The 50,748-nt window shown below is 33.3% G+C and carries 42 protein-coding genes; 19 read left to right on the top strand and 23 right to left on the bottom strand.

What is annotated here, in order from left to right; translation table 11 throughout:
* Positions 1-421: 421 nt before the first annotated feature.
* The 4 genes from DMB71_RS01350 to DMB71_RS01335 all read right to left on the bottom strand — a co-directional run bounded on the left by DMB71_RS01350 (position 422) and on the right by DMB71_RS01335 (position 5,337).
* Positions 422-1,819 (bottom strand): TolC family protein, encoded by a 1,398-nt coding sequence (locus DMB71_RS01350; protein ID WP_111363007.1) that lies wholly within the window; start codon positions 1,817-1,819, stop codon positions 422-424.
* 1 nt (position 1,820) lies between these two features.
* Positions 1,821-3,173 carry an HlyD family secretion protein gene (locus tag DMB71_RS01345; protein WP_111363005.1) on the bottom strand — a complete coding sequence of 451 codons (1,353 nt, stop codon included), beginning with the start codon at positions 3,171-3,173 and terminating at the stop codon, positions 1,821-1,823.
* Between the two features lie 2 nt (positions 3,174-3,175).
* Positions 3,176-4,831 carry a peptidase domain-containing ABC transporter gene (locus DMB71_RS01340; protein WP_111363003.1) on the bottom strand — a complete coding sequence of 552 codons (1,656 nt, stop codon included), beginning with the start codon at positions 4,829-4,831 and terminating at the stop codon, positions 3,176-3,178.
* Between the two features lie 101 nt (positions 4,832-4,932).
* Complete coding sequence (locus DMB71_RS01335) at positions 4,933-5,337, bottom strand: hypothetical protein (RefSeq protein ID WP_111363002.1); 405 nt, start codon at positions 5,335-5,337, stop codon at positions 4,933-4,935.
* Positions 5,338-5,692: 355 nt separating this feature from the next.
* On the opposite strand from DMB71_RS01335, the gene DMB71_RS01330 reads away from it, so the two are divergent.
* Complete coding sequence (locus DMB71_RS01330; RefSeq protein ID WP_111363000.1) at positions 5,693-6,151, top strand: DUF1810 domain-containing protein; 459 nt, start codon at positions 5,693-5,695, stop codon at positions 6,149-6,151.
* Positions 6,152-6,350: 199 nt separating this feature from the next.
* Here DMB71_RS01330 and DMB71_RS01325 read toward each other — a convergent pair whose 3' ends face one another.
* The 11 genes from DMB71_RS01325 to DMB71_RS01275 all read right to left on the bottom strand — a co-directional run bounded on the left by DMB71_RS01325 (position 6,351) and on the right by DMB71_RS01275 (position 24,330).
* Entirely contained in the window at positions 6,351-8,393 is a 2,043-nt protein-coding gene (locus tag DMB71_RS01325; protein ID WP_111362998.1) for a protein-disulfide reductase DsbD family protein, read from the bottom strand.
* Between the two features lie 143 nt (positions 8,394-8,536).
* Positions 8,537-11,353, bottom strand: a complete 2,817-nt coding sequence (locus DMB71_RS01320) for a M16 family metallopeptidase (protein WP_111362997.1) — start codon at positions 11,351-11,353, stop codon at positions 8,537-8,539.
* A 10-nt stretch (positions 11,354-11,363) separates the two neighbouring features.
* Complete coding sequence (locus tag DMB71_RS22135) at positions 11,364-12,746, bottom strand: TlpA family protein disulfide reductase (RefSeq protein ID WP_239452897.1); 1,383 nt, start codon at positions 12,744-12,746, stop codon at positions 11,364-11,366.
* Positions 12,747-12,773: 27 nt separating this feature from the next.
* On the bottom strand, positions 12,774-14,243 hold the full coding sequence (locus tag DMB71_RS01310; RefSeq protein ID WP_111362995.1) for an aspartyl protease family protein: 1,470 nt from the start codon (positions 14,241-14,243) through the stop codon (positions 12,774-12,776).
* 6 nt (positions 14,244-14,249) lie between these two features.
* A complete protein-coding gene (locus DMB71_RS01305; RefSeq protein ID WP_111362989.1) occupies positions 14,250-15,122 on the bottom strand; it encodes a thioredoxin family protein in 873 nt (290 codons plus the stop codon).
* A 65-nt stretch (positions 15,123-15,187) separates the two neighbouring features.
* Positions 15,188-16,666, bottom strand: a complete 1,479-nt coding sequence (locus DMB71_RS01300) for a PKD-like family lipoprotein (protein ID WP_111362987.1) — start codon at positions 16,664-16,666, stop codon at positions 15,188-15,190.
* A 34-nt stretch (positions 16,667-16,700) separates the two neighbouring features.
* On the bottom strand, positions 16,701-17,471 hold the full coding sequence (locus DMB71_RS01295) for a DUF4843 domain-containing protein (RefSeq protein WP_111362985.1): 771 nt from the start codon (positions 17,469-17,471) through the stop codon (positions 16,701-16,703).
* A gap of 15 nt (positions 17,472-17,486) precedes the next feature.
* Complete coding sequence (locus tag DMB71_RS01290; RefSeq protein ID WP_111362984.1) at positions 17,487-18,932, bottom strand: RagB/SusD family nutrient uptake outer membrane protein; 1,446 nt, start codon at positions 18,930-18,932, stop codon at positions 17,487-17,489.
* 5 nt (positions 18,933-18,937) lie between these two features.
* On the bottom strand, positions 18,938-22,258 hold the full coding sequence (locus DMB71_RS01285) for a SusC/RagA family TonB-linked outer membrane protein (RefSeq protein ID WP_162614749.1): 3,321 nt from the start codon (positions 22,256-22,258) through the stop codon (positions 18,938-18,940).
* Positions 22,259-22,431: 173 nt separating this feature from the next.
* Complete coding sequence (locus tag DMB71_RS01280) at positions 22,432-23,580, bottom strand: FecR family protein (protein ID WP_111362981.1); 1,149 nt, start codon at positions 23,578-23,580, stop codon at positions 22,432-22,434.
* A 156-nt stretch (positions 23,581-23,736) separates the two neighbouring features.
* Positions 23,737-24,330 carry an RNA polymerase sigma factor gene (locus tag DMB71_RS01275; protein ID WP_111362979.1) on the bottom strand — a complete coding sequence of 198 codons (594 nt, stop codon included), beginning with the start codon at positions 24,328-24,330 and terminating at the stop codon, positions 23,737-23,739.
* Positions 24,331-24,779: 449 nt separating this feature from the next.
* Here DMB71_RS01275 and DMB71_RS01270 point away from each other — a divergent pair, with 449 nt between their 5' ends.
* Positions 24,780-25,181, top strand: a complete 402-nt coding sequence (locus tag DMB71_RS01270) for a DUF4345 domain-containing protein (protein WP_162614748.1) — start codon at positions 24,780-24,782, stop codon at positions 25,179-25,181.
* 51 nt (positions 25,182-25,232) lie between these two features.
* On the opposite strand, the gene DMB71_RS01265 is transcribed toward DMB71_RS01270, so the two are convergent.
* The gene (locus tag DMB71_RS01265; RefSeq protein ID WP_111362976.1) at positions 25,233-25,826 is read right to left on the bottom strand and encodes a Crp/Fnr family transcriptional regulator; all 594 of its coding nucleotides are present in this window, start codon (positions 25,824-25,826) and stop codon (positions 25,233-25,235) included.
* 117 nt (positions 25,827-25,943) lie between these two features.
* On the opposite strand from DMB71_RS01265, the gene DMB71_RS01260 reads away from it, so the two are divergent.
* Positions 25,944-26,657 carry an AAA family ATPase gene (locus DMB71_RS01260; protein WP_111362975.1) on the top strand — a complete coding sequence of 238 codons (714 nt, stop codon included), beginning with the start codon at positions 25,944-25,946 and terminating at the stop codon, positions 26,655-26,657.
* A gap of 351 nt (positions 26,658-27,008) precedes the next feature.
* On the opposite strand, the gene DMB71_RS01255 is transcribed toward DMB71_RS01260, so the two are convergent.
* Positions 27,009-28,454 carry a glycosyltransferase gene (locus DMB71_RS01255; protein ID WP_111362973.1) on the bottom strand — a complete coding sequence of 482 codons (1,446 nt, stop codon included), beginning with the start codon at positions 28,452-28,454 and terminating at the stop codon, positions 27,009-27,011.
* A 535-nt stretch (positions 28,455-28,989) separates the two neighbouring features.
* Here DMB71_RS01255 and DMB71_RS01250 point away from each other — a divergent pair.
* Together DMB71_RS01250 and DMB71_RS01245 are read left to right on the top strand one after the other, a co-directional pair.
* Positions 28,990-29,436 (top strand): response regulator, encoded by a 447-nt coding sequence (locus tag DMB71_RS01250; protein WP_111362971.1) that lies wholly within the window; start codon positions 28,990-28,992, stop codon positions 29,434-29,436.
* Positions 29,437-29,448: 12 nt separating this feature from the next.
* Positions 29,449-33,468, top strand: a complete 4,020-nt coding sequence (locus tag DMB71_RS01245; RefSeq protein ID WP_111362970.1) for a PAS domain S-box protein — start codon at positions 29,449-29,451, stop codon at positions 33,466-33,468.
* Positions 33,469-33,594: 126 nt separating this feature from the next.
* Here DMB71_RS01245 and DMB71_RS01240 read toward each other — a convergent pair whose 3' ends face one another.
* Both DMB71_RS01240 and DMB71_RS01235 read right to left on the bottom strand, forming a co-directional pair.
* Positions 33,595-34,011 (bottom strand): lipocalin family protein, encoded by a 417-nt coding sequence (locus DMB71_RS01240; RefSeq protein ID WP_111362968.1) that lies wholly within the window; start codon positions 34,009-34,011, stop codon positions 33,595-33,597.
* A gap of 117 nt (positions 34,012-34,128) precedes the next feature.
* Positions 34,129-35,121 carry a hypothetical protein gene (locus DMB71_RS01235; protein ID WP_111362967.1) on the bottom strand — a complete coding sequence of 331 codons (993 nt, stop codon included), beginning with the start codon at positions 35,119-35,121 and terminating at the stop codon, positions 34,129-34,131.
* 379 nt (positions 35,122-35,500) lie between these two features.
* On the opposite strand from DMB71_RS01235, the gene DMB71_RS01230 reads away from it, so the two are divergent.
* The 8 genes from DMB71_RS01230 (at position 35,501) to DMB71_RS01195 (ending at position 42,010) form a co-directional block, all read left to right on the top strand.
* Positions 35,501-35,689, top strand: coding sequence for a hypothetical protein (locus DMB71_RS01230; RefSeq protein WP_111362965.1), 189 nt, complete (start codon positions 35,501-35,503; stop codon positions 35,687-35,689).
* 64 nt (positions 35,690-35,753) lie between these two features.
* Positions 35,754-37,448, top strand: a complete 1,695-nt coding sequence (locus tag DMB71_RS01225) for a tetratricopeptide repeat-containing sensor histidine kinase (RefSeq protein ID WP_111362964.1) — start codon at positions 35,754-35,756, stop codon at positions 37,446-37,448.
* A 6-nt stretch (positions 37,449-37,454) separates the two neighbouring features.
* Entirely contained in the window at positions 37,455-38,123 is a 669-nt protein-coding gene (locus DMB71_RS01220) for a response regulator transcription factor (RefSeq protein ID WP_111362962.1), read from the top strand.
* A 146-nt stretch (positions 38,124-38,269) separates the two neighbouring features.
* Complete coding sequence (locus tag DMB71_RS01215) at positions 38,270-39,331, top strand: type I restriction endonuclease (RefSeq protein WP_394336370.1); 1,062 nt, start codon at positions 38,270-38,272, stop codon at positions 39,329-39,331.
* Between the two features lie 76 nt (positions 39,332-39,407).
* Positions 39,408-39,773 (top strand): DUF4359 domain-containing protein, encoded by a 366-nt coding sequence (locus tag DMB71_RS01210; protein WP_111362959.1) that lies wholly within the window; start codon positions 39,408-39,410, stop codon positions 39,771-39,773.
* Between the two features lie 39 nt (positions 39,774-39,812).
* Positions 39,813-40,226, top strand: coding sequence for a hypothetical protein (locus tag DMB71_RS01205; protein ID WP_111362957.1), 414 nt, complete (start codon positions 39,813-39,815; stop codon positions 40,224-40,226).
* A gap of 11 nt (positions 40,227-40,237) precedes the next feature.
* Positions 40,238-40,447, top strand: coding sequence for a hypothetical protein (locus DMB71_RS01200; RefSeq protein WP_111362956.1), 210 nt, complete (start codon positions 40,238-40,240; stop codon positions 40,445-40,447).
* Positions 40,448-40,657: 210 nt separating this feature from the next.
* Entirely contained in the window at positions 40,658-42,010 is a 1,353-nt protein-coding gene (locus tag DMB71_RS01195) for a GH1 family beta-glucosidase (RefSeq protein ID WP_111362954.1), read from the top strand.
* Positions 42,011-42,310: 300 nt separating this feature from the next.
* Here DMB71_RS01195 and DMB71_RS01190 read toward each other — a convergent pair whose 3' ends face one another.
* The gene (locus DMB71_RS01190; protein ID WP_111362953.1) at positions 42,311-42,673 is read right to left on the bottom strand and encodes a hypothetical protein; all 363 of its coding nucleotides are present in this window, start codon (positions 42,671-42,673) and stop codon (positions 42,311-42,313) included.
* Positions 42,674-43,046: 373 nt separating this feature from the next.
* Complete coding sequence (locus DMB71_RS01185) at positions 43,047-43,676, bottom strand: hypothetical protein (protein WP_111362951.1); 630 nt, start codon at positions 43,674-43,676, stop codon at positions 43,047-43,049.
* Between the two features lie 557 nt (positions 43,677-44,233).
* On the opposite strand from DMB71_RS01185, the gene DMB71_RS01180 reads away from it, so the two are divergent.
* Together DMB71_RS01180 and DMB71_RS01175 are read left to right on the top strand one after the other, a co-directional pair.
* Entirely contained in the window at positions 44,234-44,416 is a 183-nt protein-coding gene (locus DMB71_RS01180; RefSeq protein ID WP_111363010.1) for a hypothetical protein, read from the top strand.
* Positions 44,417-44,714: 298 nt separating this feature from the next.
* On the top strand, positions 44,715-46,220 hold the full coding sequence (locus DMB71_RS01175; RefSeq protein WP_317048391.1) for a tetratricopeptide repeat-containing sensor histidine kinase: 1,506 nt from the start codon (positions 44,715-44,717) through the stop codon (positions 46,218-46,220).
* A 69-nt stretch (positions 46,221-46,289) separates the two neighbouring features.
* Here DMB71_RS01175 and DMB71_RS01170 read toward each other — a convergent pair whose 3' ends face one another.
* Complete coding sequence (locus DMB71_RS01170) at positions 46,290-46,823, bottom strand: 5' nucleotidase, NT5C type (RefSeq protein ID WP_111362948.1); 534 nt, start codon at positions 46,821-46,823, stop codon at positions 46,290-46,292.
* An 88-nt stretch (positions 46,824-46,911) separates the two neighbouring features.
* Here DMB71_RS01170 and DMB71_RS01165 point away from each other — a divergent pair, with 88 nt between their 5' ends.
* The 4 genes from DMB71_RS01165 to DMB71_RS01150 all read left to right on the top strand — a co-directional run bounded on the left by DMB71_RS01165 (position 46,912) and on the right by DMB71_RS01150 (position 49,724).
* Entirely contained in the window at positions 46,912-47,661 is a 750-nt protein-coding gene (locus tag DMB71_RS01165; RefSeq protein WP_239452896.1) for a DeoR/GlpR family DNA-binding transcription regulator, read from the top strand.
* A 46-nt stretch (positions 47,662-47,707) separates the two neighbouring features.
* Positions 47,708-48,517 (top strand): helix-turn-helix transcriptional regulator, encoded by an 810-nt coding sequence (locus DMB71_RS01160; protein WP_111362946.1) that lies wholly within the window; start codon positions 47,708-47,710, stop codon positions 48,515-48,517.
* Between the two features lie 159 nt (positions 48,518-48,676).
* Positions 48,677-49,159 (top strand): YybH family protein, encoded by a 483-nt coding sequence (locus tag DMB71_RS01155; RefSeq protein WP_111362945.1) that lies wholly within the window; start codon positions 48,677-48,679, stop codon positions 49,157-49,159.
* A gap of 295 nt (positions 49,160-49,454) precedes the next feature.
* Positions 49,455-49,724, top strand: a complete 270-nt coding sequence (locus DMB71_RS01150) for a hypothetical protein (protein WP_111362943.1) — start codon at positions 49,455-49,457, stop codon at positions 49,722-49,724.
* Positions 49,725-49,853: 129 nt separating this feature from the next.
* Here DMB71_RS01150 and DMB71_RS01145 read toward each other — a convergent pair.
* A partial coding sequence (locus tag DMB71_RS01145; protein ID WP_162614747.1) for a DUF2931 family protein occupies positions 49,854-50,748 on the bottom strand: 895 nt, incomplete at its 5' end.

Genomic DNA, 50,748 nt, shown 5'->3' with positions numbered 1-50,748 from the left:
AAATTTAAAATCCGACTATTATAATATTCAAAGATTATACACTAGAGTGAAACTATATAAATTTAAATATTCTTTAACTAACTGTTTTTGAGAAGAATGCTAGATTTAAATAGAAGGCTTGTAGTAAAAAAACAGATTATGATTAGAATGATATCTTTTTCAAATTCTCCATAATAAAAATTATTTTATCAAAAAAGAAACACTAATTTCAATATAAAAGTACTCATTTTTAATTAGTTACAAATAAAAAATAAATAAATAAAAAAAAAAACATTTCAGGAGAGAAATTCAATTTAAAAAATAGCTATAAAAGAAATAACCCTATATAAAAAAAGCTTTAGACAAACATCTAAAGCTTTTTTAAACTCAAATTCTGAAAATTAATATAATGCAGACGGTATAAACTGCATGTTTTTTAAAATCAATCCGGATTTGCCAATATTTTATACAATTCGGCATTCGACAGATAAAACTGATTTTCTAAACTTATTTGCGAAAGCTTGGCGCTAACTAAATTGTTTTCTCTTGAATTGATCAAGAAAATCGAACTTTCTCCAAACGAAAATAATTTTTCTTCTGAGTTCAGCATCGTCATATAATCTTTTACTAAATTGTCAATTACAACTTTCTGTTTTCTCAAAGAAGCAATTTCAGTCTGTTGCGCTTTTATTTTATTTTTAAGTTCCAAACGTTGCTGGCCAATATCAAACTGCATATCTTGAATTTTCAGTTTTGCCATTTTTAAACTTCCTCTTTCTTTTCTTAAGAAAATTGGAAAACTGAAATCGATGTTAAACTTATAATCATCGGCGTTGAAATTACTCCAGTAATTGGGTTCTGAAATATAGTTGTATCCCACATTTATTTTCGGAAGCAACGAATTGGCTTTCAGCTGACGGTTGACTTCTAGAATATCCATTTTAGTTTCTAAAGACTGAATTTTTGGGTGCGAATCTAATGATTCTACATCGACCATCATGGCATCAGTTTTTAAAGTTTCTTCTATAGTCTGAATTAAGTTCTGCTCTGGTTTAACCAATTCTCCCAATTCAACAGGAACATTTTCAATCCATAAAAAATTGGCCAGTTTCAATTTTGCTTTTGCCAATTTTAAATTTCCGTTTTCAACATTCAGCTCTCTGTTTCTAACTGTAATTTTAGCTTCAACACTGTCAATTGCTGGCGCGTCGCCTGCTGCAATTAGTTTTTTAACACCTTCAAAACGAGTGCTGGCAAAACCTAAATAATTTTTATACAGTTCGGCTTCGTTGTAACTTTTTCTCCATTCAAAATAGGCCTCACTTGCTTGGTATAAAACTTCAATAGCTCTCAGTTTTCTTTGAGCGTCACTTAGTTTTACATTAAGTTTTCCTTCACGAACATCAGCCATTCTTTGGTTAATGAACATTCCTTGGCCTAACGCAACATTAATTCCAAGCGAAGTTAAACCTGCTTCTGGCGTTTTGTTCTGCGGGTTAAGATATTGCCCTTCTGTATCGTCAAAACCTGCTTTAACTTCAATTCCGTACCAAGTTGGAATTTTGAAACTGCTGTTTAATATCGAATAGTATTCTGTGCCTTTAAATTCTTTCTTATTGTAATCTACTTCAATTTTTGGATCAAATCCGCCTCGAGCCAGCATCAATTTTGCTTGAGCGTTTGTGACTTCAAGATTGGCTTGTTTTACCAAAGGATGGTATTTTTTTACATATCCCAAATACTCGATAAAAGTAAGTTCCTCTTGATTAAAATTCTGGCTCTGAATTGTAGAAAAACTCAATAGAAATAAGAAAGAAAACAACTTTACAAGATTTCTCATTTTACTTTTTCTCCTTTCCTTTTTCTTCTTTTTCTCCTGAATTATAATAGTTTGGCGGGAAACCATTTAAGTTTCGCCAAATCTCATACCAAACCGAAACGGTTTCCAGCAATGCAATACTCTGTGCTCCAGCACCAATACTAAGTTCTTTTGGCCAATGGCGATCTTCTCCATCTGGCGAAACCAGAATTCTGTATTTTCCGTTTGGACTAATAAAATTCTCTATGGCTACAACTTTACCCCCGTAAGTTCCATAAGACAATCCAGGCCATCCAGAAAATACAATTCTAGGCCATCCATCAAACCAGACGCGAACTTTTGCCCCTTTATGAACCAAAGGCAAATCGATTGGATCTACATACGTTTCTACCGCAATATCATATTTAGACGGCATGATGCTAACAACAGGAGTTCCTTCTTTAATGGTTTCTCCAAGACCAGCCAATAAAGCACGGTTTACATAACCGCTTTGTGGCGCTGTAATGTAGTACAAACCATTTCTAAGTCTGTAATTGGTATATTGGTTTTCTAGTTTGTTAACCTGAGCTTCTGTATCATATTGCGTGCTTAAAGCCGTAAATTTATCACTTCTTGATTTTGATATTTTCTCTGCATATTCAGCAGTGATTCTATTGATTTCTACTCTCGCATTTATCAATTCGTTTTTACTGCTCAGCAATTTATTTTCCTGCGTAATCACATATGCTTCTGACTCTTGCAGTTTTAATCTTTTCTGCTCAACATCTGTCATTGGTTTTAAACCTTCTTTGTTTAAAGCAGTCGAACGGTCAAATTGTGTTTTTGCAATTCGAAGCTGTGTTTTTACCGCAACCAAATCCATACTGTCACTTTTTATTTTAAGCTGTGACTGACGAATTTTGTTTTGCGCCTGCTGCAGTTTCAATTGTCTTTCTGTGTTAAGCGATTGTGCCTGAACATCAAGAGAATTAACTTTATCACTATACGATTCTACCGCCATTTTTTTGGCATCTACCTGCTGTTTGGTATTGTCAACCAAATTGGGATCTAGATAATCTTCTTTAATCTCCGAAATGTAAAGTATCGTATCTCCTTTTTTTACATAATCGCCTTCTTTTACAAACCATTTTTCGATTCTACCAGCAATAGCATTATGCACTGTTTGCGGTCTTTGATCTGGTTTTAAAGTCGTAACAGAACCTGTTCCAGAAATATTTTGTGTCCAAGGCAAAAAAAGACAGGCAACACAAAAAATCAAAAATCCGATTATGACTTTGTTTAAAATTTCGTAATGAGGTCTTCGGGCAACGCTTGTAATCGATTTGTATTTGCCCGGCGTTATAAGTACGTTGTTATCTTTAGATAGGTTGAGCATGATTAAAGCTTTATGTCGTTAATAATTTTTCCGTCATCAATCGTAATCATACGACTGCATTTGCTTTTCCAAACATCACTTTTAGAAGTTACAATAACCGTCCAGTCATTTTCTTCAGAAAGTAAAAAATCAACAATTTTACTCGAAGTAATATCGTCCATTTTATCAACTGGATCTTCTAAGAATAAGATATTTGGTTTACCCACAATACTTCTTGCCAAAAGAATTTTTTGAACATCAGAAGCAGAAAGTTCACGACCGCCGGGATGGATTTGATTTTCCAATCCGTTCTCAAAAGTTTTAATATACGGCGTCAGTCCAACATTATCTAAAGCCCATTTTAAATCATCGCTGTTTAATTCTTCATTTCCAAAAACAATATTCTCGCGTATGGTTCCTGCAAAAAGCGTATCTCCCTGCAAAAAAGTTCCTGCCTGAGCTCTGTATGTATCTTCGTTAAGGCGATTCATATAATTATCGGTAACATACATGGCACCGCTTACTGGTTCCAAAACACCCGAAAGAAGTCGCAACAAAGTACTTTTTCCTGCACCATTTGTTCCAGTAAGAATAATTTTTTCGCCTTGCGAAATTTTCAAATTAATATTTTTAAGCGATTTTTTATTGTGTTCTGGATAATGGTAACTGATGCTTTCGGTTTCGATATTTATTCCGTTTTCTGTCTTGCCTGAAGTCTGAGGAATGCATGAAGTTTCCATATCGGTTACCTGACCAATTTTTTCGACAGAAGTCAAAACATCATAGAAAGATTCCAATCCGAAGATGATTTTTTCTACTGAATTGATCAACAATACAATTACGATTTCAGCTGCTACGAACTGCCCTATGTTCATTTGGTGGTGAATTACCAGAAAACCACCGATCGATAATAAGGCAGCAGTAACAATTACTTTAAAGATAGTAAGCTGAATATATTGTTTTTTCATTACCTGAAAGTGTTTTTCACGGTAATTGACATAATTTGTTACGTAGCCATCATTTCTTTCCAAAGCATATTCAAAAGCTCCTTTCCTACGGAAACTTTCTCTGTTACGTGCAATTTCCTGAAGCCATGCTGCTACTTTATATTTAAATTTGGATTCGTTCAAACTGGTTTCTAAACCGTCTCTGTACGAAAATTTAAAAATGACATATAATATGACAATAAATAGGAGTCCGATTACCATAAAGAAAGAATGGTAAAGCACTAATAAAATAATCCCCAGACCAACCTGAAGGAACGCTGTACAGAAATCAAGCAATAGTTTTGCAGTTCCTTTCTGCACCATCAAAGTATCGAAAAAACGATTTGCTTTTTCTGGAGCATACTCTGAGTACATTTCTTTAAATTTAATTAAGGGCATTCTGTAGGCAAATTCAAAAGAAGATCTAACAAAAATTCGCTGCTGCAGATTCTCTACAATACGCAGTTGCAAAATAGTCAGCACTCCGCCAAAGCCTACTCCGACCGTAACCAAAATTACGAGAACGATCCACGAGACGCTTAGCTGTCCGCTTTGAATAAAATTAATAATGGCTTGGATTCCCAAAGGCAGAGAAAGATTTACTAACCCTGCAAACGCAGCATAGAAGATAATTTGATACACATCGCGCTTATCTAGCTGCAATAAGTTGTAAAATCGTTTGAATGGTGTCATGAATTTAAGTATAAATACAAGATTATTACATAGAATAAATATACGGCAAAAACCGCAAATATGGATTAAGATTCTCGTCCTAATCCTTAAAAAACAAGTATTTATGAATTCAGCCGAGGAGGTGGTATATCTATTTTACCATGAAAACCAAACGAGAAGATTGTGTTATCAATATATTTTTTCCCTTCAGATTCTATTAAAAAATAAAAATTAGGCATCAGTGATTCTGATGAAACCAAATATTCCATTAGAGGAATTCCTTTTGCTAATTTGGCTGTTTTGGTATCTTTTGTTTTGTAGTCTTCCAATTCTTCTGGAACTCCATCACATTTAAAGATTTTTTTCAGGAAGTTGCACGTAATGCCTTTTACTGTATAAGTTTCAGCATTATCGCTTAAGATTCTCCCTACGCTATTAGAAATATTTAAACTGCTAATTAGAAAATAGCCGACAAGCAACGCCTGAAGGCATTTGCATAAAAAGCTATTTTTAATTTTGTTCAACATATTCTAAAAAGGCTAAAAGTTTAATTAAATCACATCGTTTTTGAATCAAAATCTCAATGATTTAAGGCGTTTACTCTAATTTTAATGAGCGCGCAAGTTATACCCATTTTTTTTCTAGAACATTAAAATAACATTAGAATTTAGAATGATTAAAAACTTTAGAATTATATTAACAAGGCATTCTTACACGTCTGTCGGAATTATGTAACTACTAACAGCAATTCTATAACTCCTACAGAAATAGACACTTTACTTTTGGGTATCAAAAATTCGACGAAGTTTAAAATAAAGAAATAATACCGTGTTACCAATTACAGAAACCCGATTTAGAAACCCTTTAATACCTAATCTAGAGATGATCTACGCAAAAGATGATTTGACCCGATTTTTAGATGCTCAGAACAAACTTTATCTGACTGCTTTATCTGAAATTAAAAAAGGAAAAAAAGAAACCAATTGGATGTGGTTTATTTTTCCGCAGATTAAAGGTTTAGGAAAAAGTGCCATTTCTGATTATTATGCTGTTGCCGATTTAAAAGAAGCAACAGAATTTCTAAATCATCCTATTTTATCGAAACATTTAATTGAAATCTCGAAACTTCTTTTAACTTTTAAAAAGAAATCGGCTGAAGGTATTTTGGGCGAACTAGATGCTCGAAAATTGCATTCGTCAATGAGTTTATTTGTTCAGGTAGAAAACGCGCATCCTGTTTTTCAGGAAATTCTCGATACTTTTTTCTTTGGACATTTGGACCAATTGACTTTAAATTTTACTACCAATGAAATGTTCCTAGCGGAACAAAGAAATATGTAAAAAAGCCTCATAGAGATAAATATTAAACTCCTCCGGAGCTTTCTACTTCAAAAATAAAAAAATAAGGCTGATTCAAAATGAATCAGCCTTATTTCTGAAACTGCTTCCGCGGAGCAGAATATTTATAGCAAAGATTATCTTTGAGAATCAAAAAGCTCCAGCGGAGCGACATATAAATCTTTCTGAAACATCTTTTTTATTAGCTTTTCTCAAAATTAGAAACTCCTTTTTTAAGCCAATTCAAATATTCTTCGATATCTGGATTATAAGCTGAAGTTTCGTTGAGTGTTTCTCCATTATGGTCTACCAAAACATAAAATGGCTGTGCGTTTGTTTTATACGTCAGTGTTTGGAATTCGCTCCATTTCTGACCTATATATTTTAATTTTTTCCCAGTTATCTGAGAAGTGACCTGCTCGCTCGGATTCAGTTCTCTTTTGTCATCTACATAAAGCGAGATTAAAACCAAATCGCCTTTTAAGATTTTCTGAACCTTTTCGTCAGACCAAACGTTATCTTCCATTTTTCGGCAATTTACACAAGCGTGACCTGTAAAGTCTATCATAACAGGTTTTCCGATTTTTTTGGCATATTGCATCCCTAAATCATAATCGGTAAAAGCCATAATATTATGCGGTCCAAGCTCTGCTCCTTCTGGAAGATTTTGGGTTATTTCTTTTGAAGCGGAATTATTCAATCCGTTTGGAATTTCGCTGTAATGCATCGGTGGCGGAAAACCGCTAATCATTTTAAGAGGCGCGCCCCAAATACCCGGAATTAAATAAATAGTGAAAGCCAAAACCAAAACTCCTAATCCTAATCTCCCAACGCTTATATTGGAAACCGGACTATCATGAGGTAATTGAATTTTCCCGAATAGATAAAAAGCCAATGTTCCAAAAATAGCAATCCAAATTGCGAGAAACGTTTCTCTTTCTAGCCAATGCAATTGCAGAACCAAATCGGCATTTGACAGAAATTTGAAGGCAAGAGCCATTTCTAAAAATCCCAAAAAGACTTTTACAGAATTTAGCCATCCACCCGATTTTGGAAGCGAGTTTAGCCAACCTGGAAAAGCTGCAAAAAGTGTAAATGGCAAAGCCAAAGCCAGAGAAAATCCAAACATTCCGACAAAAGGTGCAATTCCGCCACGAGAAGCCGCTTCGACCAATAAAGTTCCTACAATTGGTCCTGTACAAGAAAAAGAAACAATTGCCAAGGCCAAAGCCATAAATAATATTCCGACAATTCCGCCTCTATCTGCCTGTGAATCGACTTTGTTTGCCCATGCATTTGGCAACATAATTTCGAATGCTCCTAAAAACGAAAACGCAAAAATCATTAAAAGCACAAAAAAGATCAGATTGAACCAAACATTTGTAGAAAGCGCATTTAGCGAATCTGCTCCAAAAGCCCAAGTTACGACCGCTCCCAAAAAGATATAAATAGCAATAATGGCGATTCCGTAAAAAACAGCTTTTCTAATTCCTTGCGATTTGGTTTTACTTTGTTTGGTAAAAAAACTCACCGTCATCGGAATCATCGGGAAAACACAAGGCGTTAACAATGCAGCAAATCCAGAGAAAAACGACAATAAAAAAATCGTCCATAAACTTCTTATTTCGGTTTTTGGTTCTCTTTTTTTGATTTCTTTCTGAGGCGTTTTTACCACTTCAGCAGGAATAATTTCTTCCGTTTTTTCTTTTATTTCAGCAACCGAAGAATCAATTGCAGCTGTTTTTATTTCTTCTTTTACTGCTGCTTCAATTAAAGTTTTTGCTTTCGCGGAAGGGCTAATGGCAAACTCCAATTCGTCTGAACTTGGCGGCAAACAATTTTCATCATTACAAACCATAAACTCAACTTCGGCTTTAATTTTGAAAGGTTTGGACGAAAGTATTTTAACGCGCTGTTTAAAAGTGGTTTCTTTTTCAAAAAACTTAATCTGCATCTTGAAAACAGGATCGTTAACCGTTTTTCCTTTTTCTTCTTTTACAGCATCTGTTAACTGAAAATCGGCGCTTTTTATAAAATTAAAATGGGTTGGAATCGGACCTCCGTCTGAAACTTCCTGACTGTATAAATGCCAGCCCGATTCTATAATGGCTTTTGCCTGCAATTCGTATTCAGTATCAGAAATTTTCTCGACACTGGTTTTCCATTTTATGGGATTGTATATCTGAGCCTTTACGAATATGGAAAACAGCAGGAAAAAGCCCAGTAAAAAAATATTCTTTTTCATGGGTAAAAATCTTTAAAAAGAGGGTTGAATAGCAAAAAACAACCCTCTAAGTATTCCGCTATACAAGTTAAATTGCTTACTAATCCAAAATACTATTTGATAGGGAAATACAAATTAAACTCTAATAAATAAAAAGGGTCAGATTATTTTAATGGTTTGAAAACGACTTCCATAGAATCAGCTTTATCTAAAAATGAATTAGCAAATTCCTGAATGTCTTTTGCCGTGATGCTTTTTACAATATCAACATAATTTTTAGGATCATTCATATCGTAAGCATTCTCAAAATAGTTATAAATCAAGTTCATGCTATAACTATTGAAGTTTTTGCTGTCTTCTCTCGATTTTAAATAATTTGTTCTTGTTTTCTCAATGTCTTCAGGAGCAATTTCTCCTTTTTTGATTTTATCAATTTCCTGATATACAATTGGCAGTAAATGCTCCACTTTATCAGCATCACAATCAAAATTAATCTGAAGATTTGCTTTAGAAATCGGAAGTTTATCCATACTTCCTCTTACTTGCGCACCGTAAGTTCCGCCTTCTTTTTCGCGAAGACTTTCGGTATAACGCAAAGTTAGAACATCACTTAAATAGGAAACTAAAATTCTATTTTTTTGAGAAAAAGCAACATCTTTTACGAAGGCAATTCGAACAGAACTTTTTGGAGTTTCCATTTTGATGAAAACATCTCTGTCAATTTTATTCGATGTCCATTTCGGAACTTCTGTTTTAAACTTTTCTTTTCGTTTGATTCCGTTTATACTCGCAATATATTTTTCTAATAAAGGTTTTAAAACTTCTGGCGTAACATCTCCAACAATATAAAATTCAAAGTTTGAAACATCTGCAAAACGGTCCAGATAGAAAGCTTTCATTTTATCAAAAGATAAATCGTCGATATATTTTTGATTGAATGGCTGTACTCTCGGGTTGTTTTTTCCGTAAACTACAACAGATAAACTGTCATCCATTTTTGCATTGATATCGTTTGCTCTGTTTTTAAGTGAATTTTGCAATCTTTGTTTTAAAAGCGCATACATCTGATTATCAAATCTTGGCTGTACAAAACGCAAATGAATCAATTGCATCATCGTTTCAATATCTTTTACATTTGCAGAACCTGAAATGGTTTCTTTAAGCGAACTGATACCTACAGAAGAATTAGCAATTTTTCCTTTCAAAACTTTATCTAAATCAACATTAGAAAGTTCTCCAACTCCAGACATCATCGCCAAAGTTGTCGTACGCCCAATTGACGGAAGATCTTGTGGTTCGTACAATGAAGTTCCGCCAAAACTTTCTGCTTTAAGCTCTACCTCTTTTTTATTTTTATCTGCAAATTTGTAATGCACTTTTACGCCATTGCTCAATACAAAAGTGGTCGCATCTATTGCCTTTTCTTTTTTCTCCGAAACAATTTTTCCTGAATTGATTTTCAGATTTCCTAAAAGTGTTTTTCCTTCAAAAGTATCCACATAAGGCTGTAACGAAGCATCATTTTCTGCTTTCTGGATAATATCAAAAGCTTTTTCTTGCGTTAAGTTGTTTTCGTTTTCTACGCCTGTAACCGCTACAACACGATTTTGTGCCGTATATAATTTACTGATTTGCTCTTGAAGAATTTTGGTATCAACATTTTTCAAGATGTCTTTTACCATTTCAAATTCTGCTTTTGGATCGGCAATGACTTCATGATTTAAATAATCATCTTTTACCATTCCGATAACATCTTTATGCGAAATCTCATTTAGTTTTTCTAAATAATTTTCGTAACCTGAAATATTTTCTGCAACAGCTCTTTCAATTTCTCCTTTAGAAAAACCAAATTTATAGGCGCGAACCCATTCATTCATTACCATTGCAAAAGCTTCCGCTTGTTTTTCTGGTTTTGGAGAAACGCTCAAAATCCAGATATCATTCAAACGGGAATAACTTTGATATCCAACTGATGCGCTTTTAAATGGGCATTCTTGTTTCTGCGCCATTTCGGCTAAACGATTATTTAGAATAGAAAAAGCAAGACTTCTTTGAGTAGATTTTTCTAATTCGGCATAAGTTCCTGTTGGTTTTTCCGAAACATGGCGAATCATAAAACTGATGCCTGAAGCCGAAATTTCTTTGTCTAAAGCCAATTTGAAGGTTGGTTCTACTCTTTCTGGAATAGCAATTTCAAAACGTTTTTTAGGATTTACTGGTGTCGGAATATCTGCAAAAAGTTTTTTGATTTTTGCTTCGATTTCATCTGCATTAATATCCCCCACAATTGCGATTGCCTGCAAATCTGGACGATACCAATCTTTATAAAAATCTTTTAAAACTTGATATTTAAAGTTTTTAATGATTTCCATATCGCCAATCGGCATGCGATCTGCATAAAGCGAATTGTTGTAATAATACGGCGCCAACTGATTGTAGATTCTGGCTCTTGCATTTTGTCTCGTACGCCATTCTTCGGTAATTACACCACGTTCGGCATCAATTTCTTCATTCGTAAGCGATAAAAAATTAGACCAATCGTGCAAAACCAGCAAACAAGTATCGACAACTCCACCATCTTTTGACGGAATATTATCTAAGTTGTAAACGGTTTCGTCTGTGCTTGTATACGCGTTTATATTTCTGCCGAAAACAGCACCTTGTTTTTGAAGCGTGTTCAGGATTCCTTTCCCTTCAAAATTTTTCGTTCCGTTAAACGCCATGTGCTCCAAGAAATGCGCCAAACCTTTTTGCTGGTCGTTTTCTAAAATCGATCCAACATTCTGAATGATGTAATAACTCGCCGTATTTTTATTGACATCTGTCGGATAAATATAATACGTCATTCCGTTTGGAAGTACACCTTTTTTAATTTTTTGATTGACCGCAATTGGGTCTGTTGCTTTAAAGTTTTGCGCTTGCGCGAAAGTTAAACTTCCGATAAAAAGAAGTAAAACTGATATTTTTTTGCTGTATTTCATAAAGCTAATATTAACCTTTCAATAATTTATCAAGTTGCACTCTCAACTCTGGATTTGACGGACGAAGCGCATCTGCATTGATAATGTTTCCTTTTGGATCAAACAATAAAAATCTCGGAATCGCATTTACATCGTAGTTTTTAGCTACATCAGAACCAAAATCTTTATCTGCCATTAACTGAATTCCTTTTAATTGTTCTTTTGTAACATAATCTTTCCATTTTTGTGCGTCTTTTGGTTTATCTAACGAAAGACTTACAAAAACAATATTTTTTCCGTGATAATCTTCTTCTATTTTTTTCATGTGAGGAATCTCTGCTTTACATGGTCCGCACCAAGTTGCCCACAAATCGATGTACACAAATTTACCTTTAAAATCAGAAAAAGAAACTGGTTTGTCGTTAATGTCGTTGTATGTAAAATCTAAACCTTTTTGTCCCACATTTTTATGCAATACTTTTTCATATTCTAATAAAAATGTTTTACTCGCATCAGAAATCATGAAAGGCTTAATGCTTGGCGCAATTTTTTCGTATTCTTCAATTTTCATTCTTGAAGTGGCAACTTCTTCACGAAGGTATGCGTCTTTTAATGCTGGATCTGTAATATGAGTAATCGCTTCTGTTAAGTCCAAACGTTTTGGTTTCTCTCCGCCATTAATGCTTACATAGAAAAAATAATTTGTCATTAAAGAAACTCCATTTGCTAATTTCAACAAATCTGGATCTGTAAACTTTTTGTCTGTCATCCAAGTTTTGATTACTGCTGGACGATCGTCTTTGTCTGGAAACACAGATCTTGGCATTCTGAAAAAAGTATACGTTAGTTCTTCAACATCTGTTGCTATAGCCAATTTTAATAGTTTATTGAAGTTGGCATCTTTCGTTTTAATCGATTTTGAAAATTCATCTGCTTTGGCAAGACCTTTATCAATAAAAGGATAAAATTCTACATACGATAGATTTTCACCCAAACGGGCAAATGGCGCAAATTCGTTGTAGATTTCATTTGCTTTTTGCACCAAAGCATTTTGTCCAATATTCTTTCCGCTTAAAACATAATCCTTTTTATTAACCACAAGATTAATATCTAATTTCGGTTCTAAGTACAAGCGAATTAATTGGTTTCTGCTTTTAAATTGTCCGTAATCTACATAATAAAAGCCAGCAGCTGAAACTGGTGTCATAAAGCCGAATTCCCCCAGCGAATTGACTTTTGCGGTAGCAGCAACGACTGGCTTTCCGTCTTCAACATTGTAAAGTGTAATTTCTTTTGTTTTTAAATCTGGAATTGAAATTGTTCCTCTAATTACTGCATATTCTGAAAGGTTTGCAGCAAAACTCACTTGAACCATGATGAAGGTAAAAATGAAATAAAAAATGTGTTTTTTCATAGTTTCTTTGTTTTTTGGTTGATAGTTTTAAATTGAAATCCTCATGGATTGATCGCCTTGTTCAATAATAAAATCTCTTTCTTTAGTTTCTTTCAGTTTTTTAAGATTTTCTGGATTAAATAAATCTTTGGCTTCAAAATCATTGATTTGTGTAACTTTTGCATCAATTTTCACTTTTTTTAAATCTTCATTCTCCTGATCAATAATTTTCTTTACAATAAGATTTTGGTTTTCGTCAAAATCTAAAATGAGTCCGCTTAAATAAAATGAAGATGCTTTTTTGAAATTTTTATTGGGCTCCAGATAAACGGTTTTATCCAATAAATTGATTGTAAAATTGAATCGTCGGATTAAGTCAATTCCGAGAGATCCATCGGCGAAAGCCCAGTTTTTATTGGCTTCGTCATATTCCTGCAAAGCAATTGTCACGTTTGGAAAATTGTTTCCGTTTATGGCAACATTTGGAATAGTGCCACCAACAATTCCAGTTTGTTTTCCTAAACTGAAATTGACTGATTTATATTCGGTTTTTAGACTTGCTTCTAGATTGTTTTTATGATTAAAAGGTCCATAAGCAATTAAGTCGTAACCTGCTCCAGTATCAAAAGTGAAACTGCCTTCGACTGTTTTTTTATCTTCAAAAGTCAGATTCATTTTTACTACCGGAAGTCCCGATTTATAATCAAAAACCAATGGCTTTGCTTTTCCCCAATAATTAAAATTTCCGAAATTGTACAAGTCAATTGTCATGGTGTCAAAATTGACCGATGTGATAAAATTTCGAAGCAGATTTGCACCAAACAATCCGTCGTAAACACCATGTTTTGGAAAAATAACCAAACCTTGATTTTTCAGAACCTGATCGCCAATATAAATGGTATTATCTGCAGAATATTGCACTTGCTGACTTCCGCCAACTACAGACGCCGATTTACTTTTGGTAACGACAACTCCAGCTTTGTACGCGCTGTCTGGATTAAGCGCCATGCCGTCGGCGCCTGTATCAAAAAGCATTAAAAATTCGCGATCGGCTTTATTCAGTTTTATTTTAATGGCAATTCCGTTTTCTATAATTTCAAACGGAATACTTGCTACTTGTTTTACTTGCGCGTGTCTGTCAACTTTGTACAAAGAATCGAAAAAAGTCACATACAGCATTTTATTTTCTGAATTGAAAACAATTTGAGACGGCTTTTTTTCTTTTCCATTAAAACAAAAATCTACCAAGACAAAAGTTTCATTTTTAATCGCCACAGATTTTCCAACCTGAATGGAATCTAAAGCAGGAAATGCTTTAAAAATTCCGTTCAAATAAAATTCGTTTGCAGAAGAATCTCCAACACCAACAGTAAATTGTGGTGCCAGAAGATCTTTCATTTCGGCAAAACTCTTGTTCTGAAAAGCTTTTTCGAAAGTTTTAATAGATTTTTGAATGCTGTTTTGAGCATGAATTGCACAACCAGAAATCAATATTAAAAAGAATAGTATCTTTTTCATTTCGAGTTACTTTTGTAAAGTATAAGGATTGTCTGTTTTCTTTTCTACGCCAAAATCTTTTAGTAAAATGCCTTCATATTTTGTGTATTCTTCTGCCGAATAAAACGGTTTCATTTCTTCAATAATTTTTTTGAAAGAAGCTAAATCATTCGTTTTTTCAAACTCTTTTTTCTTGCGCTGTAGAATCGTAAACACGTGATTTGAAACACTTGCAGAACCATAATCTTTAAAAAGCTGTTTGGCATTTTTTAAATAAAAATCATCATATTGGCGCCCAATTCTTAAACCGCTTATGATAACAAAGGGAACTTCAGCCGTTAATGATGGCTGTGTTTTTAAATAAGCATCGGCAGTTTCAAAAGAAACATTTCTTTTTCCGTTCAAATAAGCGTCTTTGTAAAAATCAGGATAGTCTTTTTCTTGAATTTCTGAGTTATACTTTTTGAAAATTCCTTTTTTAGCCAAGTCTTTAGCGTTTTCAAACAAAGCTGTAAGCTGTTCTACGCTTTTAAATCCTGATTCAATATCAATAATTTTCCCTTCAGAATTCATCAGTAAAAAAGTCGGAAAACCAGTTACGCCATATTTCATGCATAACTTTTTACCGATTTCTTCTTTCAAAATATCTGATTTGAAAGTGACAAAATCAGTGTTTAAAACTGTAGCAACTTTCGGGTCTGGAAATACTTCTTTGTCCATTTGCGCGCACGGCATACATCCTGTAAAATACAAGTCTACAAAGATTAGTTTTTTCTCTGTTTGTGCTTGTTTTTTAGCTTGTTCCCAACTTTCTTGAGTTGATTGCGCTTGTGCTTTTAAGGCAATAGATGGACAGGCAAGCAGCAAAACTGCGCTTGCGATTCTAATAAATCGTTTCATAAAATGTGGGTATTTAGCCGAATGAATTTTGAGAATTCATTCGGCTTTGATTTAACAATTTTTAATTACCTAGCTCGATAAGCAACATCAACAATTTTACACAACCCAGAGTAACTATAATCAAGTACCAAATCTCCATTTACAGGAGGAACTGTAAATAATTCTAATTTGCCCGTTGTGCCGTAACTTCCAACAATTAATTTTTTATTGTACAATTTATTGGCTCTTGCATTGCAATCTAGATACGTGATTTCTTCACTGCCTTTGTCGAGCATTAATTTTGCAGTCTGAGTTCCGTTATCATATTCGTATAATTTTCCTCCAACTGCATAAAACAAGTAACCAGAATCTGGACTTACAGCAAATTTTGTGGCTTTATCAAAATCTGGGGCGTTCAAGATTTCTTTGTAATACACTTGTGTCAAAGATGTATTAAATCTCAGCAGGTGAAATTTACCTGTTGTAACATTCCTTAAAACAGCAAAGTTTTCATATGAATTAAAGTTTGAGGTCGTCATAAATACCAAGTCGCAATTGGTATTATTCCAATCTAAAACAGTTGGAGAACCTGTTAGCGGAGGCATCGCAGAACAATTTCCTTTAGATAAATTGTAGCGCACAAAACGACGCTTGTCTTTATCATAAAAAACAGAAGGACCGCCAAATGTTCCTCGATTCTCAGCAATAAAAGGTGCTGCATAAAAAGGTTTTGTCTCTGTATCTAAAATATTTTGAGGCAGACCATATCTAATTTGATTCGATCTCACATAAGTATAAATATTTCCTTTACTGTAAATTATATTTTCAGCTGCTGCCGCCGATTTCATAAAATCAACTCCAAAATTGGTGTCAAAAGAACCGCCAACACTTTCGTAAGCTATATTTTGAGATTGTGCCCAAGCAAAAGAGTCTGGCTCCAATCTAGCCGTACCAGTTTCTGTAGAAGTAACATAAATCCCGTAAGTATTGGAAGTAGTAGAAAGTGCTGTTCCAAAACACTCGACATCAACTGCTTTTCCTCCCAATTTTAGAGCAGAACCTACTGCGTCTAAAACGTTGAAAATAATACGTGTAGGACCGTTCGGAATTATAGAAACCATATCTAATCTTGGTTTTCCGTCAGCATCACCTATTACTAACCAGCCTTCATAAATAGCAGAAACTACATTTAGCGTAAAAGGTTTTTGCTGCCAAGTAACTCCAGTAACGTTATCTTTAATTAAATAGTAAACCTTGTATTCTCCAGGTGCTAATTTTACTAAATCATCAAAATCTTTTTTTGTACTTAAAACGTTTCTAGTAGTCTTTATCGCCACCCACTCAAACGAATAGCGATTAGGATCGGATCCATCATCTTTGGTTGGATTCAAAACTGGAGACAATTGAAAACGTTCTCCTGTATAAACTGTATATGCTTCATCAATACCAGTTACATGAAAAGTATTGATATTCTCATAATTATAATTGCCTTCGTCGCTTACACAACTATTCACTAAAGCCATTAGGAACAGCAAAGCGATCTTTATTTGTATCTTTTTAATCATTTTAATATGTTTTTATATGAAATGAATTTGATAATTATAGAACGTACATTTCTGTGCCATCTTCTTCGTAAATCGTATTTCCAGATTTTTTCTGATCGGCTAAATATCGCTTCATGAAATTTTGATAATACATCACGTCAGGAACCGTTAATCCTGGAGATCCCAGTTTCTGTGCAAACATTTCTGGTTCTAAGTTCATTAGTTCGCACATTAAAAAGAATTTCTTGGCAGTAAAAACCCCCAAATAAGCGGCAAACCATCCTGGAGGTTGCGTTAATTTGTCGTCAAAAGTTAGTTTAAATCGAATAAAACTCATGGTTTTTCCCGTGATAGAGTTCACTACTTTTGTCTGCATCTTTGTGGTAAACCATTCATTTTCTTCGAGATTCAGAACCAAAGTATACTGATTGGTCTTCATATCTGGAGTTCTATAAAAGGCAACATCTACTGTATCTACCCTTTTTCCTGCATGAAGGTAAATTTCTTTGGGAAGCGAAAAATGGGTTCCCTCAATAGCTGTACTTGACGGATCTATAGTAAGTTTTACTTTTCTGTCTACATCACTTAAGTTTCCTTGAACTCTAATGGGAATTTTGAAAATTCTTCCTATAATAGCTGGTTTGTCTAAACTGAAACTAAACCCCGTACTATCACGAACAGGTTCGCTAATTCCGTTGGGTGCATACAAGGCATTAGAAAAATAAATATTATCTGTGTCTTGGTACGTTGCAATTTCTTCTTTCTCGCAAGATGTAAATCCTAAAAAAGAAACGAAGATTATACTTAAAATCAATATCTTATTCATATTTAATCTTTTAAATTATTGAAAGTTAATTTCAGAATCTGGCAATGGCACCACGTATTGAACCGCGCTCATAGTGACATTTCCTGATGATGCCGAACCGTTTGGAATAGCTGTAGAATTGATTCTTTTATAATAGAAAAACAACTGTCCTTCTCCTATAAATTCTTTTCGATATTCTTTTGTAACTTCAGTTGTCAAAACTGCCGTTGCTGCCAAATTTGTGAGGCCTCTGTTAAAACGAAGTGTATTCAAGTACGATATTCCAGTTGCGGGAACAGTTGAAGTTTCTGCTGCGATTAAATACATTTCTGAAAGTTTAAACATCGGAATCTGAAAACGAAATATTTTAGTCTTATCTGTAACATCTTCATATTTATAAAATGTTTTCTGAGTTTTTCCTCCCACAATTGGAATTTTCCAGCTTGGAAGACTTCTATAATCATTATCATTCGACTCAAAAACCGCGTTGATTCTAGTCAATAATGGAGAATATATTTTATCATCAGCCAAACTAGAATCAAACAAATCTTTTTGTTTGGTATATAAAGTATAATCGCTTAATGCAAAGAAGTTTTCTGAAGAAAAAATACGATCAGGATTTGCGGTATTTGTTGCGTCTAAAAAGGTTGTCCAAGGAAAAAATGTATTTGACTTTGTAAAATTTATCACTTCATTTGCTACAGCAGAAGCACCTGTTTTATCGCCAGAATACAATAGAACACGAGCTTTTAAGCATTTTACTGCCAGATAATTCATTCTGTTTCCTCTGTTTACTGAATAATACGGGTTTCCTCCAAAAGCTCCAGATCCTACGTATTTTCCAGTGGTCAAAATAGGATCGTTTGCCAAAAGAGTTAAAGCCTGATCTAAATCTGCAAGCACTTTTGTGATTACATCTTTAGCTGGCAAAATTGGATTATTGGTTGTTACGTACTTATCATAATAAGGAATTCCTGGATCAGCAGGAGCTACTTTGTAAATAGGTCCATAAAGACGCAGCATATCAAAATGAAGCATAGCACGAATCGCAATCGCTTCACCTTTTAGCATGTCGGCTTTTTCTGCAGAAATTACACCAGTATGCTCTTCTATGCTTTCTAAAAATTTATTAGCAGATAAAATAGTTGTAAATGCTGTTTCCCAAATACTTGTAAAAATTTCTTTAGGCTTTTTTTCGGCATAGTTATAAGTTGCTATTAGCGATTTATCAGGGTACGAAGTCATATTATACTGCTGCCCCAAAATCTCAACAGCATCCATACTTAGCTGTTTACCATAAAGATTATTCGATGACAATTGCAGATAAAGTCCGTTGTGCACATTCTGTACTCCTGTCTCTGAGTTATATAACTGCGATTCTAGAATTTTATCCTGCGGCACCACATCTAGAAAATCACTACAGCCAACAGCTGTAATAGATACTAGAAAAAGGAATGAAATTTTATATATATACTTTTTCATACTAATTAAAATGATAGGTTTAAATTCAGTGAATAGATTCTTGAAAAAGGATATTCAATACCGCGTTCTGCCTTCATAGAAGACACTAAGAAAAATTCGTTTGCGATAGCATTCAATCCTAATCCTGTTAATCCTGCTCTTTTTAACCAAGCTCTATCAGTTACTCGATATCCTAGACGAATAGATTCTCCTGAGATATAATCATCTTTTTGAATAAAGCGAGAAGATATTGGTGTAGCATTTGTTAAGCCAATAGCTTTAAACTGCGCTATTTGTCCTGGTGTTGTCCAGCGATCTGTAAAAGCTCTTGCATCTTGATTATCAAAAATATTATCCTTCGAAATATTTTCTACTTTGTTGTATAGGGCATTGTTAAATCTTTCTGCACCAAAGCTGTATCGCACAAATAATCCGAAACTAAAACCTTTGTAAGTCACGTTTGTAGAAACAACTCCTGTGGCAATTTCTCTCGAATTTCCCATTACAACTTCATCTTTTTTATCTAATGTAAAAGTCGTTTGTCCATTTTTCTTCAAGAAAATTTCTCTTCCTGTTGCTGGATCAATCCCAAGCGAAGGAACGGCCCAAAGGTCGTTGCTGCTTGCGCCATCGTAATAACGAGTAAGGCTTGTTGTTTTTTGAGCAGCGTCATTTAGAGAGGAAAGAGCATTACTAAAACCACCTAATTTATTATCTCCCGAAGCTCCCATTATACCAATGCCCCAGATAAAATTCTTTTGAAGATCATAGATAAAATTGTAGTTCAGTTTCCATTCTAATCCTTGTGTAGTTAAATAACCAACATTTAGCGGATATGAATTTACTCCTGTCGATGCAGCCATGTTTAGCGCTACAATTTGTGGCGAGGTTTTACGTCTGTAAGCGCCCAGTGTTGCTGTCAGTCGGTTTCTAAACATTCCTAAGTCTAATCCAACCGATAAATCTTTGGTTTTTTGCGGTTCCAAATTAGGATTTGCCAATTGAGAAACAGCTAATCCAGGACCAAAAACGTTAGTATTAATATTATAGGAGTAAACATCAAAAGAAGCAAAACCTACTAAATTCTGATTTCCTGTCTGTCCGATATTTGCACGAAGTTTAAAGATATTGACAATGTTTTCGTTCATTTTGAATTCATTGTTGATATTCCATCCAAAACCTACGCCCCAATATGGAGAATATTTTTTATTAGTTCCAAAGTTGGTTGCTCCCGAAATGGTTTGTGTAAAATCAAATAAATATTTTCTATCGTAAGCATAGTTGACCTGATTGGTTAAATCAATGCTTCTAATTAACTCGGTAAATACTTTAGGCTTTCCGTTTGGCTCGTAACCAAAAGCAAATGCAGGATTACCGCCAACGCCTAATGGAAACCCTCTTAGAGTCGTACCATAGGCATTATTTCTGGTTTCTAACGCTGAAGCTCTAATAGTGTAATTGAATGAATGCACATTATTAAAAACATTAGAATATGTAGCACCAAGATTGGCGTTCCATTTATCTGTAATTGCTTCATTTTTGAAATAAGATCCTTTTTCTGTTGCAATATCCTTAATATATCTAGTGTCGTCTGGCGATACAAAAACAGTTGAAATCGTACTATTTCTAGTTACCGATAAAGCTCCTGTTGCTTTGATATGCGAACTTACATCATAATTGATAGCAAAATTATTGGTAAAATTGAAGACGTTTGATTTATCATAACTTCCCAAGAAAACATTGTAAAGCGGATTAGGAGCTTGATTTACCACAATATCTTTTGCTTCTAGTGGTAATGAAGAACCATCCAAATAACGTGTTATAATTCCATTTTCATTATATTTTGGATAGTACGGACTTGCTTTTGCCCAAGTTTCAAAAGAACCATAAGGTGATTCTTGATTATCTCCTCCAGAAACAAAAAAGTTATTATTAATGCTGAATTTATCTTTTCGGTAAGTTAAAGAAGCATTGTACCCCCAAGTATTGTGCTCAGTCCCTTTCATAGTTCCTGTCACTTTTTTATAATTTCCTGCGATATTGAATCTAAATTCATCACTTCCACCACCGAAATTCAAACTATGTCCAGAAGTAATCCCCATTTGGATCGGCTCGCTCAACCAATAGGTATTAACTCCACTACGCACTGCTGCCAAACGATTTTGATATACTTTTTGTACTTTAAAATCATATTCAGAAGCATTATTAGAAGTGGTATATACTCCTGACAGTCTTTCAAATTCCAGTTTCTGCTCAGCATTCATTAAATTATAAACACTTAAATCGGCTAATTCGTAAGCTGAATTATACACATAAGAAAACTGTAATTTTCCTGGAATAGGTTTATTGGTTTCGATAACTACAACCCCATTTGCCGAACGTGAACCATACAATGCAGTCGAAGCCGCATCTTTTAATAAAGTGATGCTGGCAATTCTGTTAATATCTAAATCTACCACCTGCTGTAAAGTTGTCGGAAACCCGTCCAAAATAAACAAAGGCTGATTTGGATCATCTTTAAACTGACTATCAACTTGATTGGCTGTTAAACTTGTCTGCCCTCTCACCTCTATAGTTGGCAGAATATTTGGGTTTGAACCTGCAATATTGTTATTGACAACAATAAAAGAAGGATCTAATGATTTTAAAGCTTGCACCGCATTTTGCGTAGAAATTTGTCTTAATTCTTCTCCTTTAAAAATAGTTACTGCACCCGTTATCAATTCTTTTTTACGAACTGTAACTCCAGTATTTACCACCACTCCTTCAAGTTCTCTGCGTTCTTCCTGAAGTTTTACATTAATTATTTTTCTGTTATTAACTTCTATAATTTGCGGGCGATGTCCAATATATGTGAAAAGAATTTGTCCATCATCTGGAGCAGTAACAGTATACTTTCCGTCAAAATCGGTTTGAGTTGCTACGCCTGTGCCTTTTACTCTTATGTTTACGCCAGGAATTGGTTCTCCCTTGTCATTTGTAACAGTTCCTTTGATTTCAATAAATTTTGATTCTAGCGCTACAACTTTTTCAACAGCTTTCCTCTCTTTTACAACAATCGTATTTCCAGCAGAAAAACTAAAATCAAAATCCTTATTGGAAAAACTGGCTTCCAATAAATCATTCACTTTAATTTTTCCCTTTTTTAAATGTACTTTAGGTAATTTTTTAAATAAATCTTCCTGATAAATAAAAGTATAGTTGGTCTGTTTTTTAATAATGTCAAAAACTTCGTCAACAGATACTGTTTTATCAGCTGTAATTACAACTTTCGTGTTTTGTGAAAATAGATTTACGGGAGAAAAACCAAAAATTGTAGTACAAAACAAGAAGATAAAAGTTCTCATAATGTTAATAATTAGCCGCTTTCTAAAATAGAAATAGGCACTGGTTAATTTAAATTTCATAAATTTACATGTTAATTGGTTGGTTGGTTAATAAAACTGACTTACTGGTTGATACACAGAAAGGGATAAAGCGCAGTACGGTGAGAGGTCTAAACTTTAATCCCTTTTCTTTTTTATTTGATTATAATCTTATTGTCTTTTTTCTCATAGGCATTAATAAAATTAATATTCTTGATCGTGGTTAATATGTCTTCTAGTTTCTGATTCTTATTTAAAACCCCGTTAAACTTAACATTGCCAAGCGCTGGATCTGCAAACACAATATCAACATCATACCACCTTGACAAAACTCTCGCAATATCTTTTAGAGGCATTCCTTTGAATACAAACAATCCTTTTCTCCAAGAAATTTCATTGTAAACATCTACTTCAGAAACACTTATATTTCCGTTGTACTCTGTTATTTTAGACTGCTGGTTCGGAGTCAGAATTTGTTTTTTAGCAGCATTGCTAACCGCTACCACGCCTTGTACCAAAGTGGTATAAATTGCAGGTTCGTCTCTGTAAGCCTTAATATTAAATTCAGTCCCTATAACTTCAACATTCTGCTCTTGGGTCTTCACTTTAAATCTTGAACCTTTGTGTTTGGTGCTTGGCGATACTTCAAAATACGCTTCTCCATAAACCAATTCTACTTGTCTGGTTTGTCCATCAACAAAAGCAACTGGGTATTTTAATTGTGATTCTGAGTTTATCCATACTTTGGTGCTGTCGGCAAGCTGCACAAAAAACTGCCCGCCTCTCGGAATCGTTAAAAGGTTATTGGCAATTGCTGCAGATTTTCCGTTTGAATTGTAAACCAATTTTTCTCCGTTACTAGAAGCATTTCCTTTTGTGTATGATTTTCCTTTTTCTAATGCAATAACAGAACCATCTTCAAGAGTCAGAGTTGCTTTATCACTTCCGATTAAAATTTCTTTATGCGCCACTTGCGGCGTTTCAATCTTAAGCGGATTTGTTTTGTTTATTATCAATGAAATTGAAATCAGCAATAATAAGGACGCCGCCATTGCAGTCAGTTTAAAAGCTGTTTTGGTGTAAAATGGCTGAATTGGTAGTATTGGAGTTTCTTCAGATTGAATGGCGTTTTGAAGACGGGTTCTCATTTTAAACTCGAGTTCTTCCTTAGACCCTAATTTTTCGTCCCAATCCTTATCGGTTTGGAAACTTTCGTAATAATTCAATAATTTATTATTCTCCTCGAGATTGGTATCACCGGAAAGATATCTATTTAGTAACAGTAAGAAATCCTCTTTTTTCATTTTTTATTGTATAATTTCGGGAGTATATGAGATAAGTAACCAAAAAGGAATATACCCCTTAGTCCAAATTGTATTTTTTTTGATTTTTTTTGAAAAAGAATTAAAAAAGAAGAAAAACCACACACCATCAACCCAAACACTTCATTTTATTTTTTGCTAAAAGATATTTTTTGTTAGCCATAAAATCATCGCCACACTCATGCTTTCGCCCATCGAAGAGCGAATGGTATGTAGCGCTTTTGTAATATGGTTCTCGACTGTTTTTGTAGAAATATTAAGCCGTTCAGCAATTTCTTTATGACTTAGTTGTTCTTCACGACTCAGTTTATAAACGGCTTGGCATTTTTCTGGAAGCGATTCGATTATTAAATTCAGCTGTTGCACAAGTTCGTCGTGCATTAACTGTGTTTCTGGAGTTGTAGATAAGAAACGTTTTTCTAAATCATCAAAAAGTTCAACATGAACTTTGTCTTTGTTTTTTCTCAGATGATTAAAAACCTGATATCTCGCACAGGCATACATATACCCTTTTAGCGAAATATGAATTTCAATTTTTTCGCGATTGTGCCAGATATTCATGAAAATATCCTGAATGATATCTTCGCACAATTCTTTATCTTTAATCACATTGTATGCAGACATAAAAAGTGCCTGCCAAAATTTATTATACAATTCTGTCAATGCCAATTCATCGCCGTCGCGAAGACGATCGATTAAAATCTGATCCTGATTTAAGGTGGAATTTGGCAATGATGGTTGTTTATGAAGATTGAATAATTCGCAACAAACTTAATAAATTCCCTTAATAATCCTAATTTGTTCTTAGCATCAGAGACTTGCGTCTACATTAAATATTAATTTTAACAGCAGATTAACTTTAAAGAAATTCTAATTTTGTTTATGAAATCATCCAATTTTTTAAACATAAATAAGATTCAGAATTAAAATAAAATGAATTTTTTAAAATCTGAAAGACAAACTCTTGTTACGTTAAAATTGTATTTTTATTAAATTTCCGCAAAATGACGTAGCCAATTTCTTTAAATCCAAAATTGAGTTTTTTCAGACTTTCTTTTTTAACTCAAAATTTCTTAAATAAAAAAAATGCTCTCCTTCTTTTCTTATCTTAAGTCAAGGTCTTAACTTTTTAATAGCCATTACATTTGAGAATTATTAACCTAAAACTCAAAATGCATTTTATGAAATCATCAATCTACCTTAAAATTTTACTTTTTATTGTCGGACTTATTGGTTTTTCAATTGGGATTGCGCTTTTATTTTTTCCGATTACTTTTGAAGCTTCGGCAGGTATTTATCTTAACAAAAATGATTTTAGTCTGTTAAGCGAAATCCGTTCGTCGGGCGGAACGCTGATTTTGTTTGGAATTGTAATTGTTGCGGGAGCATTCAAATCTTCATTTACAAAAATTTCTCTCGAAACGGCAATTTTACTGTATTTCGCTTACGGATTTTCTCGCTTATATGCCATAATTGTTGATGGAATTCCGAGTGCAACAATTCTAAATGCGGCGATTTCAGAAATTGCGATCGGAATTATTTGCACTGGATTTTATTTTAAATATAAAAGCGAACTCGGATAAAACAGATTCGCGATAGCTACGTCTAATTTACGTTTTAGCTTTACACAAAACTCATTTCTGAACTATCCTTTTTCTAATTCTGCTCAATGATTCGGGCGTAACACTTAAGTAACTGGCAATATGAACGAGCGGTATTCGATTTAAAAAATTAGGATTCGATTTCATGAATTTCAGATAACGTTCTTCGGGATTGTAATTGTTTAATAAAGCAATATACCGTTCTGCTTTTCGATAATCTAAAACCATGATTAATGAAGTTATATGCTCCAATATTGGGCTTTTTAACTGCATTTCTAATTCTTTTTCTCGAGTGCCACTTACCAAAATAGTATCTTCAAGACATTGGATGTTAAATTCAGAAGGTTTTCCGTCTAAATAGCTGGAATAAATCACTAAAGGCATTTCTTCTATAAAAAAGCCTGAAGTTTTTTCGACACCGTCAATCACTTTGAATTGTCTTAAACAGCCTTTTAAAACCAAATAACATTTATCGCTAATCTGTCCTTCTGCAACTACAAAATCGCCTTTTTTAAAAAACTCGATTGTTGTATTTTCAATAATCAAATCAATATCTGAAGGCTTAAACCTATTGAATTGTTCTAAAAACTTTCGAAGATCGTTCATTGTTATGGTTTTAAATTTCATTTTTAAAAATAACAAAAGCTTTTTAAAGCACTGAATTTCAGGCTTGTTTTTTTCATCACTATACTATTAAAAAAACATTGCAGAATAAAACTTAATTTTGCAGCAAATAATAAGCAGATGAACCTAAATGATCTTACTGTAATTGATACTGAAAAAATTGCTTTAGACGATTTGTTTTTTAGTGATGAAAATAAAGCCGCTTTGCTTCAGATTATCAAAGAGCATCAATATATCGAAGAATTAAAAAAGTACAATCTTAAAGTTGACAATAAGATTTTATTGCACGGAAGTTCTGGCTGCGGTAAAACCACAACAGCAAAAGCTATTGCTAATGCATTAGGCAAAAACATTATTATTGTCAACCTCAGCACTGTTGTTGATTCGAGAATTGGTGAAACTTCTAAAAATCTGAAAGCGATTTTTGATAAAGCGATTAGAGAAAGAGCGGTTTTATTTTTAGACGAATTTGACCAAATCGGAAAAAGTAGAGACAGCGACGATAAAGACGTAGGTGAAATGAGACGTTTGGTAAACACTATTATTCAGCTTTTTGATTATTTTCCTTCTGACAGTTTATTGATTTGTGCCACCAATCATTATGAGATAATTGACAGTGCTTTATTGCGAAGATTTCAGCTTCGTCTGAAATATGAAATGCCTTCAGAAAAACAGCTGAATATTTATTATGATAAAATCTTAGGCAGTTTTCCAGAACATTTTCAGAATATAGAAAGACGTTATTCGATTTCTTATGCTGAGGCATTAGATTATATTAATACGACCATGAAAAAGCAAATTATTGCTGCTTTGGATTCAAATAAAAACACATAAAATTCAACACAATTTCAGTTTCATTATTTGTTCCGTAGGAACATTTCATCGGTAGAATTAGATTGACATCATTGTTTTACGTTCCGTACGAACGTTTGATTGTCATGCATTTTTTTATCAACGAGACATTCCTGGCTGAACGTGGTTTCACTGGTTACCTTGTTTACCGATCAAACGTTCCTATGGAACGTGTAACCACAATCCACATTTTAATTCTACCGACGAAACGTTCCTAGCGGAACGTGGGTTGTACTGGTTATCTTTTTTTAAAATCAAAAAACCCGCTGCAAATGCTCGCAACGGGTAATTCTCTTGGGTGGAGTTTTATATATAGAATGAAAGTGTACTTGTTTATAAGCCTCTTGTCAACCAACCTTTTTTGTTGGCGGTTGCAATAGCATAAGGCGCGATCCAGAATAAACTGAAAGTGTAAAAAACACTGTATGAATAAGCCCAGAATGATTCTGAAAGTGTGTATCTTTTTGCGTAAAACACCATTGAAAAACTTGAAAAGATCAAGATTGCCATTAATGTTGAACTTAAAAATAATACTGGGTGAATTGCAATAAAATAAAACATAAACAATATAATTGGATACGTCATTGCAATTTTGAAAAACTGGTTTAAGAATAACATTCTTGCTCCAAATTTTGATTCTTTTCTAAAATCTGTAAAAACATATTTTGCCATCATAAGGTTTTCACGAACGTTACTTCTCGCCCATCTTATGAACATTTTGTACAGACCTTTGTACTCTTCGGGAACATTTGTCAATACCACTGCATTTCTTTGAAATTTAACTTCAAAACCTTGTTTCAAAATCATATTAGTCAAAGCACGATCTTCTCCAATATCTGATGGTTCTCCCATAAAAGTCTGGTTGATCCATTCTGGAAGACAGTTGAATACAGCATCTCTTCTGTACGCTGCTAAAGCGCCTGGAGTACATAATACAGAACCTAATTCGCTTTCTGCAGAACGCTGAAATTCAAAACTCATTACGAAACTTACATTTAGCATTTTTGGCAAAATGGCTTTTTTGTTGTTCAAAACCTGAACATTTCCTGCAACTGCTCCGCATTTTTTGTTTACCACAAATGGGCTAACCAAATTTCTTAAAGTATCTTTTTTCACAATAGAATCGCTGTCTACGGTTACAAAGATTTCTCCCGTTCCTAATTTAAATCCTCTGTATAATGCCTGACGTTTCCCTTGATTTTTTGGCTGTTGAAAAATCGTTACGCGATCTCCCAATTTTGCTTTTGCTTCCTGCATCCAGTACCAAGTATCATCCTTACTTCCATCATCAATTGCCAAAAGCTGTAATTTTTCTGCTGGATAATCGCTATCTGCAAGACTCAATAAAGTGTCCCAAACTAATTTTCCTTCATTATATGCCGGAACGATAATCGTACACGTTGGCAATAAATCATCTGATACTGATGGAATCGCTTTATATCTTAAATACAAGTAAGAGCTGTACAAGAAAACTCCTGCCTGATAGAAAAACAGAATGGTAGTGATTACTAAAAATGGCAGTCCCCAAGTTGAGGCAATTCTTTCAAAATGAAATTTCTCAAAATCATCTTGCAATAGAAATACTACTCCAACGCCTGCTAGTAGTAATAAAAAAGTTCCGATAAGAACCGCTAATCCAAACGGACTTGTTGGTCTTTCTACATGTATTTTTTGTGATTTTTGTTTAGTTCCGAAAAAAGAACCGTTTATTGTTTTTTCGCTAATCGCTGAACTGCTGTTCGCGTAAAATTGTTCTGAGATAATTGTTTCGCTTTCCATGCTTATACTCCTTTTTTAATTTGCTTAATGTGGCTTTTAGTAAAATCTTTTCTTTTCTAATTATTTGCGACTCTTGTTCGAGAAACAATAAAAAAACAAACACATCAAAGATTTTGACATTAACACATTTTGCAAGCGACGTGCCAACACGATTTTAAACTGGTATAGAGTGATTTAGAAAAATAGGCACAAAAAAGAGTGTGTAATTATTTTACACTTTTTGGATACGGTATACACTAAAATTGTAGAAATTGGAATTGAAAAAGCGAGATTCCGAGCGGGTTTAGAACGTTTTACTTCTTCTAATTTTTAAAAAAGCGTAGATCTCAAAAAACAAATTTTCTGACGAAAAAATGATACGAATTGATAAAACGCAATTACTAAAATAAAATTGTCCGAGAGAAAGAAAATGGATTTAAAATCAACTTTTTTTCGGCTTTGGAAAAACATTCTTCATAAAAAATCAGGAAATCTTACTTAAAAAAGTTAAATTTATCGAAACAAACTTAACTCTAAAATTTAAGGAGATTACAAAATGAGTAAAGAGAATTACCATCTTTTACTGGCTGATGACGACGAAGACGACTGCCTTTTTTTTAAAGAAGCTCTCGACGAAATAGATGTCAGCACCGATCTTTTAACGGTTCATGATGGCGTACAATTAATGGATTATTTAAAAAGCAATATTTTAAATCTTCCAGAAGTTCTTTTTTTGGATTTAAATATGCCCCGAAAAAATGGCTTGGAATGTTTGGATGAAATAAAAAATGACGAAAAACTAAAAAATCTGCCCGTCATTATTTTCTCTACTTCATTGGATAGTGAAATAGTGAATAGTCTTTATCAACAAGGTGCTTCTTTTTATATCAGGAAACCTGGAGAATTTTCTAAACTAAAATCTGTTATACATAAAGCCCTTACTATTGCATCACAAAACAATTTCTCACAGCCTGAAAGAGCTAATTTCATACTGCAACCCTAACTTTCTTTGGAAATGAGCCATAAAAAAAAGGAACATTATTTTCTTTCCGAAGGTGGAGAAATGGGAGAATTAATTCGTTCCAAAGATTGGAGCCAAACTCCTTTGGGTGATCCCGAAAAATGGCCGCAAAGTTTAAAAACAATGACCGCAATGATGCTTGGCAATCCGTTTGGAATGTACATTGCGTGGGGAAAAAATTATACTCAACTCTATAATGACGCTTTCCGCCCTATTCTTGGCGTTTCTAAACATCCAGAAGCTTTGGGCGGAAGTTCTAAAGATACATTTGCTGAAATCTGGGACACCATTGGGCCAATGTTTGCCGATGTAATGAAAGGACATGCCGTAAGTTTTCCTGATTTTAAAGTGCCTCTTCATCGAAATGGTTATACCGAAGATTGCTTTTTTGATTTTTCGTATAGTCCCATAAAAATAGAAGACGGTTCTATTGGCGGAATTTTGGTCACGGTTATCGAAACCACCGAAAAGAAAATTGTTGCAGATGCTTTACAAGAAAGCAATGCACGATTTGTCAATAATATCATGCAAGCTCCCGTGGCCATGTGCATTTTTAGAGGCGAAAATCATGTTGTAGAAATTGCCAACGAACAAATGTTGCAACTTTGGGAAGCAAAAGCCGAAAATGTAATTAATAAACCAATTTTTGAAGTTCTGCCAGGATTAAAAAAACAAGGCTTTGATGAAATTCTTCACAACGTTTTTACAGACGGAAAAAAAATTACTACAGACGAACTTTTTGTTCAATTAAATCGAAATGGGCAAACCGAAAATACTTATATCAATTTTGTCTACGAAGCTTTACGTGAACCTGACGGAACTATTTCTGGCGTTGCAGCAATTGCTACAGAAGTTACAGCTCAAGTTTTGGCTCGCACAAAAATAGAAGAAAGCGAACAAAAAATAAGACAGCTGGTAGAAAACGCTCCTTTTCCGATTGCCGTTTATGTAGGAAAAGAAATGCGTATTGAACTCGCAAATGAATCGATCATAAAAATCTGGGGAAAAGGTCATGATGTTATTGGAAAAACTTATAAAGAAATTCTTCCTGAACTACAAAATCAGTCGGTATTTGAGCAAGTTGAATCGGTCTTTAATACAGGTCAATCCTTTCACTCCAGAAATTCACGCATTGATATTGTTATCGATAATGTTTTACAATCGTTTTATTTCAATTATAGCTTTACACCTCTGTATGATCTGACTGGAAAAATTTATGGTGTAATGAATACTGCTGTAGAAATTACAGATTTATATTTAGCCAAACAGAAAATTGAAGAAAGCGACAAAAGATTCCGAAATACCGTAAGGCAGGCACCTGTTGGCATTACGATTCTTCGCGGGCCAGAATATGTGGTAGAAATGGCAAACGAAGCTTATCTAAAATTGGTAGATCGAGAGGAAGATACTTTTGTTGGAAGACCATTGTACGATTCTCTTCCAGAGGTTAAAGAAACCGTGAGCACATTATTAGACAGTGTTTTAAATACAGGAATTTCGTATCACGGAATTGAAGTTCCTGTGCCTTTAAACCGATATGGAAAAATAGAAACTTCTTATTTTGATTTTCTTTACCATCCATTAAAAGAAGAAAATGGCAACATTTCTGGAATTTTAGTAACGGCTACTGAAGTCACTGAAAAAGTAGAAGCTAGAAAAAAAATTGAATTAAATGAGGAACGCCTCAAAATTGTAGTGGAAGCCAGCGAATTGGGGACATGGGAATTGAATGTTAAAACCAGAATTCCTTCTTATTCGCAAAGATACCTTGAAATTCTTGGAGGTTACACGGAAGAAGTGGCATTAACTCACGAAGAATTATTAGCCCATCTTCATCCTGATGATTTACACATTAGAAATAAAGGCTTTAAGGAAGCTTTAAGTACAGGTTTTTTAAATTATGAAGTCCGTGTAATTTGGAAAGATCAATCTATACATTGGATTGAAGGAAAAGGAAAAGTTTTTTATGATGAAAACCATGAGCCTGAAAAGCTTATTGGAACGATTCGAGATATTACCAAAGAGAAAAAATACCAACAGAAAATTGAAGAAAGCGAAAAGAAACTTCGCAATCTTATTATGCAGTCGCCCGTTCCGAAAGCCATTTTACGAGGAAATGATTTTGTGATCGAAATGGCCAATTTTGTGCTTTTGAATAATATTTGGAAAAAAGAAGAAAGCGAAGTTCAAGGAAAAAAAATATTAGAAATATTTCCAGAACTCAACAAACAGAAATACGCATATTTACTAAAACAAGTTTACGAATCTGGAAATGTATATTCAGAATCTGAATCTTTGCTTTTTATTGACAATGAAAAACATGGCAATCAATTTTATGTAGATTTTGAATTTGCGCCGCTCCGCGAAAGCGATAATTCGATTTCTGGAATTAGAATGACGCTTATTGATGTTACAGAGAAAGTAGAAGCCAGAAAGAAAATTGAAGAAAGCGAGAAGAGATTTAGATTGCTTACCGAAAGTATTCCGCAATTAATTTGGGAAACCGATGCCAATGGAAATGCTCTTTTCACTTCTGGGAGATGGCTTGAATATACTGGTATTGAACCTGGAATAGAAGGTTCGTGGCAGAAAATGATTCACCCAGATGATTTCGACGAAAATGTCAAAATCTGGCAGCATGCGCTCGCAACGGGAGAAATGTACCGCTGTGATGTAAGAATGCGTAGAAAAGACGGTTCTTATAGATGGCATACTGTTATTGGAGAACCCGTATTTGGACCCGATAATAAAATTGTAAAATGGGTCGGCGCTTTTACCGATATTCATACCGAAAAAGCTTTTACGCATGAACTTGAACAACAGGTTACAGCCAGAACTAGAGAACTAATCCAAATTAACGAATCGCTTCGCAAAAGTGAAGAACGTTATCATTTAATGGTTGAAGAAGTTCAAGAATATTCAATCCTCTACCTGAATCCTGATGGTATTGTAGAAAACTGGAATGTGGGAGCTGAAAAGATTAAAGGCTACAAAGCAGAAGAAATTATCGGAAAATATTTTGCTGTTTTTTATACCAAAGAAGATCAGAAAAATAAACTGCCAGAGAAACTTTTAAAATTAGCTCGCGAAAAAGGAAAAGTTATTCATGAAGGCTGGCGCACACGTAAAGATGGAAGCTTATTCTGGGCAAGTGTGGTTATTACGGCTGTGCATAATAAAAAAGGCGATGTTATTGGTTTTTCAAAAGTTACACATGACTTAACTGAAAGAAAAAAAGCCGACGATAAATTAAAAATGAATGCACTCGAGCTCGAGCAAAAAAATAATGAATTGGAAGAAATGAACAAAGAACTCCAGTCATTTGCCTATATCTCAAGTCATGATTTACAGGAACCGCTCAGAAAAATACAGACTTTTGCTTCTCAAATTATTGAAAAAGAAGCTGAACATTTATCAGAAAATGGAAAAGATAAATTTAAAAGAATGCAGAATGCCGCGCAGCGAATGCAGACTTTAATTAATGATTTATTGGCTTACTCGAGAACAAATGTTCAAGAACGTATTTTTATAAAAACAGATCTTGCCCAAATTATAAATGAGGTAAAAGAAGATTTAACCGAAGAACTGGATCAGAAAAACGCCATAATTGAAATTGAACAAAGTGTTGAAGTTGATATTATTCCGTTTCAATTCAAACAATTATTGTATAACCTCATCAGTAATTCGTTAAAGTTTTCAAATCCTGATATTCCGATTGTAATTAAAATTAGAAGTAAAATTGCGCTGGGAAAAGATTTAGAAAATGAAAAATTGATTCCTGCTAAAAAATACTGTTACATAGAAGTTTCAGATAACGGAATTGGTTTTGAAGCTCAATATAACAAAAAAATATTCGAAGTTTTCCAACGTCTCCACGGACGTGACCGCTATAACGGAACTGGAATCGGATTGGCGATTGTGAAAAAAATTATCGAAAATCACAACGGAGTAATCACCGCATCAGGTATTCAGAATCAAGGAGCTTCTTTTGATATTTATATTCCTGTAAAATAATTTTTTCTGAAATTCCAATTTCCAAACTCCAAATTCCAATTTTATATTCATAAAAAAAACGGAAACTGCAAATAAGTGGTTTCCGTTTTTCCATTTCAAAGGAAATTGAAATTCTCAAAACAATTTTTATCTAGTATAAACAGTAATTACACCTGTTGTTTTGTCTTTAATTTTTAGCTCTTTGTTTGTAAGATTCATGATATCGCTAGTAGAGCTTACATTTCCAACAGTAATAGTCAAATCATTGTGAGACCTTACATAAGTACCTGTAGTTTCTGTTAAGGCGCAATCACTTCCGTTATAATCACCAATAACTGCTGCATTGCTTAATCTTAAATCTAAATAATCTCTGTTGCATCCAGCTTGATTCTGCGGAGCATCAATTAACACTTCCTGTCCATTAACAATTGTTCCTGTTTGGCTTAGATTATACTTCCCTTGAATTGGAACTATTGTTTCTCCTTCATTATCGTCGTTACTACAAGAAGTTACGAACATTCCCGCGCTTAAGGCTAATACGAATAAAAAGTTTCTATTTTTCATGATTTCTTTGTTTTTTATTAATTTAATTCAATAATGCTAAATTAAAAGTATATACTTACAAAAAATTTCATGATTATGCGAATATTTTACATAAATCGCATTTTAAAAAAATTAAAATTAATTACATTTTGGTCTATTTGATAAATAACGATTAATAATATACTGTGTTATTGGTTTCAAGAATCTTTGTGTATTTTCTGGATAAGGAGCATATTGATTATAGCATTCTATAGAGTTTCCAATCTTAATATAAAAAACTTTCGCTCTCCCATTATCATCAAAAAATTTAGTTGAATCACATACTTCTATCTTTTTTAAATCAAAATATCGAGCATCATAATAAGTGCCACAATAGCCCTCGTCAGATCTTTCTATTTTTTCATAATGATTGCCAGTCCATTGCATACAATCTTTTTGTGACATGCTTAAGTAAATGATTATACCTAATACAGTAAGAAAAGCAGTAACTGCAAAATATCTCTTTATTCTAATTTTTATTCCATCTTCTCCTCTAATCTTAATTGGAATTGATATTCCCGCTGAAATTGCTTCCAAGTTCTGATTTTCATCTTGCTCTACTTCTTCATTTTTATCTTTTTCTACTTCCTCATTTTCTACTTCCTCATTTTTTAAACTAGGAAATTTTTCGTTTTCTACCTCATCAATAAAAGTACTAAGTGAAGTTTCTTTCTTCGCGGGTGGTGTAGTATTTCTTAACTCTTCTATTAATTTCCTTTCCTCTTCGCCATGTTGTTTTCTATACTCATTAAAAGGTCTTGGCTGAAGATCAACTAATATTGCGGCCAATTGAATGGTATCCTCTGCGGGATTCTCTGTTTTGCCTATTAAAAATCTCTTAACCGATTCTAATTTATTCAGTTCATCTTCTCCAAACAAGTTTTTTTTATTCTTATCAAAAGGAAATTCAAAAAAAGATTCAAACATTATTAAGTCTTCTTTTTTAGAATTCGCACTAAATCTTTTAATGCACAAATTTCTAAGATTTGCTGCTGTTGGAGAATTTAAATTATTTGAATATTCTCCATTTTTTTCCTCTTCATATTTAGCTTTAATCGCTTTTTTATAATCTTCAAAAGTAATGTTTGACATAGGCATTTGAACTTTTTAAAACTTTTCCAAAGTACTTTCCTCGACTTTTTAAGACTTTCTGGAACTTATCCTGACTTTAAGAAAATATATTCGACTTTCCTGACTTTACGCTCCTTACAGCCCTAAACCCCACATAACTTTGCCTCAACAAAATTAGTTATCGCTTTGATCTGCAGGTCAAAAGCAAATGTACAAAACTAGTTCATGTACCGAGTGCGGAAAACCGTAAGACGGATTTTATTCCGGGAAGTATAGATGAAAATCTTACGGTTCTACGCACTTCACTTCCCAAACAAAATTTGGCATTGCTGTCATTAAAAACAATCTGGAAAAACTCCAGACAGCAATCCTCATGTCTAATTTTTAATCTATAAAAAAAATGAAAACTCTATATCTATTGGGAGCGTGCGCGCTATTGTCAACTACATTATTTTCTTGTACTGCTGATGAATTTGAAACGGCTAAAAACAAAACAGAGGTAAAAAATGATACAGCTCCGGCGAAAGATATGCAGGCAACTGGACCAGACGACGATCCAGTTGTGGTGCCACCACCGCCAAAAAAATAATGTAATATTTTAGAAAAAAAACTGTAATTTATAATAAATTACTATTTTCGGGGAAAGTAAGATTATGTTACGATCCCCGTTTTTTTATCTGTTAATTATTCTTTCTTTCTTTTCTTGCAAAGAAAAAACAATTGCACCTGCTAAGGTAGACCCCAGCCGTGAGGAAGCTTTTAAACTAAGAGATTTAGGCATTGCCAATCTGCAAAGCAAAAATTACAATAATGCTTTTTATAATTTTAATAAATCAAAATTAGATTTTGAAATATTAAAAGACAGTGCCAATATTGTTTACAACTTAATTCAGATGGCTTCTATCCAACAGATAAATGGGGATTATTATGGAAGCAAAGAAACACTTACAGAAGCTCTTCCTTATGTTAAAAAGAAAGATATTTATACCGTTTCTATAAATAACTTTTTCGGAATTGCAGACAAAGAACTCGCACTTTATGACGATGCTATTCATTATTACAATGAGGCCATAAAAGATGCTGAAAATAATGTTTCTAAATTTTCTCCTCTAAATAATATTGCCGTTATTAACATTGAGCAGAAAAAATATGGAAAAGCAATTCAGATTTTAGAATCGATTTTAAATGAGAAACAAATTTCAAAACAAAGTAAAGCACGTGTACTAGACAATCTTGGTTTTGCCTATTTTAAAATTGGAAATAATGATAAAGGGCTCGCCTTAATGCAGGAAGGACTTAGGATTAGAAATGAAGTTCAGGACTTATATGGCATTATCGGAAGCAATCTTCACCTTGCCCAATATTATTCAAAAGCCAATATTCAAGAATCTAATGCGTATGCCGCAAAAGCATATGAAATTGCAACAAAACTCCGTAGTATTGACGAACGCTTAAAAGCATTATCTTTTCTCATTTCAAACGATTCTGAAACTCAAAATGCTTATGCACGAAAATTCATTTTTTTAAACGATAGCATAATAAAAGTTCGAAACAATTTTAAAAACAAGTTTGCCAAAATCAAATACGATTCAAAAAAAGAAAAAGAGGAAAACCAAAAACTGCGATTAGAAAAGGCAGAGACTTCTCTTGCTTTACAAAAAGCACATTACCAAAAGATATTTTTCATAATTGGTATTACTGCGCTTTTTCTTTTATTGCTTTATTTGAGAAAGTTTTATCAGAATCGAAATCGAATCGAAAAAATAAAGACGGCATACAGTACCGAAACTCGAATTGCCAAAGATATCCATGACGGTTTGGCAAATGATGTTTTTCATGCTATAACTTACACACAAACTCAACCTTTAACAGACGAAAGCAATAAAGAAAACTTGCTCCAAAAACTCGATGACATTTACTCACGCGTTCGCGGAATTTCTCGAGAAAATAATGACATTGATACTGGTCCAAATTTCCCCAATAATTTAAAAGAAATGCTTTCTACTTATAATAGCAGTCAGACAAACGTTATTATAAATGGTGTTGAAAAAATAAATTGGGATTCGGTCGACGATTTAAAAAAGATTGCCATTCAGAGAGTTTTACATGAATTAATGGTCAATATGAAAAAACATAGTGAAGCTCCAGTCGTATCCATAAAATTTGATACTAACTCAAATTCCTTACTTATTGACTATAGTGATAATGGAAAAGGCTGCGAAAAATCAAAAATTATAAAAAATGGTCTGCAAAATATGGAAATCCGTATTCTGGCTGTAAAAGGAACTATTACTTTTGAAACTGAACCGAATAAAGGTTTTAAAGTAAAAATAACAATGCCTAAATAAGAGCCTATGTTTAAAAAAGTAATTATAGCCGAGGATTTTGAAGAATTCAATTTAGCCATAAAGCAAACTTTGAGCGATTTCAATATTAGCAATTTTCAGCACGCCAAATATTGTGATGATGCCTTTCTCAAAATAAGAAAAGCCATTCAGGATAATGAACCATATGATTTATTGATTAGCGATCTTTCGTTTAAAAAAGACCATCGCGAAGTAAAAATTGGCAGTGGAGATGAACTGATTCAGAAAGTTCGTGAACTGCAGCCTGAGATTAAAATCATCGCCTACTCTATTGAAGATAAAAATGCTCGCATAAAATCACTTTTTGAAGATTCTGAAATTAATGCCTTTGTTCTAAAAGGGCGAAATAGTATTGAAGATCTAAAAAAAGCGCTTACAACAATTTCTGCTTCAGATCAAAAATTTATTTCGCAAGAAGTTGCTTCTGCGCTTCAAAAAAAAGGCAATTACGAAATAGACGACGTAGACATTAAAATTTTAAAATATCTGTCTGACGGAACATCTCAGGACGAGATTATAGAAATCTTCAAAACCAGTGACATAAAACCAAATAGCAAAAGTGCAATGGAAAAAAGATTGGCAAAACTAAAAGATTTTTTTAAAGCCAATAATACCATTCACTTGGTTTCTATTACAAAAGATATGGGGATAATTTAGATTCCTGTTTTATTCAATTATTTAAGGCTCCTTTGGGAGTCTTTTTTTATTTCTTCAAATTAATTTCGGATTATGGATTTCCGTAAAATACTGGTTTTTATTGGTTTTACTTTTGAATCATTAATTTAAACTACAAACCGATGGAAATGAACATTCAACTAAAATCTTTAGCAGATAAAATAAATCAGCTGAAAAGTAAAATTGAAACTGAAGAATCTACAAAACACGCTTTTGTATTGCCTTTTATACATGCTTTAGGATACGATGCATTTAATCCGCTAGAAGTAGTCCCAGAATTTACAGCCGATCTTGGCTTAAAAAAAGGAGAAAAAGTAGATTATGCTATTTTTCAGAATGGCGAACCAATTATTATTGTAGAATGCAAAAGCTGGAAAGAAAAACTTACGGTTCATAATTCGCAATTATTTCGCTATTTCCATGTAACCAAAACTCGATTTGCACTTTTAACAAATGGAATCCAATATCAGTTTTTTACCGATTTGGATGATCAGAATAAAATGGACGAAAAACCATTTTTAGAATTTGATATCTGCAATTTAAAAGAAAACACAATAAGTGAAATTGCTAAATTTCATAAAGCCAATTTTGATGTTAATAATATTGTAAGCAATGCAAGTTCACTAAAATACATTAAGGAAATTAAAAAGCTTATCAATGCTGAATTAGAAAACCCTTCAAACGATTTTACAAAACTGTTTGCAAGCAAAATATATGCAGGAAGGCTGACGGAAAAAGTTGTTGACGAATTTAAAGATTTAGTTCAAAAATCGGTTAGCCAATTTATTAATGACAAAATTAATGATCGTTTAAATGCGGCTTTAAGCAAAGAAACTATTAAACAGCAAGATGAAGAAATTATCTCAGTTGAAGATGACAGCAAAGTCGTTACAACCGAAGAAGAACTTGATGCTTATCGCATAGTAGTTGCCATTTTACGCCGAAAACTGCCAGTTGCCAGAATTGTCTCTCGTGATACACAATCCTATTTTGGAATACTGTTGGACGATAATAATCGAAAACCTCTTTGCAGACTTCATTTAAATAGCGGTAAAAAATACATAAGCCTTTTCAACAATAATAAAACCGAAGCTAAAATTGCAATTTCATCAATTGATGATATTTATCAATACGAAAAAGAATTATTAGAAACGGTGGCTCTTTATGAGACAGAATTAAATCCCGTATAAGTACTCATTTAAAAAAACTGAATTCTAATTAGATTTATCGCATCACGAAAAATACTAACCTATAATCAAAAATACTATGAAACCAAAACATTACATTATTGCTGGACTTTGCTTATTTATGTTGGTCACTGCACTTACTAATCCTGGAACTGAAAAACATAAAGAAGAAGTAAAACTGAAAATGAATGCATTTTTAGAAAAAGAAATGGATAAAGAGAATGCAACTCAGAACGATGATATGTCAAAAGCTGGCGGAATGTTGGGAAATGCTCTAGCACAATCGATGGTAAACATGCTCGTAGATAATATAGTTTCTTCATCAAATTACATTCTTTTTTCGACAACAGATGTTACTGTCGACGGAAAAACCAAAACTATTGGCTTTGGTATTTTGGGAAATGTCTTTTTATCTAACAAAATTGATGAAGCAATAAAACAATAAAAAACAGAATTTTTCAGCTAACCAAATACCACATCGCCTATGCAAAAAAACTACCTCATCTTACTTTTATTATTTGCATTTTATTCGTGTAAGAAGGCGGCCTCTCCACCTCCATTGCCACAAGTAAATTCATTTTACAAATCGGTAATTACACCAGATGACCGAAAGACAATCACGCCAGAAGAAGCCAAAACTTATCATGTCAATAAAACCTATCAATACGAATACCGCACAGGAAATCCTGGAAATTATGAATACAATTATGATGTAAAAGGGATTAATAATGCAGGAGATTCTGTCTCTGGCAATATAAACGTTTCGGGAAAATATGGCGCAGGAATTTTAACCAGCGATACGGTTGCAGAAATCGAAATCAATACAGAATGGATTTCATACGGAAAATTAAAAGCAACCGATAAGCAAGGAAACGAATATCAATTAATTGTCAAATAAAAAAGACCTAAATGAAATACACTTTACTGTTACTTTTTGTTTTTGCAACTTCATTTAGACCTCCGCAAACCAATGTATACATTTGCGGATCAAATGGAGCAAAAAAATATCATTATAAAGAAACATGCCGTGGTTTATCTAGCTGCCGCAGTGAGACTGTAAAAACATCGCTTAAACAAGCTCAAGGTTTAGGCTTGACACTATGCGGATGGGAAGATTGATCATCTTCCCATTTTTACATTTAATCATTTGATAATAATCACTTTACAATAATTTCACATTAGTTTTTTTAATTTGATATAAAACTAATCGTCATGAAATTCTTTAATCTAAAATTCCTAGTATCATTCAAAGAATGGCTTTTTTTAAGAGCAATGCAATCTTCTTTCCTACATTAATAAACCATTATAAATAAAGGAAAGCACTATTGAATGAATAAAATTGAAAGCTCATTTTTGAACAAAAACCAATTTGGTAAAGATTTCTTGTGGGGTGTTTCTACCGCTGCTTTCCAAATTGAAGGTGCACACGATGCCGACGGAAAAGGTTCTTCTATCTGGGATGTTTTTACTTCTCAAAAAGGAAAAATTAAAAACGGACATCATGCTATAACCGCTTGTGATTTCTACAATTGTTATCAGGACGACATTAATTTAATTAAAGAACTCAATATTCCGAATTTTAGGTTTTCTATCAGCTGGCCTAGAATTATGCCGACTGGTGTTCATCCTATCAATCAAGCAGGCATAGATTATTATAATAAGATTATAGATTCGTTGCTAGCTTCGGGAATAGAACCTTGGATAACACTTTATCATTGGGATCTACCACACGAACTTGAAGTTAAAGGAGGCTGGACCAATCGCGAATCGGTTTCTTGGTTCAAAGAATATGTAGAAGTCTGCGTACAGTATTTTGGCGATCGTGTCAAAAACTGGATGGTTATTAATGAACCTTCTGTTTTTACTGGAGCAGGCTATTTTTTAGGCATTCATGCGCCTGGAAAAAAAGGCATTACCAATTATCTTAAAGCCATACATCATGTTACTCTGGCAACTTCTGCTGGAGCTAAAATAATTCGCGAAAGAGTTCCAGATGCACATATCGGAACCACATTCTCCTGCACGCACATTGAATCTGCAACTGAAAACGCAAAAGATGTTGAGGCCGCAAAACGTGTTGATACTTTATTAAACAGAACTTTTATAGAACCTATTTTAGGATTAGGTTATCCGCAGAAAGATCTTCCTGTTCTTAAAAAATTAAATAATTATATTCTGGAAGACGATTTAAATAATCTGGCTTTCGATTTTGATTTTATCGGATTGCAGTGTTACACTCGAGAAGTGGTAAAATCTTCTATTTTAATTCCATACATTGGTGCTGAACTGATAAGCGCTGAGAAAAGAAATGTAATTTCGACCGAAATGGGCTGGGAAGTTTATCCTCCTGCCATGTATCATATTCTTAAAAAATTCAATGAATATGACGGAATCAAAAAAATAATTATTACCGAAAACGGTGCTGCGTTTCCAGATACTGTTCAAAACGGAAAAGTTCATGATATAAAACGAACCCATTTTATTCAGGATAATCTAGAACAAATATTAAAGGCAAAACAAGAAGGCTTAAATGTTGAAGGTTATTTTGTTTGGAGCCTTACTGATAACTTTGAATGGGCCGAAGGTTATAATGCCCGATTTGGATTAATTCATGTCGACTTTGAAACGCAAAAAAGAACCATTAAAAACTCCGGATTGTGGTTCAAGGATTTTTTATCCTAACTGTTTTGGTTTTACCGCAAAGTTCTATAAGGTTTACGCAGAGAACGCTAAGAGTTTTTTATTGACTTAAATAGGAATATATAAAAGAGATCGCAAAGGTTGCCAATCTTTGTCGATATACGAGTGTGATCCTTCGTTCCTCAGGATGACAAACTGTAGGTAAAACAAAAAAAAATCGCAAAGCCTTATACACACAAAGCTTTGCGAACTTAATCTTTAGATTTAATCTCAAAATAACCTTAGCGAACTTTGCGTAAAATCTTAGCGCCCTTGCGGTTAAAAACCTAGACCTAAATAATATTAAAACTTATATTTATAATTCTGTTTTAAGATACCAACATTGATTTTTCCGTTACTTTTTAAGTGCGCCATTATTCTAATGTATTTCTCTTCGGGATATTTTACAGTAAAGCTAAAGGTTGTATCCTTTGTTTTTACTTCAAGCAAGTGCTTTCCTTCATCAGATATTGATAATCCGACTGTTTCATAAGTAGGCAAAGCTTCTGTTGCTTTTAAGGTAATTTCTTGAACTTTTTCTTTATCCAGAAATACTTCCAGTTTTAAATTGTCCAATTTCATATCTGTTGGCTGTTCAAACGAAACAACATATTTTTTACAGCTGACAGTACATAAAACAATTAAGAGTATTAGGAGCTTTTTCATAAAGGTATTTTAAACTGATTGTTATTAAAAATCAAAACCATTTTTAGTATTTTATAAATATAAATAATTTTATTTCAATCCGGCAGAAAAACCAAATTTTACAAATTTTCAGAATCCATTATTACTCTAAAAAGACAGAAAAAAAATCTTCAAAAAAAAGTAAAAAAAGAACAAAAAAATCAGTTATTTCACTGATTTTCATTAGGTTTATTGGGATTTTTTCCTTATATTTATAGTGTAAATAACAGTAAGTATATGCCAAAAAACACACTTTTTAAACGCCAAAATTACGCTTCAAAAAATCATTCTTTTTATTTTTTCAAGTATTTTATTTTTCAAAATGCGTCCAGATTTCATTTAGAAATTATGTCGCTTAATCTTTTTTCTGCACTAAGTATAAACATGCAGAAGACACTAGAGCAACTGCTCCAACCGCAACCGTAATTATTTTGCGAGGATATATTTTCTGAACCATTTTTTTAGAAAATAATTCTTTAAAATTCAAAATAAGATTTTCCTTTTCAGGAACTTCTTTATACTCTTCATTTTCATTTTCCAACAAAACATTTTCTTCTATGCCATTACTATCAATTTCCGCCGTTACGTCCTTAGCGACATTCTTAATTTGTTTTGCTTCTTCAATTCTACATTTTTCATTGAACTTTTTAAAAGGACGCGGCTGAAAATCGACCAACACTGCAGCAAGATTTATGGCGTCGATGTTTGTTGGGTCCGTTTCTCCCTTAAAGAAAGTTTCGATAGGCCTAAACTTATCTTTTTGGGTTTTAAATTTATTCTTTTGGGTATAGTCAAAATCTACGCACAGTAAATTTCTAAAAACCTTTAAATCATCTTGAGTTGAATTGTCTTCAAAGATAAGCCAACATAAATCGCGGAGTTTTCCGCGTGAAGGGTGGTTTAGGAAGTCAAAATATTCTCCCTCTTTTTCGATCTCATATTTAATTTTAATTGCCTTTTTATATTCTTCTAATGTATTGTTCATCTTGCTTTTTTAGAAAATTCTTTTGACTCCTTTTATTTCCATTTTTAACCAAAACTTTTTTATATGCCTTTATTTTCAACCTCTAAATTTTATCATTACAAGCAATTCAATTTCTATTCCAAATCTATACTATTTCTATATTTTTTTTAAACGATTTGCAACCAACTTTTGACTGACAAATTGCATCTATTATAATAGAGATTTGTTTAAAATTAAATAATTCAAACTAGACTTTTACGCTTTTTTCTGGGAATTTCTGGGAATCTCAGGAAAACGCAGGAATTCCGGGAATCCCTTGCCAGTTAAGGCCTGGAAGCTCCTTTACTTTGCATCAAGAAATTAGTTCAGGTTTTGTCTGCAGACTAAAACAATAATGAAAACCAGTTCTAATTAAGAGTGTAAAAAAACTGTAAGACCGAGTTTATTCGGGAAGTATAAATAACGTCTTACTGTTCTACACACTTCACTTCCCAAAACCAATGTTGGTATTGCCACAGAAAGCCTCTGGATCATTCCGGATAGCAATACCTATGTCTAATTTCTTAAAAATAAACAAAATGAAAAAACTAATACTATTTATCGCTTTTGCGTTATTGTTCACGATATTTTCTTGCACTCCTGATGAGTATGAGACACAAACAGTTAAGAAAACTGAAAAAACTACCCAGCCTTCATATGCTGGAGATGCTAATCCTGATGGTCCTGGTGATGGGAAAACTCCACCTCCAATAAAACCATAAGTTAAAATATACTTTTAGTATCTAATTAATTACTATTTTCGGGGAAAGTAAATTTTATATGTTACGGTCCCCGTTTTTTTATTTTTTTGTACTAGTTTTTCTCTTTTCCTGTAATAAAAAAAAGATTAATAATCTTGGAACAGAATCAATACGAAAAGAAGCTTTAAATCTAAGAGACAAAGCAGATGAGAATTTTGCAAAGCAAAATTTAAGTACTGCTTTTTACGAATTTAATAAATCAAAAACACTTTTTGAAACCTTAAAAGACAGCGCCAATATTTCGTATACACTTATACAAATGTCATCTATTCAACAAATCAATGGAGATTATTATGGTAGTAAAGAGACTGTAACCGATGCATTATCTTATGTGGAAAAAAGCAAACCCCATTTAGCCTGCATAAATAATATATTAGGTATTGCAGACAAAGAACTTTCTCTATATGATGATGCAATAATTTATTACAAAAAATCTGTAAGCAATTATAAAAGCCCTATTGAAAAACAAATTCCTTTAAATAACATTGCCGCTGTATACATTCAACAAAAAAAATATGATGATGCCATTCTCCTTTTAGATTCTCTTCTAAATAATAGCATGTTAAAAGAAAAAAATGAAGCTTATAATGAATCCTTAATAAAAGATAACTTAGGATATGCTTACTTTAAAAAAGGATTAGAAAAAAAAGGATTACAGTTAATGACTGAAGGTCTAAAAATTAGAATTAATACTAAAGATACCTATGGAAGCATTGAAAGCTATCTACATCTTGCCGATTATTATGCTAACAAAGATCTTCAAAAATCAGACAAAAACGCTCTTACAGCGTATAACATTTCTACAAAACTAAATAGTATAGACGAAAGATTAGAAGCCCTGCAAATATTAATCTCAAATGACAATAGCCCTAATACCGCAAAATACACACAAAAGTATTTTACACTAAATGATAGTATCATTAAAGTTCGAAATAATTTTAAAAATAAGTCCGCAAAAATTAAGTACGATGCCCAAAAAGAAAAAGACGAAAACGAAAAACTTCGTTTAGAAAAGGCGGAGAATCAATTATCACTTCAAAGAGCCAAATACCTTAAAATTGTATCGGTTATTGTTTTTGCTTTTTTAGTTGTTCTAATATTTATCTTGATACGCTATTATAAAAATAAAAACAAAGCCATTGAGTTTAAAACTTCGTACAACACCGAAACACGAATTGCTAAAAAAATTCATGATGAACTGGCAAACGATGTTTTTCAAGTAATTGCTTTTGCTGAATCTCAGCCATTATCTGTAGAAAACACCAAAGAAAATCTGTTGCAAAAACTGGATGATATATATAGTCGCGTACGGGGAATTTCAAGAGAAAACAATAGTATCGATACTGGCGCAAATTTTACCCACAGCATAAAAGAAATGCTCTCTGCCTATAATACACGAGAGAGAAATATCATGATTACCAATTTAGAAAACATAAATTGGGAAAATATTGATGATATTAAAAAAATCACCATCAGCCGAATTTTACAGGAACTAATGGTAAACATGAAAAAGCACAGCGAAGCAACTATTGTTGTAATACGATTTGAAAGTGACCAAAAATCAATTTCAATAAGTTATATGGACAACGGTAAAGGCTGCGAAAAAAGTGTGATTGTGAAAAACGGTCTTCAAAACATGTCAAATCGTGTTCTCGCCGTTAATGGTACATTTGATATTGAAACAGAACCAGACAAAGGATTTAAAGTAAAAATATCGATGCCAGAACAAACACAGATTAAGGTAAAAGAAAAATTCGCGTATTAAAAAAACCTTTCAGAATTAATCTGAAAGGCTTTTCTCTTCAAAAACAATAGTATTATAACCTTTTCTAGCTTATAATGTTTCCTTTAAAACAGCCACCGCTTCTTTCCAGTTATTTACTCGTAAGTGGTGCGTTTTGTTTATATTGTGAAAGGCAGTAAACATAATAGGTTTACCCATACAGTAATCTAGATTTTTACAGTGATCGTCAATCAGGTAATCGGTATTGATGATTCTTTTGCTGCCGCATAAAACTATATTTTCCCATTTTATAAAAGGAAAATGTTCCGCAAGCCATTCTACTTTTTCGGCAAGAGAGATTGGAAATTCTGTTGCTGCCGAAACAATAAAAATTTCAAAATTCTTTTGGAGTTCCTGCAAACTTTCAACTGCATCTGGCATTACTGGCAGGTTTCTAAAAAAATTGCCTTTATTTAAAATTCCGTGTAAAAGCGATCTTTCCTTAAAAGCTTCTTCTTCACTTAATCCCTGGATTCCTTCTTTGGAAAGGTTCATTCCGTATTCTTTATTATATTCTTCAATCAATTGGGTTTCTATATCGGCTAGCACCCCGTCCATATCAACTGCAATGGTTTTCTTTCTCATGATAATTTTATTTTGCGGTAAAATTATGCAAAAATTGCAATATATTGCAATTTTTAACTTATTTTTGCAATATAAAACCGCAATTAAAATGAAAAAGGAAGAACGTCAAAAGGCAATTTTAGAATATTTATCTAAAGAACATCGAGTATCATCTGTAGAATTAAGTGAATATTTGAGCGTTTCAGAAGATACAATCCGACGCGATTTAAAAGAACTTTCAGATCAAGGACTTTTAAAAGCAGTTCGTGGCGGTGCGGTCGCCCCTTCTCCAATTCCACTTCATTATAGAAAGAGAGAAAAACACGATATCGAAAACAAAAAGATAATTGCTCAAAAAGCCATTTCGTATTTGAAAGACGGACAAGTGGTTTTTATTGACGGCGGAACCACTTCTTTGGCTTTGGTTGCCAGTTTTCCTTATGATTTAAAATTGACGGTTATTACCAACAGTTTTCCTATTGCTACATTAGTAGAAGATTTACCCAATATTGATTTAATTTTTGCTGGTGGAAAAATGTGCAAAACTTCTTTTGCCACTTCAAGCATTGAAACGATTGATTTCTTTAGAAACTTCAGAGCAGATGTCTTCATTTTAGGAATCTGCAGTATTCATCATGAGCGTGGCATTACGGGAATTCTATACGACGATTCTGTGCTGAAAAAGAATATGATTAAAAACTCCAACTTTGTGATCGCTTTAAGTTCTATCGAAAAAGTTGAAACTGCCGAATCTTATTTTGTGTGCCCAATAAAAGATATCGATGTTTTGGTAACGAATGTTTCTCCTGATGAGGAAATTTTAAAACCGTATAAAAATACTGGTTTGACTATTCTTTAATTTCATAACTTTGGTCTAGACAATGAATTAACATTAATCTGACGCAATGGAATTCCAATATTTTCTACCATCAGAAATTCTGAAACCTTATATAAAACACTATTATATTTTTGAATCGGATTCTGATATAGAATTTCAAGATACTGTTTTTCCTAGTGGCGAAATGGAAATGATTTTTAACCTTGGCGATGGTATTTGGGAATCATTGATTGATGAAAAATTTCATAAAACTCCAAAAATTGAATTGTGGGGACAAATAACAAAACCGCTTGCTATAAAATCAAAAGGCAGACATACTATGCTTGGCATTCGGTTTTACACGCATTCTGCAGCTTATTTTTTTAATGATGAAGTCGGAATCTTTAACGATCAGATTTTAGATTTAGAAGATGTTATTGGCAAACCTATAACAACACTTCATTTACAGCTTTTGGAAACTCCAGAAATACAAAAGCGAATTGAACTTATCGAATCTTTCTTAATCAAGAAACTGATAACGAATGACAACAAGTCGCAGAAAATTCAAAAAGTGGCTCATATACTGTCGAGTTTAGTCCAAAATCCATCAGGAAACGACATCAACACTATTGCAGCCAAATACGGAATGACACCTCGTTATCTTCATAAATTGGTTTTTCAGCACACAGGTCTTGCACCAAAATCCTTTAACAAAATTACCCGTTTTCAGCGCAGCTTAAAACTGATTTCCAACAACGATTCTCCATTAACGTCTGTTGCTTACGATTCTGGCTATTTTGACCAATCGCATTTTATAAGAGATTTTAAAGCTTTTACAGGAACTACGCCTACTTCTTACCTAGAAAATCTTTCTCCAATAAATAATTTAATTATTTAAAAATCAATATTCAGAGCCCTACTTCTTAGCAACTTAGCGTCTCAGAATTTTAGAACCTAAAAAAAGAACTGTTCCGATTTGTACAATTTTAAAGTTTTCAGGCGCAATACCTTTGATTAAAATAATATCAATTTATTCTTTTAATTAAAAACTAACGTTATGAAAAATTATGCTCTTGGTACAATCTTAAAACTAATTGTATTTACCATATTATTAAGCAGCTGTAATTCGGCATCAAAAAAAGAAACAGACAATTTAGACGAAGCAAAAAAAGCAATTCAAGCAAGTAATGCTATTTATTTTAATTCATTTAAAAATAATGATCCATCCATTTTCATAGATCGTTATGCGGATGATGCTTCGATATTGCTTCCAAACGCGCCTCAAATTTATGGAAAAGAAGGCGCTGCCAAATTTTTCAGAAAAGCCTATGATGAATATGGCTTAAGAGGCGGTAAATTTATTACGACAGCAGTTTATGGCGATGGCGTAGAATATGTTACCGAAGAAGGTTTATGGCAGTCTTTAAATGCGAAAGGCGAACTTATGGATGATGGTAAATTTCTTGTTCTTTGGAAAAAAACTCCTAAAGGCTGGAAAATGTTTAGAGATTCTTTTAGCAGTAATCGCGAAGCAAAATAAGAATGCTTATTTAAGGTGCAATTCAATCACAAATAATATTTTCTATCTTTGTTTTAAACCAAAATTCAGAGTTAAAATCTAAAAAAACAAAAAAAGTAGGTTTTTTCTTTCTTTTAAAATAAAAAGCATATCTTTGCTTTGCTAAAATACCTAGGATATCATCCTAAAAACTTTATAAGTTAACATAAGCGATTCCCTCGCCATGATGTACCTGCGGAAACAATGGTAAATCTATCCTATTCGGGTATTTTAGCACATCTAAAGCGAGGGTTTCGTGTGTCTAATATTTTCGATTATGCTAAAAGAAAATCAAAAACCAACACATCGTGATGTAATGCCATCCGTAATTAATTTCCTTTCAGACGAATTGTTTGAGGGAGATTACAAAGAACAGCCTATGTACTTGCAGGAAATCTTCGAGCTCCTCATGCATACCGAATTTGGCGACGATATTAATTTAAGGCAAAAAATACTAAGTTGCTTAAGAACCAGCCGAAATCTCGCCGAAGCTTTATCGCCATTTTCAGAGAAACAAATCTATAAGGCTTGCGCTAGTAATAGATAAATTATTCTAATAAAATTGAAAACCCTGCGAATTGATATTTGCAGGGTTTTGTTTTTACTTAAAATAGAAAACCAATCTTTGCGGGCACGGATTGCAAATCCGCGCTATCGGTTTTTTTGTTAAAATCGGTTATTTTTGATTCTTCAAATCATTACTTTTATCCAAAGTAAACAATCGCAAAAACGCTTTTTCGAGTTTGATTTCTTTTTTGTCGTTTTTTAGGGTCACGATAAAGCTTTTAAAATCATCATCGACCGTTATAAAAATGGTTATGACAGCTTTAGGGCTTGCTTCTTCCAGCTTTTTAAATGCCACAATGGTTTCCTGCTCATCGAGTGTTTCAAGCCTGATAAGATAGTTTCTGTGATTTTGGGCAGTAACATATATTCCCATATAACTTGGAACTACTTTACTACTAGGCTCCAATATAATTTTATTAAAATTCTCTTGGGTCTCATTAGGTCGGAGATAACCTAATTTTTCACTATTAAAGAATTCCATATCTAGACAATACATTTCCAATGGTTTATTAAACTCCACTTTCCAATTGTAGCGAAGCCTGTAATCGTCCCATTGCTTACAGCTTATTTTTCCCTGTCTTATTATTTCACGAACTTCAGTAGGAACCTCTCTAGATATTAGTTCCCTTTCAACCACAGCATCAGGCATATCACCACTTAATTTAAAATGGGCTTTATATACTTCATTAGCTTCTTTTCTGTCCAATTCCCTAGCTTGATACCTCCCTATCTCAACCTTGTTTTGTCCATTCATCCATACCACCACCATTCCTTTTGGTGCGAGACCTACGGTGAGAGAACTGTAAGTTTCCCAGTGCAGGGTTTCTTTTCCGTCTTCAGATTCAATTGGAATACCGTAGTTCATATACCCTTCCTTAAATAAATTGTAGATTTTTTGCTGTGGCAATGCAAATTCTCCTTTATATATTTTCATCTCAGTTGGTGCATACCATACAATACTCACATGATCCGGGGCCGGTTTTGGCTGGCTTGACCAACTGCGC

The organism is Flavobacterium tistrianum (assembly GCF_003254545.1).
Classification (GTDB): domain Bacteria; phylum Bacteroidota; class Bacteroidia; order Flavobacteriales; family Flavobacteriaceae; genus Flavobacterium; species Flavobacterium tistrianum.
The sequence above is the reverse complement of the archived record's forward strand: the minus strand, read 5'-3'. Positions and strand labels throughout refer to the sequence as shown.

Excerpts from the sequence above, each read along its gene's own strand:
- DMB71_RS01350 (WP_111363007.1), bottom strand. The coding sequence starts at position 1,819 with ATGAGAAATCTTGTAAAGTTGTTTTCTTTCTTATTTCTATTGAGTTTT.
- DMB71_RS01345 (WP_111363005.1), bottom strand. The coding sequence starts at position 3,173 with ATGCTCAACCTATCTAAAGATAACAACGTACTTATAACGCCGGGCAAA.
- DMB71_RS01340 (WP_111363003.1), bottom strand. The coding sequence starts at position 4,831 with ATGACACCATTCAAACGATTTTACAACTTATTGCAGCTAGATAAGCGC.
- DMB71_RS01335 (WP_111363002.1), bottom strand. The coding sequence starts at position 5,337 with ATGTTGAACAAAATTAAAAATAGCTTTTTATGCAAATGCCTTCAGGCG.
- DMB71_RS01330 (WP_111363000.1), top strand. The coding sequence starts at position 5,693 with ATGATCTACGCAAAAGATGATTTGACCCGATTTTTAGATGCTCAGAAC.
- DMB71_RS01325 (WP_111362998.1), bottom strand. The coding sequence starts at position 8,393 with ATGAAAAAGAATATTTTTTTACTGGGCTTTTTCCTGCTGTTTTCCATA.
- DMB71_RS01320 (WP_111362997.1), bottom strand. The coding sequence starts at position 11,353 with ATGAAATACAGCAAAAAAATATCAGTTTTACTTCTTTTTATCGGAAGT.
- DMB71_RS22135 (WP_239452897.1), bottom strand. The coding sequence starts at position 12,746 with ATGAAAAAACACATTTTTTATTTCATTTTTACCTTCATCATGGTTCAA.
- DMB71_RS01310 (WP_111362995.1), bottom strand. The coding sequence starts at position 14,243 with ATGAAAAAGATACTATTCTTTTTAATATTGATTTCTGGTTGTGCAATT.
- DMB71_RS01305 (WP_111362989.1), bottom strand. The coding sequence starts at position 15,122 with ATGAAACGATTTATTAGAATCGCAAGCGCAGTTTTGCTGCTTGCCTGT.
- DMB71_RS01300 (WP_111362987.1), bottom strand. The coding sequence starts at position 16,666 with ATGATTAAAAAGATACAAATAAAGATCGCTTTGCTGTTCCTAATGGCT.
- DMB71_RS01295 (WP_111362985.1), bottom strand. The coding sequence starts at position 17,471 with ATGAATAAGATATTGATTTTAAGTATAATCTTCGTTTCTTTTTTAGGA.
- DMB71_RS01290 (WP_111362984.1), bottom strand. The coding sequence starts at position 18,932 with ATGAAAAAGTATATATATAAAATTTCATTCCTTTTTCTAGTATCTATT.
- DMB71_RS01285 (WP_162614749.1), bottom strand. The coding sequence starts at position 22,258 with ATGAGAACTTTTATCTTCTTGTTTTGTACTACAATTTTTGGTTTTTCT.
- DMB71_RS01280 (WP_111362981.1), bottom strand. The coding sequence starts at position 23,580 with ATGAAAAAAGAGGATTTCTTACTGTTACTAAATAGATATCTTTCCGGT.
- DMB71_RS01270 (WP_162614748.1), top strand. The coding sequence starts at position 24,780 with ATGAAATCATCAATCTACCTTAAAATTTTACTTTTTATTGTCGGACTT.
- DMB71_RS01265 (WP_111362976.1), bottom strand. The coding sequence starts at position 25,826 with ATGAAATTTAAAACCATAACAATGAACGATCTTCGAAAGTTTTTAGAA.
- DMB71_RS01260 (WP_111362975.1), top strand. The coding sequence starts at position 25,944 with ATGAACCTAAATGATCTTACTGTAATTGATACTGAAAAAATTGCTTTA.
- DMB71_RS01255 (WP_111362973.1), bottom strand. The coding sequence starts at position 28,454 with ATGGAAAGCGAAACAATTATCTCAGAACAATTTTACGCGAACAGCAGT.
- DMB71_RS01250 (WP_111362971.1), top strand. The coding sequence starts at position 28,990 with ATGAGTAAAGAGAATTACCATCTTTTACTGGCTGATGACGACGAAGAC.
- DMB71_RS01245 (WP_111362970.1), top strand. The coding sequence starts at position 29,449 with ATGAGCCATAAAAAAAAGGAACATTATTTTCTTTCCGAAGGTGGAGAA.
- DMB71_RS01240 (WP_111362968.1), bottom strand. The coding sequence starts at position 34,011 with ATGAAAAATAGAAACTTTTTATTCGTATTAGCCTTAAGCGCGGGAATG.
- DMB71_RS01235 (WP_111362967.1), bottom strand. The coding sequence starts at position 35,121 with ATGTCAAACATTACTTTTGAAGATTATAAAAAAGCGATTAAAGCTAAA.
- DMB71_RS01230 (WP_111362965.1), top strand. The coding sequence starts at position 35,501 with ATGAAAACTCTATATCTATTGGGAGCGTGCGCGCTATTGTCAACTACA.
- DMB71_RS01225 (WP_111362964.1), top strand. The coding sequence starts at position 35,754 with ATGTTACGATCCCCGTTTTTTTATCTGTTAATTATTCTTTCTTTCTTT.
- DMB71_RS01220 (WP_111362962.1), top strand. The coding sequence starts at position 37,455 with ATGTTTAAAAAAGTAATTATAGCCGAGGATTTTGAAGAATTCAATTTA.
- DMB71_RS01215 (WP_394336370.1), top strand. The coding sequence starts at position 38,270 with ATGAACATTCAACTAAAATCTTTAGCAGATAAAATAAATCAGCTGAAA.
- DMB71_RS01210 (WP_111362959.1), top strand. The coding sequence starts at position 39,408 with ATGAAACCAAAACATTACATTATTGCTGGACTTTGCTTATTTATGTTG.
- DMB71_RS01205 (WP_111362957.1), top strand. The coding sequence starts at position 39,813 with ATGCAAAAAAACTACCTCATCTTACTTTTATTATTTGCATTTTATTCG.
- DMB71_RS01200 (WP_111362956.1), top strand. The coding sequence starts at position 40,238 with ATGAAATACACTTTACTGTTACTTTTTGTTTTTGCAACTTCATTTAGA.
- DMB71_RS01195 (WP_111362954.1), top strand. The coding sequence starts at position 40,658 with ATGAATAAAATTGAAAGCTCATTTTTGAACAAAAACCAATTTGGTAAA.
- DMB71_RS01190 (WP_111362953.1), bottom strand. The coding sequence starts at position 42,673 with ATGAAAAAGCTCCTAATACTCTTAATTGTTTTATGTACTGTCAGCTGT.
- DMB71_RS01185 (WP_111362951.1), bottom strand. The coding sequence starts at position 43,676 with ATGAACAATACATTAGAAGAATATAAAAAGGCAATTAAAATTAAATAT.
- DMB71_RS01180 (WP_111363010.1), top strand. The coding sequence starts at position 44,234 with ATGAAAAAACTAATACTATTTATCGCTTTTGCGTTATTGTTCACGATA.
- DMB71_RS01175 (WP_317048391.1), top strand. The coding sequence starts at position 44,715 with ATGTCATCTATTCAACAAATCAATGGAGATTATTATGGTAGTAAAGAG.
- DMB71_RS01170 (WP_111362948.1), bottom strand. The coding sequence starts at position 46,823 with ATGAGAAAGAAAACCATTGCAGTTGATATGGACGGGGTGCTAGCCGAT.
- DMB71_RS01165 (WP_239452896.1), top strand. The coding sequence starts at position 46,912 with ATGAAAAAGGAAGAACGTCAAAAGGCAATTTTAGAATATTTATCTAAA.
- DMB71_RS01160 (WP_111362946.1), top strand. The coding sequence starts at position 47,708 with ATGGAATTCCAATATTTTCTACCATCAGAAATTCTGAAACCTTATATA.
- DMB71_RS01155 (WP_111362945.1), top strand. The coding sequence starts at position 48,677 with ATGAAAAATTATGCTCTTGGTACAATCTTAAAACTAATTGTATTTACC.
- DMB71_RS01150 (WP_111362943.1), top strand. The coding sequence starts at position 49,455 with ATGCTAAAAGAAAATCAAAAACCAACACATCGTGATGTAATGCCATCC.